This is a genomic window from Streptomyces sclerotialus, assembly GCF_040907265.1.
Lineage (GTDB): Bacteria > Actinomycetota > Actinomycetes > Streptomycetales > Streptomycetaceae > Streptomyces > Streptomyces sclerotialus.
The window spans coordinates 5859996-5917505 of the sequence record NZ_JBFOHP010000002.1 but is presented as its reverse complement, the minus strand read 5'-3'; the positions used below and the strand labels follow the sequence as shown (position 1 = coordinate 5917505).

Here is a 57510-nt window from a genome sequence, read left to right as displayed (position 1 = left end):
TGGCGATCAGTCCGGTGGAACGACGGCTCATATGCGCCCTGGCCTTTCCGAGCCCCCCACAGGCTCCCCCTGACGTGGCCCGACCGCGGCCTCGTCCCTGCTCGTCACAACCGACCCGCCCGCACCGGGAGTTGGTCGATATGACATACATACTGCACAGTTCGCCGTGGATCCACCGGATGGCCACCGTCCCGTTCTTCGGAATGCGGTGTCGTCCTCGTGACGTGCTGGCGTCCTCGTGACGCGATGCCCGCATCCCGGTGGTACCACGGTCGGCTGCGCGCAACGACGAACCCCGAGGGCCCGCCGTTCACGTGAACGGCGGGCCCTCGGGGTCGGTGAGTGACGGTCGCGGGGCGCGTACGCGTACGGACCGGTCAGCCCGTACCTACGAAGAGGACCAGGAGCAGCCAGACCACCGGGGCCGTCGGCAGGAGGGAGTCCAGGCGGTCCATGATGCCGCCGTGGCCGGGCAGCAGGGTGCCCATGTCCTTGATGCCGAGGTCCCGCTTGATCATGGACTCGCCGAGGTCGCCGAGGGTCGCGCTGGCGGCGACCGCGAGGCCCAGGAGCAGGCCCTGCCACCACGCGCCGTCCTCGATGAGGAACTCCATGCACAGCGCGCCCGCCGCCATGGCGAAGGCCACCGCGCCGACCAGGCCCTCGCGGGTCTTGCCGGGGCTGATGCGGGGAGCGAGCTTCTTCCGGCCGAAGCGCCAGCCGACGGCATAGGCGCCGGTGTCGCTGACGACCGTCAGCAGCAGGAACGTGAGGACCCGGTACGGCCCGTCCGCGTCGGCCGCGAGCATCAGGGCGACGAACGTCGCCAGGAACGGTACGTAGAACGCCGCGAAGACGCCCGCCGTGACGTCCCGGAGGTAATGGTCCGGGGCCTCGGTCATCCGCCAGACCAGGACGGCGAGCGCGGTGAGCGCCATCGCCACCCAGGCGCCCTCGGCCCCGCGTACGTATCCGGCGACGACCATGGCCGTACCGCCGACCGCGAGCGGCACCAAGGGCACGCGGATGTCCTTGCGCTCCGCGAGGCGGGAGGTCAGCTCCCACAGCCCGACGACGACGGCGACCGCGATGACGCCCACGAAGACCGGCTTGTAGACGAACAGCGAGAGCACGATGACCGCGCCGAGACCGACGCCCACCCCTATCGCGGCCCGCAGATTGCGGCCCGCGCTCTTCTTCGCCGGCTTCTCCGGTGAGGGGCTGTCGTCCGGTGCCGGCGGGGATGTGGGCATGGGTTCCTGGGGCTGGTCATCGTGGAAGAGGGGGCCACTCAGCCGAGCGGCCCCCCGTTCGTCCCGGTGGTCGTCCTGGTCTCCGCCTGCGTCGGGCACGGTGGGCATGGGCCGAGTCTGCGCTGCCGCGGCCCGGTCGTGCACGGGACCCGCCGACGGGGCGGCCGGTACCGCGCCAGGTGGCCACGGACCGGCGCCGGGTGGGGTCCCGCCCGCCGAGGGCGTGGGGCGGGCCCCCCAGGAAGACTCGTTCATCAGACCTCGAGCAGCTCGGATTCCTTGTGCTTGAGCAGCTCGTCCACCTGCGCGACGTACTTCGCGGTGGTGTCGTCGAGCTCCTTCTCGGCGCGGCGCACCTCGTCCTCGCCGGTCTCCTTGTCCTTGACGAGCTTGTCGAGGGTCTCCTTGGCCTTGCGGCGGACGCTGCGGATGGAGATCTTGGCGTCCTCGCCCTTGCCCTTGGCGACCTTGATGAACTCCTTGCGGCGCTCCTCGGTCAGCTCGGGGAACGTCACTCGGATGATGTTGCCGTCGTTGCTCGGGTTGACGCCGAGGTCGGAGTCGCGGATGGCCTGCTCGATGTTGCGCAGCGCGCTCTTGTCGAACGGGGTCACCACGGCCATCCGCGGCTCGGGCACCGAGAACGACGCCAGTTGGTTGATCGGCGTCAAGGCACCGTAGTAGTCCGCCACGATCTTGTTGAACATCGCCGGGTGCGCACGCCCGGTGCGGATCGCGGCGAAGTCCTCCTTGGCGACCACGACGGCCTTCTCCATCTTCTCCTCGGCCTCGAGGAGGATCTCTTCGATCACCACTTGCTCCTGGTCTTAATCGTAAGAAGCAGAGCCTCGCCCCTGCGCGCGTCTTCTCCTGCACGGTGTCCGACCGGCAGGCGGTTGTCCATCCCCGTGCCGTGGTCTTCCCACGGCCGGGAGTTGCCGCGCGTACGGGAGTGCCGACCGTACGGCACGTACGGGCGAACGCTGCTCCCCGTACGGCTCGTACGGACGGACGGTGCTGCCCGTACGGATCCTACGAACGGCATGAGCTGCTCGTACGGATCGTACGGGCGGACACCTGCTGCCCGTACGGATCGCGGCGATGCGGGCCGTCAGGCCCTGGTGCCCTGATCGCTGACGAGCGTGCCGATCTTCTCACCCTTCACGGCGCGCGCGATATTGCCCTCTGCGAGCAGCTCGAAGACGAGGATCGGAAGCTTGTTGTCCCGGCACAGCGTGATGGCGGTGGCGTCGGCGACCTTCAGGTCGCGGGTGATGACCTCGCCGTACTCGAGCGCGTCGAACTTCACCGCATCCGGGTTCTTCTTGGGGTCGGAGTCGTAGACGCCGTCGACCCCGTTCTTGCCCATGAGCATGGCCTGGGCGTCGATCTCCAGGGCGCGCTGGGCGGCGGTGGTGTCGGTGGAGAAGTACGGCATGCCCATGCCCGCACCGAAGATGACCACGCGGTCCTTCTCCAGGTGGCGGATGGCGCGCAGCGGGATGTACGGCTCGGCGACCTGGCCCATGGTGATGGCGGTCTGCACGCGGCAGTCGATGCCCTCCTTCTCCAGGAAGTCCTGGAGGGCCAGGCAGTTCATGACCGTGCCGAGCATGCCCATGTAGTCGCTGCGGGCCCGGTCCATGCCGCGCTGCTGCAGTTCGGCACCGCGGAAGAAGTTGCCACCGCCGATCACGATGGCGATCTCGTACCCCTCACGGACCACGGCCGAGATCTCACGGGCGATGGCGTGCACGACGTCCGGGTCGACACCCAGACCGCCGCCGCCGGCGAACGCCTCCCCCGAAAGCTTCAGAAGGAAGCGGCCCTTCCCCTTTTTGTGGGCTTTGTCCGCGCCGTCGGCACCGTGATTCATTGCGCTCTCCTCGTGCACATACGAAGAAGGCCATTGCCGGGGGTCTGGTCAGATCCCTGTGCGGCAATGGCCTCCTCGTCACATCTGCGGCCGGCCGATGAGCGGCCGACTGCGTACGACCCTAGCGGGGCCGCGGGTCATTCGCTGCCCTGCGACAGGCCCCGGCCCGAAGGCCGTGGCCCGGCGGCAAGGCTTTCGGCTTGCCTTGCGGCTTGCTCAGATGCCGACCTTGATGCGCGCGAAGCGCTTCAGGGTGACACCGGCCTCCTGGAGGACCTTCTCGACGGACTTCTTGTTGTCGAGCGCGTACGGCTGGCCGAGCAGCGTCGCGTCCTTGAAGAAGCCGTTGAGGCGACCCTCGACGATCTTCGGCAGGGCAGCCTCGGGCTTGCCCTCCGCGCGGGTGGTCTCCTCGGCGACGCGGCGCTCGGCCTCGACGACGTCGGCCGGGACGTCCTCGCGGGACAGGTACTTCGGCGCGAAGGCGGCGATGTGCTGCGCGACGCCCTTGGCGACCTCGGCGTTCTCCTTGTCGAACTCGACGAGGACGCCGATCTGCGGCGGCAGGTCGGGCATGGTGCGGTGCATGTACGCCGTCACGTAGCCGTCGGTGAACTGCGCGAAGCGGTCCAGGACGATCTTCTCGCCCAGGTTCGCGTTGGCCTCGTCGACGAACGCCTGGACGGTCTTGCCGGCCTCGATCTCGGAGGCGAGCAGGGCCTGGATGTCGGCCGGCTTGGTGGCGGCGACGTGCTCGGCGATCTGCTGGGCGACGGCCTGGAACTTGTCACCCTTGGCGACGAAGTCCGTCTCGCACTTCAGCTCGACGATGACACCGGAGGTGTTGTCGTCGGCGATCAGGGAGACGACGGCGCCGTTCTCGGCGGAGCGGCCCTCGCGCTTGGCGACGCCCTTCTGGCCCTTGATACGCAGGGCCTCGACGGCCTTGTCGACGTTGCCGTCGGACTCGTCCAGCGCCTTCTTGCAGTCCATCATGCCGGCGCCGGTGAGCTCACGGAGCTTCTTGACGTCAGCGGCGGTGTAGTTCGCCATGATCTGTGAGTCTCTTCTCGAAAGTCGAAAGATCTACGGGTGGACGGCGGGGGCGGCGCTTGTGGCACCGGCCCCCGCCGTCGTCATCCGATGCTGAGGTGTCAGGCCTGCTCGGCGGCCGGCTTCTCGGCCTCCGCGGCGGGGGCCTCGGCGGCCTCGGCCGGCTTCTCCTCGGCCTTGGCCTCGTCGGCCTTGGGCTCCTCGGCCTTCTTCTCGCCCTCGAGCAGGTCACGCTCCCACTCGGCGAGCGGCTCGCCGGCGGCCTTCTCGCCCTTGGCCTCGGCACCACCGGAGCGGGCGATGAGGCCCTCGGCGACGGCGTCGGCGATCACGCGGGTGAGCAGGGTGACGGAGCGGATCGCGTCGTCGTTGCCCGGGATCTTGTAGTCGACCTCGTCGGGGTCACAGTTGGTGTCGAGGATGGCGACGACCGGGATGTTGAGCTTCCGGGCCTCGCCGACCGCGATGTGCTCCTTCTTGGTGTCCACGATCCAGACGGCGCTGGGCACCTTCTGCATCTCGCGGATACCGCCGAGGGTCTTCTCCAGCTTGGCCTTCTCGCGGGAGAGAACCAGCAGCTCCTTCTTGGTGAGGCCGGAGGCGGCCACGTCCTCGAAGTCGATCTGCTCGAGCTCCTTCAGGCGCTGCAGGCGCTTGTAGACGGTCGAGAAGTTGGTCAGCATGCCGCCGAGCCAGCGCTGGTTCACGTAGGGCATGCCCACGCGGGTGGCCTGCTCGGCGATGGCCTCCTGGGCCTGCTTCTTGGTGCCGACGAACATGACGGAGCCGCCGTGGGCGACGGTCTCCTTGACGAACTCGTAGGCGCGGTCGATGTACGACAGCGACTGGAGCAGGTCGATGATGTAGATGCCGTTGCGCTCGGTGAAGATGAAGCGCTTCATCTTCGGGTTCCAGCGGCGGGTCTGGTGCCCGAAGTGGACGCCGCTCTCCAGCAGCTCCCGCATCGTGACGACGGCCATGGCCGTTCTCCTTGTGTTTCTCGGTTCCACCGCGGCCGGGCGGCCGCTGTGCCTGACGCCCCTGCGCGCCTGCCTGCACGGGGGCTCCGGCATGTACCGGGACACCTGTTCAGGACCGAGGGACGCGGCCACCGTGTGCGCTGCGCCTCCACTGCGCTTCGCGTGAAGCACGGGGAGTGACGCGCCGGTGGCGGGGCGTGCGAAGTCGACCCGGTCACCCGGATCGCCACAAGAAGTGTACGGGACCGCCGAACCACCTAGCGACATGCGGCGGGGAGGGGCGGGGCCGGGGGCCGGGATGAGGGCCGGAGCGAGAGCCGGGGCGAGGTCCAGGGCGAGGTCCGGGGCGAAGTCCCGGGGCGAAGTCCCAGGGCGAAGTTCCGGAGGGGTGCTGGGCGGCCTGGGGTACTGGGCGGTTCGGAGGGATGATCGGCGGCTCTGGATGAACGGCTGGGCCTTCTACACGAACGGCTGGGCCTTCTATATGAACGACTGAGCCTTCTTCTTGAACGGCTGGGTCTTCTTCTTGAACGGCTGGGTCTTCTTCGGCACTCGGTCACGTCCGTGAGCGTGACGGCGTTGTCCACAGCTTCAACGCAATCCACAGCCTCCGACCAAGATCCCCCCGACTCCGCCGACATCCGCCACCGTCACCCCATGCGCCAGTCACCACATCCCTCGTCACCGACGATCCGCCCCGGCCCCTGGCTCCGCCCTGGCCCCTGGTCCTGCCCTAGCCCCTGGTCCTGCTTCCCACCCTGGTTCCGCCTTCACCGCCGGTTCCGCCTTCAGCGCTGGTCCCGCCTTCACCGCTGGTCCCGCCTCCGCCTGAGGCACGCCTTCGGGCCCGCTGGCTGCGCCATCGGCTGCGTCGTCGGCTACGTCTTACTGATCGGCCCGTTGCCCTTCACGCCTCCGCCTTCCTCCCTCGCGGCAGCACCCGCCACCGGCTTCACCGCAGCCCGAGCCATCCCCGCGGCCTCCGCTGCCCGTATCCCCACCCCACGGGAGGGGCGGAGCAGTCTTCAGGAGCTCGACCGCGACTCCCCGAGCGGAACTGTCGCGAAGCGCGCATGGCCGGTGTCCCACGCCACAGGCGCGCGCCCAGTCGTCATCCGCCCCTGGGTGCCCCCACCCACCCCCTGGGCGGCCGGCCACCGCGGCGTGGACCTCGCCTCTCGGGCCGGAGCGACCGTACGAGCCGCCGCCCCCGGCCGCGTCTCCTTCGCGGGCAATGTCGCCGGCCGGGGCGTGCTGTCCATCGCCCTGTCCGGCACGGGCCGACCACCCCTGCGCACGACGTACGAGCCGGTCCGCCCCACGGTCCGCAAGGGCGACCGCGTCAGAGCAGGCCAGCCGGTCGCCGTCCTCCAGCCCGGCCCGTACCACTGCGACACCCCCTGCCTCCACTGGGGCCTGCGCCGCGGCCGCACCTACCTGGACCCGCTCTCCCTTCTCCCGCCCTCCCTGCTCGCACAAGGCCCCACACGCCTGCTCCCGCTCCTCGACATCCCCGAGCCGGCCCTACGACCGCGTCCCCTCTCCTTCACACCCACGAGCTCTGCATCGAACACCGACACAACCGAGACCACACTCGCCGCGGCCACAGCCCTCACCGCCATAGCGGCCTGGGCTCACGCCCGCCTACGCCGGAGAGGCATCGTCAAACGAGACACGGAGAGGCCGGGCGCAGAGGCCGGGAGGGGAGGGAGGCAGGGAGGGGAGGGAGGCAGGGAGGGGAGGCGGGACCGGCCGGTGTCCAATGCGCAGGCACAGCGCACAACACTCGGCGCTGAGCACGGCCGCGGCCGCATGGAAAGCAAGCGATAGCTGCGCAGCACTCGGCCCGGTCCAGCCTGCGCCGAAGGCCGGCCGTGTTCGCACCGGAGGGAGACCAGGCCTGCCACCGGTACAGGACGGCTCGGCCTGACTGAAGCGGGCTTGCGCACGCCGGTGGCAGGGTCACGCCGGTGGGAGGGTCACGCCGACTGCAGGGTTCGGCCCACGCTGGGAGTCGAGCTCTGCCCGAGCAAGCGAGGCGAGCTCGGCACGCACAGGTGAGGTGGGCCCGGCCTGGGAACAGAGGCGGGCCTGACCCGCGCAGGTGAGGCGAGCTCAGCCCGCGAGAGACACGGGCCCGGCACGCGCAGACGAGGCGAGCCCGGCCCGCGCAGACGAGGCGGGCTCAGCACCCGAGAGAGGCGGGCCCGGCCCACGTTGTATGTGGGCTCGGCCAACGCTTCATGTGGGCTCGGCCAACGCTGTACGTGGGCCTGGCCTCGCCTGGAGGTGGTGGTGGAGGGTGGGAGGTGGGAGGGGGGAGGGTGGGAGGGGGGAGGGAGGGGGTCAGCCTCGGACGCCGCGGAGGGTCATCGCCACCGCCGCCTCCGTGATCTCCGTCGGGTCCTCCGCCGCTCCCAGCTCGATCCTGCGGACCGCGGCGTCGACGACGCCCTGCAGGAGCATCGCCGCGAGCCTCGGCTGCTCGTGGCCCAGCGCGGCCAGGGCCTCGACGATCATCGCGATGAGGCCACCGTGCGCGGCGCGGATCTTCTCGCGGGCGCCGGCGTCCAGCTCTCCCGCCGAGATCGCCACGACCGCGCGGTGCCGGCGGTCACCGACGAGGGCGAGCTGCTGCCGTACGTACGCCTCGATCTTCTCCTCGGGCGCCTCGACACGCTCCATCGCGGCCTCGACCTCCGCGGCCCACACCGGGAAGTCGACCGCGCACAGCTCTTCGACGACGGCGGCGCGGGAGCGGAAGTACTCGTACACGGAGGAGCGCGCGAGGCCCGTTCGCTCGGCGAGGGCGGGGAAGGTCAGGGCCTCCGTACCGCCTTCGGACAGCAAGGTACGAGCAGCGTCCAACAGGGCGTCGCGCTGCATGGTCCGGTGCTCGGCCACTGAGGCCGCTCGAATCCTGGGCACGCCACCACTGTACGGATGTGCCCCGGGTGGCGGCACTCCGCGGCACGACGTAAAGCGCGGCGTCACCGTCAGCGGTGCTCAGCGGCCCACGTCGGCCAGCTTGGCGCGCAGCTGGAGCACGGACTTCGTGTGGATCTGGCTGACCCGGCTCTCCGTGACGCCGAGGACGTTGCCGATCTCGGCGAGGGTGAGACCTTCGTAGTAGTAGAGCGTGACGACGGTCTTCTCGCGGTCGGGGAGCGTGTTGATGGCGCGGGCGAGCAGCCGGCGCAGTTCGCGGTCCTCGGCGATCTCGACCGGGTTCTCGGCCGCTGTGTCCTCGAGGGTGTCCATGAGGCTCAGCCGCTCGCCTCCCTCGCCGCCGGCGTGCAGCAGCTCCTCCAGGGCGACGACGTTGGCCAGGGACAACTGGCTGAAGACGGCATGCAGCTCTTCGAGGGCGATGCCCATCTCCGCGGCGACCTCGGCCTCGGAGGGGGTACGGCGCAGCTGCGCTTCGAGCGTGGCGTACGCGCGCTCGACGGCCCGTGCCTTCTGGCGCACCGAGCGGGGGATCCAGTCCAGTGCCCGCAGTTCGTCGATCATGGCGCCGCGGATACGGGTGATGGCGTACGTCTCGAACTTGATGGACCGTTCCGGCTCGAACTTCTCGATGGCGTCGATCAGCCCGAAGACCCCGGAGGAGACGAAGTCGGCTTGCTCGACGTTGGGCGGCAGGCCGACGCTGACGCGGCCCGCGACGTATTTGACCAGCGGTGAGTAGTGCAGGATCAGCTGCTCCCGCAGCCGTTCGTCACCCGTCGCCTTGTAGGAGCGCCAGAGCTCCTCTAGCGAGGTGGGCGCTGCCGGGCGCACGCTGCCGCGGGCGGCGGGAGGTACCGCCGCGCGGTCAGACCCGGAAGTGTGCTGGGGCATTCGTCGCCTTGAGCCGTTCTGCCGAGACGCTGGTGAAGAGGTGCGTGAGGGTCGGGTGGTCCGTGGAGGGCGGATGCCTTGCGAGCGTAGCGTGGCTGCGATCTCACAGTGTGCGATCGGAGCGCGTTCGGGTGTGCGCAGATTCGTCCGGTGGTCCGCACCCCCGGATGACGGCGGGCGACTCCGCAGTCGTCCGCGCGAAACTCGCAAAGATGCATTCTGCGATCACCCCCCTCACCTTTTCACCCGTTCGCCCCAGGTCAAGGACCGCCTCGCCGGTAACCTCCCGTCGAATGGCCGCGGGGAGGCAACTCCCAGCGAGAACCGCATCTTTGAACGAATCCGAGCGCCTGCAGTTCGAAGAGCTTCGCTTGAGTCACTTCCAGGGCGGTACCCGAGTCACGGGCGATCTGCGAGGTGTCGGCCGTCCCTCGTAGCGGGAGTGCTTCGAGCAGGCGTGCGGCCGTCGGGTCCAGCAGGTCGCGGGCCAGGACCGGGCCGCGGCGGTCCGGGGCGAGATCGCCGATGCTGCCGACCAGTTCGACGACCTCGGCCGCGTCGGCGACCACCACGGCCTCTCCCCGCAGCAGTTGGTGCACGCCGGCCGACAGGCCACTGGTGACCGGACCGGGCACGCCCATCGTGAACCGGCCCAGCTCGGCGGCGCGGCGCGCGGTGGCCAGCGATCCGCTGCGCAGTGCTGCCTCGACGACCACCGTGCCCCGGGTGAGGGCGGCGATCACGCGGTTGCGCTGGATGAATCTGCTGCGGGTCGGATGGTCGCCGGGCGGCAGTTCGGCGACGATCAGGCCCTGTTCGGCGATGCGCCCGATCAGCTCGGTGTGCCCGCTGGGGTAGACGCGGTCGACGCCGGAGGCGAGGACCGCCACGGTGGCACCGCCTGCGGCCAGGGTGCCGCGGTGCGCGGCGCCGTCCACGCCGTACGCGGCGCCCGAGACCACCGACCAGCCGCGTTCGGCGAGCCCCGCGCCCAGGGTCGCCGCGACGTGTGCGCCGTACTCCGTACAGGCTCGGGCGCCGACGAGGGCGACGGAGCGCAGGGCCCACAGGCGGAGGTTCGCCGTGCCGCGCACCCACAGGCCGACGGGGCGGGCGTCTCCCAGATCGTCCAGCTGCCGCGGCCACTCCTCGTCACCGGGGCAGACGAAGCGGCCGCCGAGTGCGGCGACGGCGGCCAGGTCCGCCTCGGGCGACGCACGCTCGGCGCGTAACCGCAGGCCGGCCACTTTCGCCTCGCCGGCGCCCTCGGGCGGGTCGTCCTCACCGAGGAGTGCTCGCCAGAGGGCCACCGGTCCCATCCGCCGCAGCCATCCGCCGGTGACCTCGTCGCCCGGTTCGAGGATGCGGGTGAGCGCCGCTCTGGCCAGGCGCTCAGGCGCGGGAGCGGCTCCCTGTGCGTGAGGGGTCGGCGCCCGGCCTTTCGGCCGGTCTTCGGGGGCCTTGTCGAGGGGCGTCATGACCGGCTCACCGCCAGAGGGACGCCGCGGCGTACGCCGGTGCGCAGCTCCAGGGCCCAGTCGACGTCCTCGGCCGTCGGGCGGTCATGCCCCGCGAGGTCCGCCGCCGTCCAGGCGACGCGCAGGACGCGGTCCAGGCCACGGGCGGTGAGCAGGCCGTTCTCCAGATCTCGCTCGGCCTGGACGAGTGCGCCCGGGGCCACGGACCACCGGGTACGCAGCTCGTGTCCGGGGACTTCGTTGTTCGTCCGCCAGGGCGTGCCCTCGAAGCGGTGGGCGGCGCGCTCTCTGGCGGCGCGGATCCGGTCGGCGACATCGGCGGTGGGTTCGCCACGGGCGCCGGCGACCAGTTCGCTGCGGGCGACCGGCTCGACGGCGATCCGCAGGTCGATGCGGTCCATGAGCGGCCCCGAGAGCCGGGCGCGGTAGCGGGTGATCGAGGAAGGGCGGCACTCGCAGCCGCCCGTGGTGGTGCCGTGGCGCCCGCACGGGCAGGGGTTCGCTGCCAGGACCAGCAGGAATGAGGCCGGCAGCCGCATCATCCCGGCGGCCCGCGCGACCAGGACGTGGCCGGACTCCAGGGGCTGGCGCAGGGCGTCGAGCACCTTCGCGTTGCATTCGGCGGCTTCGTCGATGAACAGGACGCCGCGATGGGCGAGGGACACCGCGCCGGGGCGGGGCAGTCCGCTGCCGCCGCCGACGAGGGAGGCCATGGTGGCGGAGTGGTGCGGTGCGCAGTACGGCGGGCGGCTCACCAGGGGCTGGCCGGGCGGGAGCAGGCCCGCCACCGAGTGCACCGCGGTGACCTCCAGGGACTCCTTGGGGGAAAGGGGCGGCAGGAGTCCGGGGAGCCGTTCGGCGAGCATGGTCTTGCCGGCTCCCGGTGGCCCTTTGAGGAAGATGTGGTGCCGTCCGGCCGCGGCGACCTCCAAGGCCCGTCGGGCACCGTGCTGACCTGCGACGTCGGCCAGGTCCAGCGGGCGGGCGTCGGGAGGTGGCTCGGCGCAGGACCCCGCGCCCGGTACGACCAGTCCGGCGAGCAGCGGGTCCGGCCGTCCGGGCTCGTCGCCCTCGTCCTCCTCCTCGGGGACGGGTCCGTCGGTGAGGACCGCGATGAGCTGGCGCAGGCTGCGGACGCCCAGGACGGAGATGCCCGGGACGAGCGAGGCCTCGGCGGCGGTCCGCTCGGGGACGACCACTTGCCGGTACCCCGCGTCGGCGGCGGCGAGGACGGCAGGCAGGACGCCGCGTACAGGGCGTACCCGGCCGTCGAGGCCCAGCTCGCCGATCATGACGAGGTCGGTGAGTTCCCGCGGGTCGATGAGCTCGGCCGCGCCCAGGACGGCGCAGGCGACGGCCAGGTCGAAGCCGCTGCCGCCCTTGGGGACGGAGGCCGGGCTGAGGCCGACGGTCAGTTTCTTCTGCGGCCACTCGGATCCGGAGTTGACCACGGCGGCGCGCACCCGGTCTCGGGATTCGATGAGGCTCTTGTCGGGGAGCCCGACGAGGGTGAAGGCGGCGACGCCTGGTTCGAGGTCGGCCTGGACCTCGACCACTACGCCCTCCACGCCGACGAGCGCGACCGAACACGTACGGGCGAATCCCATCAGGTCAGCCCCCGTACGTGGGACACGGCGGGCGCGCCTCGGGCGGGGAGCAGGACACCGACCACATCGATGCGGATGCCGCCCGGAGGCGGGCCGCCGTGCGCTGCGGTCCAGTGTTCGGCGAGGAGGCACAGGCGGCGGGCCTTGGTCGGCGTGACGGCCGCCATGGGGTGTTCGTAAGGCCCCGCGCGCCGGGTCTTGACCTCGCACACCACGAATGCGTCGGCGTCGGCGGCGACGATGTCGATCTCTCCGAAGCGGCAGCGCCAGTTGCGGTCGAGGATGCGCATGCCGTGGGCCGTCAGCCACCGCGCGGCGAGGTCTTCTCCGTATCGGCCGAGGCCCGAGCGGCGGCTTCCGCCTCGGCCGCGTGCGCCGGGGCTGCCCCGGCCCCGCGGGCGCTTGCGTCGCGTCCTCGTCGAGCCGGCCGATCCCGTCGGGCGAGGGTCGGGGCAAGGGCCTGGCCGGTCCGGTACTGGTCCTGCCGCACCGCTTCCGACCGCGGTGTTCTCTGCTGTGGCGTTCATCCGGCACCACCTCCGGCACCGACTGTGACGCGTGAGCCGCCGAGTATTGGATCTTGGTGGACAACTCAGCGGCTGTGCATAACGCCGTCACCCGTTGGAGGGAAATGTGCCGCTCCGCAGCCGATCACGCGGAAACGGTCACTCAGCCGCCCGGCAGTTCGAGGTCGCTTTTGTTGAGCTCCTCGATGTTCACGTCCTTGAACGTGAGGACCCGGACCTGCTTCACGAATCTGGCCGGGCGATACATGTCCCAGACCCAGGCATCTGCCATCGAGACCTCGAAAAAGACCTCACCCTGGACGGAGTGCACCTGCATCTCGTAGTCATTGGTGAGGTAGAACCGACGCTCGGTCTCGATCACGTATTTGAACAGTCCGACGACATCTCGGTACTCCCGGTAGAGCTTCAGCTCCATCTCGGTCTCGTACTTTTCGAGGTCCTCGGCGCTCATGGCAGATCCCCTTCAGCCGTGCGTCCCCCTATTGTGCGTCAGGCACTCTCGGTCTCCAGGACCACCGGCGCACTAGGGGGGCCTTCGTCGAGCAGTGTGCGCAACAGCTCGGCAAGTCTGGTCGGGTACACCGTCTCATGGGATGCGGAAAGTTCCGCCACCGTCCACCATCGCAGACCCGCTACGCTGCGCCGTTCCAGCTCCGTCAGTCCGTTCAGCCGCGTCGCGGTGTCCTGTGTACGCGCCAGGTAGTACCACTCGTCCTGGTCCCAGCGCCGCCCGTCGAACGGGAACGAGCAGTGCCGCCGCCACAGCACGGGGCCGAGCTCCGCATCGGTGATCCCGGTTTCCTCGGCGAGTTCCCGCAGCGCCGCGTCCTCCCGGCTCTCGGTGCCCTCCAGCCCGCCTCCCGGAGTGAACCACCAGGTCTTCGAGGGTTCGTCCGGCTCGAAGCCGTGCATCAGCAGAACCCGGTCCTCGGGGTCGAGCAGGATCACCCGGGAGACGCGCCGCAGCGTCGTGCCCGCAGGTGTTCCGGACTGTTCCTGTATGCCGGTGTCCGCCTCAGACACGCGCCCGCCTCCTCCGGTTGACGATCGGCCCGTAGGCCGCTCCTCCCAGTATCAGCACCGCGCCGGCCACGATGGCCGCCATGATGGGCCGCAGGGGGCCCGGCTGGGAGATGCCGCCCGGCAGACCGGAGAAGCCCGAGGGCCGCTCCAGCATGCCGAAACTCCCGACGGGCCAGGCGTTGGCATCCACCCGGGCGTCGACGGCGCTGCGCGGCACGGCACCGTTGTCGCGGTCCGTGAGGTGCACCCGGGAGTCCATGGAGTCGCTGCGGTGATCGCCGAGCAGGAAGAGCTGCCCCTTGGGGACCTCGGCCTTGAAGCCGACGGGCGAGGCCGGGCCGTCGCCCTGGAGATACGGCTCCTCGACGGGCTTGCCGTTGACGGTGAGCTTGCCGCCGGCGTCACAGCAGGCCACCTTGTCGCCACCCACTCCGACGACCCGCTTCACCATGGGCACGTCGCCCCATACGGAGTCCCGGAAGACCACGACGTCGCCACGGCGTACCTCGGAGCCGTCCACCTGCTGCGCCAGAACGCGGGCGCCGACCCCGATGGTGGGCGCCATCGAGTCGGTCGGCACGGTGTACGGGCGGTAGAGCGCCGCGCCCCATATGAAACCGCCCAGGAACAGCACGCAGCCGACGGCCACCGCCAGCCCGGACAGCACACTGCCCATGGTCCGGGCGTGGCCGCCGCTCGTACGCACCTTGGTCCCGCTCATCCCGCGCTCCCGCCCCGCGGGCGTGCCCCGCGTCGAAGATCCGGGACGGCACATTACCCGGGGTTACTCGCCCCAGTCAGCCTCCGACCGACGGGCCGATCCGGGCGTTCCGGACGCCGTTGCCGGACGTCCGCCACGTATCGACGGCCTGTCCGCCGGAAGCACACACATCCCTCACCTGCGGGCGCGCGGTCAGCTGTCGCGGGACTCCTTGCCGGTCGCGCCCACCGCCACGTTCGCGGGCAGCTTGGCGAGCACCCGGCGGCGCCGCCACAGCACGATCGGCACGGCACCGGCCAGCCCCAGGGCCGCCGGCGCCGCGGCCATCGCCTGGCTCAGCCCGGGCTGGTCGAAGGTGTCCGGCACCGGGAGCAGCGACCACCGGTTGACCGGCCAGGCGATCGTGAACGCACGGCCCACGACCTCGTCCTCCGACACCGTGCCGTTGCCCTTGAGGTCCTGGTGGTAGCGCGAGTCCAGGGAGTCCTGGCGGTGGTCGCCCATCACCCAGATCCGGCCCTCGGGCACCTTGATCGGACCGAAGGGCTTGTCACCGCACGGGGTGTTCCCCGTGAAGAGGTACGAGTCCTCCTGGAGCGCCTTGCCGTTGACCTTCACCGGCCCCGTGCCCTTGCACTCCACCGTGTCGCCGCCGACCGCGATGACGCGCTTGATCAGGTCCTTCTCCTCGGCGGACGGCATCAGGCCGATCCAGCTGAGGACCTTCTGGACCGGATTGGGCGTCGGGGTGGGCACCTCGTTGAGCCAGCCGCCCGGGTCGTGGAACACGACGACCTCGCCGCGGTCCGGCTTCGCGCCGAACCACGGGGTGAGCTTGTCCACCAGCACCCGGTCGCCGCGCTGCAGGGTGTTCTGCATCGAGTCGGACGGGATCGAGAACGCCTGCACCAGGAAAGTCTTGATGAGCAGGGCCAACGCCAGGGCGATGAGGATCAGGAGCGGCAGCTCCTTCCAGAAGGAACGCGGCTTCTTCTCCGTCGTCACGCCGCCGTTCTCCTCTTCCCTCTCCTGTCGCGCGTCCTGCGGCTGCTGCTCCGGATGTGCCGCGTCCGCCTCGGGGGACCTACCGCGCCCCTCTGGTTCTTCGGGCTCTTCGGTTCCGGACCGTGCGCCGACCGCCAAGTCCCCCACATTCACTCCTTACTCCAAGCCGCCGCCTGCTCGTCAACCGATGCAGGCCCACCACTCCCATAACGAGCGGGAGTTCCGCAGGGGTCGGGAGTACGGTCAAACCTTCGGGTGACAGACTATGCGGCGCTGCTGCCTCCGTCGCCGGTGCGCCCGGCGCGTCGCGCACAGAAGCGTACGTATCGGGCTCTTCCAGGCGCCGCCAGTGCTTGAACGGCCAGGCGATCACCACGGCACGGCCCACGACGCTGCTCTCCGCCACCGTGCCGCGGTACGGCTCGTCGAGGTGGTAGCGGGAGTCGGCGGAGTTGGAGCGGTGGTCCCCCATCACGAAGAGCCGCCCGGTCGGCACGGTGACCTCGAACTTCAGTTGCGAGGGCGGGTTGCCCGGATGGACGTACGGCTCGCTCAGCGGCGTCCCGTTGACCGTGACGCGGCCTTTCCTGTCGCAGCACTTGACGGTGTCGCCGCCGACCGCGATCACGCGCTTGATCAGGTCCTGCTCGTCCGCCGACGGCAGCAGCCCGATGAACGTGAGGGCTTCCTTCATCTGCTTGACGCCGACCGGGTCGTCGGCCACGGTGGTGCGCTCCCCCGCCAGCCAGCGGTTCGGGTCCTTGAAGACGACCACGTCCCCTCGTTGCGGCTCGGCTCCGAACCACGGGGTCAGCTTGTCGACGAGCACCCGGTCGCCGATCTGGATCGTCTGCTCCATGGAGCCCGAGGGGATCACGAAAGCCTGTACGAGGAACGTCTTCAGGACCAGCGCGATCGCCAGCGCCACCCCGATCAGGATCGGGATCTCCTTCAGATAGGAGCGCTGTCTGCGTCTCTTGATGCGCTTGGCCTGGCGCCTGCGTTCGGCCCGGCCGCCGGTCGCCGGAAGGGTGGTACGTGTCCCGGTGCCACTCGCACGGACGTCAGCACCATAGATGTCGGTACCGGGCATACCGGAGTCGTGCGCGCCGTCCGGGGCGGAGCCGTACGCGTCCCTGCCGTCGTTCTCCTGTCGAGCGCCTTCCCGGTGCTGTCCGTGGCGCGGGCGCCCTCTGTTACCCATGCGCCCCTGCCGGAGCCGGTATGCCGTCGAACGCGCGCGGGCGCTCCAGGGACGTCCAGCGGCCGACGGGCCAGCCGATCCAGTCGGCGCGGCCGATCACCTTGTCCAGCGGTACGGTGCCGCCGCCCGGGCCCCCCAGGTGATCGCGGGAGTCGCTGGACCTGGCGCGGTGGTCCCCCATGACCCACAGCTTGCCTTCGGGGACGACCACGTCGAAGGGCACCTCCGAGGGGCTGTCCCCGGGGTGGAGGTAGGACTCGTCCACCGGCTTGCCGTTCACCTTGATCCGCCCCCGTTCGTCGCAGCAGGTCACCCGGTCCCCGCCGATGCCGATCACGCGCTTGATGTAGTCCGTCTCCGCGGCCGGCACCAGCCCCACGGCGGCCCCGGCACCGCGCAGCAGCCGCGTCACCGGGTTGCCCGCCGGCGCCTCCTGGACGAATGATCCGGTGCCGTCGAACACGACGGCGTCTCCCCGGCGCGGCTCGTCGCCGAAGCGGTACGCCAGCTTGTTCACCAGGACCCGGTCGCCGACCTGGAGGGTGTTCTCCATCGACGAGCTGGGGATCAGGAACGGCTGGACGACGAAGGCGCTGAGCAGCCCCACGAAGGCCAGACAGGCCAGTACCAGCAGAACCGGCCCGCGGCGCAGCAGCGGGCGCGCAGCGGCCTCCTCGCCGCCTTCCTCGCGGCTCTCGGCGGTCTCCTCCGCCGTGCCTTCGCCGGACGTCTCAGCGGACGACTGTCCGGCCCGCTGCCGCCGCCGGGAGAAACGCGCGGAGCGCGACCCCCGCTCCGCCCCTTGGTCAGGGGCGGGAGAGGAGTCGCGCTCCGGAAGCGTGGAAGGCTGTGCGTCGGTGTCCATCGAGCCCAGAGCCTATCCGGCCCGGGTGTAAGGACACCGTACGGCTGCTCAGCTCTCGCGCTTCTCCTTGATCTTGGCGGCCTTGCCGCGCAGCTCGCGGAGGTAGTACAGCTTGGCGCGACGGACGTCACCGCGGGTCACGACCTCGATCTTCTCGACGATCGGGGTGTGCACCGGGAAGGTGCGCTCGACGCCGACGGAGAAGCTGACCTTGCGGACCGTGAAGGTCTCGCGCACGCCGGCGCCCTGGCGGCGGATGACGACGCCCTTGAACTGCTGCACACGGGAGCGGTTGCCCTCGATGACGCGGACGTGGACGTTGACGGTGTCACCCGGGCGGAACGCGGGGATGTCGCTGCGCAGCGACGCGGCGTCGACGGAGTCGAGAAGGTGCATGACCTACTGCTTTCTTCGCTGATGCCACAGGTCATCAGCGGAATTCGTGATGATGGTTCGGAAGCCGAACGAGAATGTTCGGGTGCCGGTCCGTCGGGCGGGCGTCGTTCCCCCTGTGGCAGGGGCGCACGCCGGACGCACAGCAGCGGCCTATTCTTCCACGGGCTCGGCCGTCCGCCCAAATCGGCCGTCGGGTCCCGGAGCCCACCCCAGGATGGAGAGGATCTCGCGGTCCTTCTTGTCGAAGGCGGCAGGGTCGGCGCGTTCGATCAGGTCCGGGCGGTTCCGGTCCGTACGGCGGAACGCCTCGTCGCGCCGCCAGCGGGCGATCTTGCCGTGGTGACCGCTGAGCAGCACCTCAGGGATGCCGCGGCCGCGCCACTCCGGAGGCTTGGTATAGACCGGGCCTTCGAGGAGGTCGGCCATCGCCCCGGGGGCGAAGGAGTCGTCCTGGTGGGACGCGGCATTGCCGAGCACTCCCGGGAGGAGACGGGCGATGGCCTCGACCATGACCAGCACCGGGGCCTCGCCGCCGGCCAGGACGTAGTCGCCGATGGAGACCTCGCGGACGTCCAGCCGGTCGCCGTACTCCTCGATGACGCGGCGGTCGATGCCTTCGTAGCGGGCCGGGGTGAAGACCAGCCAGGGCTTCTCGGACAGCTCGACGGCGAGCTGCTGGGTGAAGGGCCGGCCGCTGGGCGTCGGAACGACGATCACCGGCCGCTCCTCGCCCTCCTCCGACTCGATGACCGAGTCCAGCGCCTCGCCCCACGGCTCGGGCTTCATGACCATGCCGGGGCCGCCGCCGTACGGGGTGTCGTCGACGGTGTTGTGCTTGTCGTGCGTGAACTCACGCAGGTCGTGGATGCGTACGTCCAGCTGCCCGCGGGCGCGCGCCTTGCCGACCAGGGAGACGTTCAGCGGTTCGAGGTACTCGGGGAAGATCGTGACGACGTCGAGGCGCATGTCAGTCCTCACCGCGCGGTGCCTGGCCGCTCTCGGACGCGGCACCGCTTCCGGGCGCGCCGGCAGAGCCCTCGTCGGCTGCCGCGTCCCGGCTGGAGGCGACCTCCGCCTGGGCGTCGTCCAGCAGTCCCGGCGGCGGGGCGATCACCGCGCGCTGCTCCTCCAGGTCGATCTCCGGCACGATCTCCGCGACGAACGGGATCATGACCTGGCTTCCGTCGGGGCGCTCGACGATGAGCAGGTCGTGGTACGGCAGGTGGGAGATCTCGGTGATCCGGCCGACCTCGACGCCGGCCTCGGTCACCACGTCGAGATCGATGAGCTGGTGGTCGTAGAACTCCTCGGGGTCGTCCGGAAGTTCCTCGGGGTCCACCTCGGCGATCAGGAGGGTGTTACGGAGCGCCTCGGCACTCGTACGGTCCTTCACGCCTTCGAAGCGCAGCAGCAGCCGTCCGCTGTGCACGCGACCGGTCTCGATGGTCAGCGGGCCGGCGGACGCGGGGTCGGTGGTCAGGACCGCGCCCGGTGCGAGCCGCAGCTCGGGCTCGTCCGTGCGCACCTCCACCGTGACCTCGCCCTTGATCCCGTGGGCGCGTCCGATCCGCGCGACAACCAGCTGCACGAGTGCGCCTTGCCTTTCCTTGCGGCTGATCCGCCGCCGCTCTCGCGGAGGCGGTGCTCGCCATCGTGATTCCTCAATTGATGGTCGCGGCCGGCCGAACGCCGCCGCAAACCGGCACGGGCCGGGGCGGGCCGAAGCCCTCCCCGGCCCGTGCCGGTGTTCCGATGCTCAGCGGACCTGGTCCACGTCGACGAGGTCGACGCGGATGCCGCGGCCCCCGAGGGCACCCACGACGGTGCGCAGAGCGCGCGCGGTGCGGCCGTTACGGCCGATCACCTTGCCGAGGTCGTCCGGGTGGACCCGGACCTCCAGGACGCGCCCGCGGCGCAGATTGCGCGAGGCGACCTGCACGTCGTCGGGGTTGTCAACGATGCCTTTGACGAGGTGCTCAAGAGCCTCCTCGAGCATGCTCAGGCCTCGGTCGACTCGGACTTGGCCGTCTCGGCCTCGGCCTCGTCCGCCTTCTTGTCAGCCTTCTTGGCCTTGGGGGTGATGGCCTCACCCTTGGGCTCGTCACCGGCGTCCTTGGCGGCGGCCTCGAAGAGGGCGCGCTTGTCGGCCTTGGGCTCGGCGACCTTCATCGGGGCCGGAGCCGGCAGACCCTTGAACTTCTGCCAGTCGCCGGTGACCTTGAGGATGGCCATGACGGGCTCGGTCGGCTGCGCGCCGACACCCAGCCAGTACTGGACACGCTCGGAGTCGACCTCGATGCGCGAGGGGTTCTGCACCGGGTGGTACAGGCCGATCTCCTCGATGGCCCGGCCGTCACGGCGGGTACGGGAGTCGGCGACGACGATGCGGTAGTGAGGCGAACGGATCTTGCCCAGACGCTTCAGCTTGATCTTGACTGCCACGGGAGTGGTGTCTCCTGGTGTTGACGTGGTTGGGCACAACGAGATGCCACGTGGGGTTGCGGTACCCGAGTGCCCGATGGACGCGTCAGCCGGAGGAGAGAGGGGTCCTGTGCGGCTGTCGAGTACAGCTAGTCATTGTGCCATACGCGTGCGGGCCGGCTGACCCCGGGCGCCTCACCACCGCCCTGACCAGGCCGGTCCGCGCCTCACCCGCTCGGGCCCGGCCGGCCGCCGGCACTGCGGGCGGCCGGCCCGGACGTCGCGGTCAGCCGACCGCGGCCACCTCAGGGATGCGGAACGGCTTGCCGCAGCCGCCGCACATGATGGGGGCCTGGGCGAGCACGGAGGGAACGACCCTTACGTTGCGCCCGCAGTCGCAGACGGCCTTGACCCGTACGCCGCCACCGGAGGAGCCGTGCCGGGCCGCCGGGCCACGGAAGCTCCGGCTGCTGTCGGCCGCGGTGGCGACGGTGTGCGCCTTGAGGGCTCTGCCGAGCCGCTCGATGGTGGGGCGGTACCGCCTTCTGGCTTCGGGGGTGAGCGTGACCAGGGAGAAGCCGCTGCTGGGGTGCGGCTCGTCGGCGTGGTCCAGGCCCAGCTCCTCGGCGATCGCCAGGAATCGGCGGTTGTGGTAGCGACCGGCACGTGAGGTGTCGCGGACGCCGCGGGACGCGGCGATGCCGTGCACTGCCTCATGGAGCAGCCGTTCGAAGGAGAGCTCGGCGCCGCAGGCGGACGAGGACTCTCCGATCAGGGATTCGGGCGCGGCCAAGTCCGGCAGCTCGGAATGGTGCCGTTGAATGTCGGCCCAGGCGAGCGCCAGCTCGGCGGCGAGAACAGGTGTCGTGCTCACGTCGTGACAACGAGCCGGTACCGCCCAGTGTTCCTATTCCGGGGCATCTCAAATAATTTGCACGTACCGGTCAGTTTCCGGTCATGCGCCGCGCGGAGGACGGGTGCGCAGTTCTCCGGAGGAAGCGCGCACCGGGTAACCCGGCCGGCCCGTACCCGATGTACGTCCGGCGCCTCCCGAGGGGCGGACGGTCCGTGGACGTCCCGCTGTCCGGCACCCCGCGGGCCCCGAAGGAGCCGCTTCGCCTCAGAGTCGACTGATGATCACTGCGATGCTACCCGGGCGGCCACGACCGCCCGGCGCCGCCCCGTCCACGGCGTTCCGGACGCCCTACGGCCGGAGGTACGAGAGGGCGTACGCCACCCGGGTGACAGGCCTGTCGGAGCGGGTGAACGGCGCCGGACGGCGCCCGCTCCCGCCCCCGCCGCCGGCCGGGTGGCGCCTGGAGGGCGCAAACGGGGGCGCGCGGTAGACAACCGGGCGCAACCCCTGGACTCTGGGATCGATGGGGGGTTGTCTGGATCGGGGGGCACAGCGCAGCAAATCGGGGGCGGAAGATCGTTTTCTTGAGCTCGGGCTCTCGGCGGATAGGGGCGCTTTCCATGACACCCACGCTCGTACAGCACGGCCTCCAGCGTTCCGGCCCTTCCGGTCACCCGGCACCGGACGGCTCCGGTTCGGGGGCTCGCGCCCGCGACTGGGCCGAAATCCAGGAACGGATGCTGGTGCCGCTGTATGAGGCCGTGTACCAGCGCCTGGACGTCGGTCCGCACACCCGCCTGCTGGCGCTGGGTTGCGGTTCAGGTCTCGCCCTGCTCATGGCGGCCACCCGTGGGGCGCAGGTCAGCGGCGTGGACGTGGACGAGCCCAGGCTGCGGCTGGCCCGCGAGCGGCTGACACCCGAAGCGGGCCCGGAACCGGGCACCGGCTCCGGAACGTTCGCCGCACGCCTGGCGCACGGCGGGCCGGAGTGCATGGAAGGGCCCGAACGCCGCTTCAACATGGTGACGGCGTTCCATCCGGTGGGCTGCGCCAGCAGCACCGAAGGGCTGGCAGCCGCCCTGCAGACGGCGACGGCTCTCGCCGAGCGCGGCAGCCCGGTGGTCCTGGGCGGCTGGGGCCCGGTCGAGCGGTGCGCGACGGCCGGCGTCCTCCGAGTGGCGCAACGGCTCGCGGATCCTTCCCTTTCCCTCGACCGGACGACCTCGCCCGGTACGGGCGGCTGGCGCCCCAGCGGCCGGGACGACCTGGAGGAGCAGGCGGAGCGGGTGGGACTGCGGCCGGACGGCTCGGGCCGGGTCGCCTGCCCGTTCGGATACGCGGACCTGCCGAGTGCGATGCGCGGGTTGCTGTCGACGGGTCTGTTCGATGCCGCGCTGGAGGTCGCCGATCCCGCACAGGTGGAGAAGGAGCTGTCGGAAGCCCTGCATCCGTACCAGCGCACGGACGGTACGGTCTGGATGCCGAACGTCTTCCGCTACCTGATCGCCCGGACGCGCTGAGCGCGTCGGCCTGCCACCGCGCCGTACCCCACCGCAGTCGCGGGAAAGGAGCGGACGTCGTTCGCCGATGCACCACGGCCAGGCGTTGACGGACTGCCGTGCGTGCCGCGAATGACGTCCGCCACCGGGGAACCGGTGACACCGGCCACCGCCTCGCACCCATCCACTCGTTCGAGGAAACTCCTTGGCAAAATCCAGAATCCTGGTTATTGTCATTTGCGTGAACAGTGTCGACGAGCGGTTCCTCACGCGCAACGGGCTGGCTGCCCGTCAGCTCGCGGTTCTGCTGCTCCATCACGAGGAGGACACCCGGCTCCCGCGCGTCCGGGACTTCGCCGAGGAGCTCGGCGTGGGCAACGGCACGGTCCAGGCCGCCCTCCAGCTGCTGGAGGAGGCCGGCGCGATCGAGACGGTGGCCCGCGGCCACCTCGGCACCTTCCTCGTGCGGGCCGACCGCACCATACTGTGGCGCCTGTCGGGCCTCGGCACCCTCCTCGCCGCCATGCCCCTCCCCTATTCACGACGGTACGAAGGCCTGGCCACCGGCCTGCGGACGGCCTTCGAGGACGCCGGCGCCCCGTTCGCCATCACGTTCATGCGGGGCGCGGCGACCCGCGTCGAAGCCCTGCTGGCGAGCAAGGTCGACCTGGTCGTACTCTCCCGGTTCGCCGCCGACCGGTTCCTCGACGAGCTTCCCCTGGAGCTGGTCGCCGACCTCGGTCCGGCCACGTACGTCGGCGCACACGGCCTGCTGCTGCGGCACGGCGTCGATCCGGAGACGCCGGGACTGCGGGTGGCCGTCGACTCCGCGTCGGAGGACCTGCGGATGCTGGCCGGGCGCGTGTTCGACGGACGCGACGACATTCAATGGGTGGAGTCGTCATACATGCAACTGCGGGACCTGTTCGCACGTGGCGAGGTGGACGCCACGGTATGGAATCTCGACGAGGCCCAGGACCACCTCGGGCCGGACGTCGACGTACTGCCGCTGGGCGATGAGCTCACCCGCGATCTGTCCCTCCGTAACTCCAGCGCCGCGCTCATAGGGCGCGCGCAGGGAGCAGGAGCCCTGAGTGCGGTACGGGACGGGCTGGACCTGTCCGTCGTCACCGATCTGCAGGAGGAAGTACTGCGCGGCGAGCGCATGCCGTCGTACTGATCTCCGACGCGAGGGCGCCGGAGGTCAGCCTCGGCGTTCCCTCCCGGCCCCGTCCGCGGTCATGACCGCGACTTCGGCGCAGCCGCGTCCCGCGCCACGAGAGCCTTCGTCAACCACAGCGAGAGTCCGTCACTCGTTCGAAAAAGAATGCTCCCGACCCTCGTCAATATCCAGAATCCTGGTTACTGTCGATACCGCGGACACCTCAGGCATCGCGAGGAAAGGACGGCCCATGGAGGACAGACTCGCCCTCCGCATCCAGCTCTTCCGGGACAGCGGACAGGCACCGCAGCAGGTCACACGGTTCGTCGAGGAGGAGCTGGCCGCCCTGGCCGACGAGGGGCACACGGTCACCGAGGAGAGTGCCGGGATGCTCACCAGCCACCTCGTGATGGCCCTCACCCGGCTGTTGAGCGGTGAACCCGTCGCACAGTTCCGCACCGACGAGGAGGTGGCGGCGGAGCTCGCCGGCCACCCCGACGCCGTCGCACGTGCCCGCGTCGTTTCCCTACGCGCCGAGCGGGAGCTGGGCGCCGCACTGCCCGCCTCCGAGATCAACTTCCTGGCGATGCACCTCGCCGTGCTCCGTAAGAACGCAGTCAGAAGGGACGTGCCATGACGAGGATCCTCACCGGCGGTGTCGGCAAGGTCGAGGTCGCCGAGACAGTGAAGAAACTGTCCCTGGACGGCGTCCATGTCGCCGTCTCCAGCGACATGGACGCGGCGATGAAGCTGCGCGCGGGGCAGGCCGATTACTACCTCGGCACCTGCCACACCGGCGCCGGCGCCTCCCTCGGCGTCCTGCTGGGCCTGATGGGCAGCGCCGCCTGCCACACCTTCGGCCGCTCCGTCCCCACCGAGGACGAGGTGAGCGCGCTCATCGGCGACGGGAAGAAGGTCTTCGGCTTCGGCATGGACCAGATCGACGCCGTCACCCCCGTCGTCGCCCGCGCCATCGCGGCTCACGGCGCCTGATCCGGACCGGGCATCGAGGAGTGAGCCGTGAGTGGGAACATCACCGCCGCAGCCGCCGGCAGCACAGATCTCGGCCTGTCGCTGCCGCAGCAGCTGACCGTCATCGCCCTCTGCGCCCTGACGGCCTTCGTCTCGCATCTGGCCCTGGCCGTCTTCAATGACGGCGTGCGCCCCTTCATGCTGGACTTCATCCAGGGGCGTACGACCCGCAGCGCCACCACGGCCGTGTCGTTCGGGCTCTCCGCCGGCTTCATCTTCGGGCTGGGCGCGCCGATGGCGCTCTCCACCGGAGTGCTGAATCCGTGGCTGCTCTTCCTGCCCACCGACATCCTCGGCATCCTTTCCCCGAAGAAGTGGCTGGCGCCGGTCCTCGGCGCTGCCTGGGGCGCGGTCGTCGTCTTCGGGCTCAACGGCGCCAACAGCCTCGCGCACGACCTCCCGGTCGACTTCCTCACCGCGATGCAGCAGATGTCGACGCCGATCCTCTTCCTCTTCACGCTCTTCCCGGTGCTGGCCATCACCAAGCAGTTCGGCACGTTGCGCGGCGGCATCGCCGGCGTGGTGGAGCTGGTCCTGGTCGTCGCCACGATGAAGCTGTGGCCGAACGTCTTCGCCGGAGCCGTCGCCATGGCGGTGGGTGTGCTGATGCTGATCGCGTTCGCCGTCTCCAAGGACCTGCGGCAGCGCCGCGCGGAGCAGGCCGAACGGGCCGCGAACGGCGACGGCACAGCGGAGCAGGCGGCGGGCGACGACGATCCGACGGCCTCGCTGTTCAGCGCGAGCGCGACCCGGCTCCGGAAGCACCTGCCACTGTTCATGCTGCTGGGTGCCGGGGTCTGCCTGCTGGCACAGATGCACGTCTTGGGCGGCGGTGAGGCGACCAGCTTCCTGATCGCCAAGGGTGACTACAGCGGCGCGGCCCAGGTGGACTTCTACCGCGTCTTCGGCTTCGTCCCGCTGATCGCCACCACGGCGCTGGCGTCGGGCGCGTACGGCATCGTCGGTTTCACCCTGGTCTACCCGATCGGCTATCTCCTGCCGAGCCCCTGGCTGGCGCTGATGTGCGGGGCCCTGGTCTTCGCCGCCGAGGTACTGGCGCTCTCCTGGATCGGCCGGGTGCTGGGGAGGCTGCCGTCGGTCCGGGACTCCTCGGAGCACCTGCGCGGCGCGATCAGCGAATCACTGCGGCTGGCCATCCTCTTCGGCTCGCTGATGGCGGCCGACGCCATGGGCGGCGGCCTCGGCATCCTCATCGTCGGCGGGCTCTACCTGCTGAACGAGGCGATGGGCCGGGTCGTGGTCCGCATGGCCGCGGCACCCGCCGCCGTGATCGTCGGCGGCATCGTCCTCAACGTCCTGTACTGGCTGGACCTGTTCATACCCGTCAAGAGCTGAGGCGGTCCGTACGCGCCCCGGGCGGCGTTCGGAACGGGGCGCGAGCCCCCTCGAAAGGCCGAGGTCCCAGAGGCCCACGGCCTGTCCCTTCGGGGGCGGCCCACCGGCAGGAAGGAAGCAAGGCAGCACCATGCACGACATCCGGACCGTCACCGGTCCCCTCTCCCCCGCCGCCGTACGGGGCCCCGTGCTCGCGCACGAGCACCTGGCGCTCGACCTGCGCCGGGACGGCGAACGCGAAGCGGTGCTCGACGGCCGCCACGCGGACGCGGTCACGGCCGAACTCGCCGAGCTGCGCGAAGTGTTCGGGCTCGCGCTGGTCATCGAACCGACCTGCCGGGGCATGGGCCGCGACGTGGCGGCGCTCGCCCGGATCTCCGCGGCCTCCGGCGTGCCGGTCGTGGCGGCCACCGGCTGGTACTACGAGCCGTTCCACCCTTCCGAGGTCGACGGGGCCGGCGTCGAGGAGCTGACCGGCACGCTGGTGCGGGAGATCACCGAAGGCATCGGGCCGGGGCGGGTGCTCCCCGGCGTCATAGGGGAGGTCGGGAGCCACGGAGACCGGCCGAGCGAACCGGAGGCGCGTACGCTCACGGCGGCCGCGCGGGCCGCCGTGGCCACCGGCCTGTCCGTGGTCACGCATGCACAGCTCGGCCGGGGCGGCCCCGCCCAGCTGGCGCTGCTCGCCGCCGAAGGCCTGCCACCGCACCGGATCTGCATCGGCCACCAGGACCTGCTGGACGACCCGGCCGTGCACCGGGACCTGGCGGAGCAGGGCGCGTACGTCGCCTTCGACACGGTGGGCAAGGAGAGCTACCGGAGCGACGCGACCCGGTTGCGGCTGCTGCTCGCGCTGCTGGCGGCCGGGCACGCCGACCGGGCACTGCTCAGCTGCGACATCTCCCGGCACGGCTATCTGCGGGACGAAGGCGGCCAGGGGTACGGCCACCTGTTCCGCTCGTTCCTGCCGCGACTCAGGGCGGCAGGAGTGGACGACGACGTGATCGACCTCATGACCCGCCGCAATCCGCTCCGCTTCCTCACCGGCTCACGTACGGAGGAGGTGGCCTGAGATGTCCGCACGGGAATCCCTGTTGCCCGAGACCTTCCCACTGCCGACCGTGCCGCTGGAGGAGGCCGTCACGCGGCAGTACCGCCTGATGGAGTGCGTAGCACGGCACTTCGAAGGGGAGCGGCTCTTCGAGGCGGACGCCGGAGTCGTGCCCGGTCTGGGCCGGCCGCGTACGACCGCGGGAGTGGAGGCCGTACTCGCCGACTTCTTCGGGGCCGAGGACGCCGCCCTCGTCCAGGGCGCGGGCACCGGGGCGATCCGCGCCGCGCTCTCCGCGGCGCTCGTCGCGGGCGACCCGCTGCTCATCCACAGCGCACCGGTCTACCGCACCACCGCCGTCACCCTGCGGGGTTCGGGCGCGGCGGTGACCGAGGTGGACTTCAACGACCGGGCGGCGCTGGCGGAGGCGCTGGCGAGCGGGCGGTTCTGCTGGGCGTTCGTGCAGCACGCCCGGCAGCGGCTGGCCGACTCCTACGACCCGGGCGAGGTGCTCACGGCCTGCCGGGCGGCGGGCGTCCGGACGGTCGTCGACGACAACTACGCGGTCATGCGGGTCCCGAGGAGCGGGGTGGAGCTGGGTGCCGACGCCTCCTGCTTCTCCCTCTTCAAGCTGCACGGCCCGGAGGGCGTCGGGGCGGTGGTGGGCTCCGCCGACCTGGTGGCACGTGTGCACGCCGACAACTACTCCGGGGGCGGGCAGGTGCAGGGACATCAGGCGCTCGATGCGCTGCGCGCCCTCGCCCACGTACCGGTCATGTGGTCGTTGCAGTCCGCCGTGGGCGCCGAGGTGGCCGCGCGGCTGGCGGCCGGGGAGGTCCCCGGCGTCGCCGAGGTCCGTGTCGCGAACGCACAGGACCGCTGCCTGCTGGTGCGGCTGGACCGGCCGGTGGCCCGCGCACTGCCCGCCGTGGCGGCGCGGTACGGGGCGGCGCCCTACCCCATCGGCTCCAACTCCCGTTACGAGATCGCCCCGTTGTTCTACCGCATGTCGAGCTCGTCCCTGGAGGACGTGCCGGGGCTCGCGGAGTGGACCGTACGGATCAATCCCATGCGGGCCGGCGCGGACCTCGTGCTGGACATCCTGCGCCGGTCACTGCACGACCTTCGCGAGACAGGGGACTGATCGTGTTCCTCGACGCCGTCCTCCACCGCAATCCGGAACTGGTCGCCTTCGCGGCCGAGTTGCACGACTCCGGGGCCATTCCGCCGGACACGTACGTCATGGACCTGGACGCCATCGAGTCCAATGCCGCGCTGCTCGCCCGGGAGGCGGACCGGCTCGGGCTGTCGCTGTGGTTCGTCGTCAAGCAGCTCGGCCGCAACCCCGAGCTGATCGAGGCCATCGCCCGGCACATCCCCCGGTTCGCGGCCATCGACGGACCCGAGGCCCGCGTCCTGCACGCGGCGGGCGCGCAGGCCGGCAACCTCGGCCATCTCGTACAGATCCCGGCCCGTGCGCTGCCCGAGATGCTCGCCTGGCGCCCGGAGACCGTCACCGTCTACGACCTGGCGAACGCCCGGGCCGTCTCGGACGCCGCCACCCGCCTCGGATACGTGCAGGACGTACTGATCCGGCTGGCGGGCGCCCCCGGAGCCGTCTACCCGGGGCAGGAGGGCGGCGTACGGCTCGACAGCCGTGACGGCGCACCTGCGCGGCCGGGAAGCCCGGGCGGGCTGGGAGGGCCTGAGGGTTCAGGCGGGCTGGACGAGTTCCTCGATGAGGCCGAGCGGCTGCCGGGGATCCGGGTGGCCGGTGTGACGGCGTTCCCGTGCGTGCTGTGCGATCCGGAGACCGGGGAGCCGCGGCCGACGCCCAACTTCGCGCTGGCCCGTAGGGCCGTCGGGCGGCTCGCCGCCCGCGGACACACGGACCTCAAGCTCAGCGCGCCGAGCGCCACGTCGATGGCCACCCTGCCGCTGCTGGCCCGGCTGGACGCGACGCACGGCGAGCCCGGTCACGCCCTGACCGGCACCACGCCGCTGCACGCGGTGGACCACGAGCAGCCGGAGCGACCCGCTTACGTGTACGTCAGCGAGGTCGCCCACACGCTCGCCGACGGACGGCCCGCGCTGTACGGGGGCGGCTTCTATCCCCGGGGCCGCGCCAAGGAAGCGCTGATCCCGCGGACCGGGGCGCGGTTGCGGGTCGAGGACGCGCCCGCGGCGAACATCGACTACTACCGGCTGCTCGCCCCCGGTGACGCGCGGGCCGGAGACACCGCCGTGCTGGCGTTCCGTACGCAGATCTTCGTCACCCGCAGCACCGTCGCGGTCGTCTCCGGACTGTCCTCGGGCACGCCGAAACTCAGCGGCCTCTACGACCCCTTGGGGAGGCCTTATTGACGTACCGGCCTACTGACACGGGTTTACCGGTCCGCCGGCCCGCCGGCCCGCCGGTACCCGCCGCCTCCTGCACGCCTCATCCGTCTCGGACGCCAGGAACCGCCATGAGCACGATCGTCATCCTCGTCGTCGACGGCCTCGGCATCGGCGCGATGCCGGATGCCGGAGCGCTGCGCCCCGGCGACGCCGAAGCCGACACCCTCGGCCATCTCCTCGACCACCACCGTGCGGCGACCGGCCGCCCTCTGGAACTGCCCTCGTTCGGCGCGCTCGGGCTGGGCGCGGTCCGCCCGCACCCGGACCTCGCGCCGCGCCCCGCGCTGCCGGTAGCGGCCGGCCGGGCGGCGCTGGGTTATCCGGGCGCGGACACGTACGCGGGACATCAGACGATGATGGGCGCCGACTTCAGCCGGGTGACGGTGGCGCGGCTCGCCGAGCACCTGCAGGAGGTCACCGCGGCGCTGCGGGCGGCCGGGCACCGTACGGAACCGCTCGACGGGAAGCCGCTGGTGGTGGTCGACGGGGGTGTGCTGGTGCACGACAACCTGGAGGCCGACCCCGGCATCAACTGGAACGCCTCGGCGCGGCTGGCGGAGGCGTCGTTCGCACAGGTGCTGGCCGTGGCGCGGGTGGTCAGGACGGTCGCGCCGGTGGCCCGGGTGATCGCGGTGGGCGGCCATGCCGACGGGCCGCTGGCCGGGTTCGTCCGGCACGGGGAGGCGGGCACGGTCGGGCTGGACACCCCGGCCAGCGGCTTCTACCGCAACGGCGGTCTGCAGGTGCAGCATCTGGGCGCGCCGCTGGACCACACCCGGCAGCTGCCGGAGGCCGCCGCCCGCGCGGGGGTTCCCGTCACGCTCGTCGGGAAGGCGGCCGACATCCTCGCCTGCGGCGCGGCGGTTCGGCTGCCGGCGGTGGACACCGGGAAGGTGCTGAAGCACACGGTGGACGCGGTCCGGGCAGCGGGGCGGGGCGAAGGTGCGGGGCAGGAGAGAGCAGCCGGGCGGGGCGTGGGGGCCAAGAGGGACGCGCGGGCCGGGCCCGAGGGGGCGGCGGCGGAGGAGGCGGCGGCGCTGGTGGTCAGCAATGTGCAGGAGACCGACCTGGCCGGACACCAGCAGGACCCGGACCGGTACGCGGCGGTGCTGCGGCGGGTGGACGAGGGGATCGCGGCGCTGCTGCCGCTGCTCACCGCACCCGGCGACCGGCTGATCGTCACCGGTGACCACGGCAACGACCCCACGGTCGGGCACGCCTTCCACACCCGGGAGTACGTGCCGGTGCTGATCCATCGCCCCGGTGCCGAGGCCGCCGAGCGCCTCCCGGACGCCGCGTCGCTCGCGGATGTGGGGGCCACCGCCGCCGTCGCACTGGGCCTGAACCCGGCCGAGCTCGCCAACGGCACCCCGCTCCACGCGGAGCGTCCCCGCTCCGGGTACGCGGACGGCCCCGGCCGGGGTGTACCGGGCGGGGCCGTGCGGGCGGAGGGCCGCTGCGGGACGGGGCTCAGCCCATGAACTTCTTGAATTCCTCCGGCAGTTCGAAGTTCTGCGGGTCGTTCTGGCCGCCCTGCGGAAGACCGAGCGGGTTGCCGTTCTGGGCGGCCTCGCGGCGGGCCGCGGCGGCCTGCTCGTCGGCCTTGCGCTTCATGGGGTTGCCGCTGCGCTGCTTGCCCTTGGCCTTCTTCTGCTGCTTCTTCTTCTTGGCGCCGCCGCCCATCCCCGGCATCCCGGGCATGCCCGGCATCCCCGGCATGCCGCCGCCCTGGGCCATCTTCGACATCATCTTGCGGGCGTCGAAGAAGCGCTCGACCAGGCTCTTCACGGCGCTGACGTCCACACCCGAACCGCGTGCGATACGGGCGCGACGCGAGCCGTTGATGATCGTCGGGTCCTGGCGCTCGCCGGGGGTCATCGACTTGATGATCGCGGCGGTGCGGTCGACGTCGCGCTCGTCGAGGTTGTTGATCTGGTCCTTCATCTGCGCCATGCCGGGCAGCATGCCGAGCAGCTTGGAGATGGAGCCCATCTTGCGGACCTGCTCCATCTGGGCCAGGAAGTCGTCGAGCGTGAACTCCTTCGGACCCTTCTGCAGCTTGGCCGCCATCTTCTCGGCCTCGGCCTGGCTGAAGGTCTGCTCGGCCTTCTCGATGAGCGACAGCATGTCGCCCATGCCGAGGATGCGGGACGCCATGCGGTCCGGGTGGAACGCGTCGAAGTCGTCCAGCTTCTCGCCGTTGGAGGCGAACATGATCTGCTTGCCGGTGACGTGCGCGATGGAGAGCGCGGCACCACCGCGGGCGTCGCCGTCGAGCTTGGAGAGCACGACGCCGTCGAAGCCGACGCCGTCGCGGAAGGCCTCGGCGGTGTTGACCGCGTCCTGGCCGATCATGGCGTCGACGACGAAGAGGACCTCGTCGGGCTCGACCGCGTCACGGATGTCCGCGGCCTGCTGCATCAGCTCCTGGTCGATGCCCAGGCGGCCGGCGGTGTCGACGATCACGACGTCGTGCTGCTTGCCGCGGGCGAACTCGATGGAGTCCTGGGCGACCTTGACCGGGTCGCCGACGCCGTTGCCCGGCTCCGGGGCGAAGATCGCCACGCCGGCGCGCTCGGCGACGACGGTGAGCTGGTTCACGGCGTTCGGACGCTGGAGGTCGCAGGCGACCAGCAGCGGGGCGTGGCCCTGCGCCTTGAGCCAGCGGCCCAGCTTGCCGGCCAGCGTGGTCTTACCGGCACCCTGCAGACCGGCGAGCATGATGACCGTCGGCGGCTGCTTGGCGAAGCGGAGCCGCCGGGTCTCGCCGCCGAGGATGCCGATGAGCTCCTCGTTGACGATCTTGATGACCTGCTGGGCGGGGTTCAGCGCCTGGGAGACCTCGGCGCCCAGCGCGCGCTCCTTCACCTGCTTGATGAAGGCGCGGACGACGGGGAGCGCGACATCCGCTTCGAGCAGGGCGATACGGATCTCGCGCGCGGTGGCGTCGATGTCCGCCTCGGAGAGGCGCCCCTTGCCCCGGAGATTTTTGAAAGTACTCGCCAGGCGGTCGGAAAGCGTATCGAACACGGCGGTCGTCGATCCTCGGGGTCGGGGGTGGAGTCAATCGGCTTCTAGAGTATCCGCCCCACGGTACAGAACGTCCCGGGCTACCCGAAGAGGCGGACGGGGGCGGTCTCCCCAGGTGCGCGGGGCGCGCCACGGCGCCCCGCCGACCCCTCCGGCTCCACCCGTCGCGGACCCGGGAGGAGCGGGGCCGCTCCGCTCACTTCAGGGCGCGCTCCACCGCCTGGGCCACCTCTTCCGCGGTGGCGGGCGGCAGGGGGCGGCCGTCGGCGTCCGTGACGTAGAAGGCGTCCACCGCGTTGGCGCCCAGGGTGCTGACGTGGGCGCTGCGTACGGTGACGCCCGCGTCCTCCAGGGCCCGGCCGATGCGGTACAGCAGGCCGTGGGCGTCCTGGGCCCGTACCTCGATCACGGTGGCGGACCGGGAACCGCCGGGCGCCACCGTCACCCGGGGCGGCGGCGCCTGCAGGCCGCGCAGGCGCCGCGCATAAGCCCGTTCGCGCTCGGCCAGGCGCGCGGGGATGTCGAGCGAGCCGTCCAGGGCCCGTACGAGGTCGGCGCGGAGCCGGGCCACCTGCGGCAGCGAGCCGTACTCCGCCGCCACCCGCCAGCTGAGGAGCAGCATCGGACGGCGGACGGCGGCGCGCGGGGAGGCCTCTGCCGCTGTGCGCGGCTCCTCAGCCCCGGACCGTTCCCTCGTCCCGGACCGTTCCCTCGTCCCGGACCGTTCCCCCGTCCCGGACAGGTCTGCCGCCTCGGCCAGCCCCTCCGCCCCGTAGACCTCCTCCGGAAGCGGCATGACGCGCAGGTCGGCGGCGCGGACGGTGAGACGGTGCACGGCGAGTACGCCGGCGGTGGCGGGGAGGATGCCCGGGCGGTCCGGTACGGCGATCAGGAGCTCGACGCCGAGCGGTTCCGGATCCCCCGCGGCCCCCGGGGCCTCAGCGGATCGCGGAGCCTCGGCGGATCCCCCGAGAGACCCCTCCCCGGACCGTGGCGCCTCCGCCGACTGCGGAGTCACGGGTGCCTCGGCACGAGGGTGCAGAGTCAGTACCGGTTCGCCCGTGCGCCAGGCCTCGACGGCGAGGCGTTCCTGTTCCGTGGTGGGCTCCCAAGGCGTGGCCGCGGTCGCGTCCGGCTCGCCCGCCAGCAGCCCGCCGACCCGCCGGACCAGGTCGGCGACCAGCCCCTCGCGCCAGCGGCTCCAGGCGGCGGGCCCGGTGGCCAGGGCGTCGGCCTCGGTGAGCGCGTGCAGCAGCTCCAGCGTGCCGGGCGTGCGGACCACCTGGGCGACCGAGCCGACCGTGGCCGGATCGTCCAGGTCGCGGCGGGTGGCGGTCTCGACGAGAAGGAGGTGGTGGCGGACGAGGGTGGCGATGACGTCCGTGTCCTTGGCGTCGAAGCCGAGCCGGGCGGCCACGTCGCGGGCGATGGTCTCGCCGGACACCGAGTGGTCGCCGGGCCAGCCCTTGCCGATGTCGTGCAGCAGCGCGGCCATCAGGAGCAGGTCGGGTCGGTGGACGCGGCGCGTCAGGGCGGAGGCGCGTACGGCCGTCTCGACGAGGTGCCGGTCGACGGTCCAGCGGTGCACGGCGTTGCGCTGCGGGCGGCAGCGCACCCGCTCCCAGTCCGGCAGCAGCCGGGTGATGATCCCCTCGGCCTCCAGCGCCTCCCAGACGGGCACGGTGCGCGCGCCCGCGCCCAGCAGCGTCAGCAGTTCCTCGCGGGCCTCGGCGGGCCAGGGCACCGGCAGCGGCCGGGCCGCCGTGGCCAGCCGGCGCACGGCGTGCGGGGACAGCGGCAGCCCGGCCTGGGCCGCAGCGGCGGCGGCGCGCAGCGGCAGCACGGCGTCGCGTTCGGGGCGGGCCGTACGGGCCAGCACGACCTCGCCCTCGTGCTCGACGACGCCCTCGGCCAGCGGCGAACGCTCGCCCCGGCCCGCCGTCCGCCCGTTCCGCCCGTTCCGGCCGCTGATCAGCCCGCGCAGCGACGGCCGTACGGAGCGGGACCGGAGCACCCGTCCGACCTCGCGCCAGGTGACGTCGCCGGCGTACGAGATCGTGCGGGCCGACTCGTACACCTGACGCAGCAGGGTGTCGGCGTCGAGCGTGCCGAGGGCCGCCGCGACCTGGTCCTGCTCCTGGAGCGCGAGGCGGTCGGTGGCCCGCCCGGTCACCAGGTGCAGGGCGTCGCGTACGTCCAGCAGACGGCCGCGGGCCGCCTCCAGGCCGGCTCTGGGCGCGTCGGCGAGCCAGGAAGCGGCCACCGCGCGCAGGGCGGTGACGTCGCGGAGGCCGCCTCTGGCCTCCTTCAGGTCGGGTTCGAGGAGGTACTGCAGCTCACCCTGGCGGTCGGCGCGGTCCAGGCAGAGGGCGTGGAGTTCGGGAAGGCGTTCGGGCGCCGCCTCACGCCAGTCGGCGAAGCTCGCGGTGCGCAGGGCGGCGGTGAGGTCGGCGCTGCCCGCGAGGTGCCGGGCGTCGAGCAGGCCGAGCTGTGCCTTGAGGTCGTCGCGGGCGGTGCGGCGGGCCTCGGCGAGGGTACGGACGGAGTGGTCCAGGTCCAGGCCGAGGTCCCACAGCGGGTACCAGAGGCGGTCGGCGAGGGCCGCGACCTCCTGTGCCGAGGCCTTGCCGTCGTGGAGGAGGAGCAGGTCGAGGTCGCTGCGGGGGGAGAGTTCGCCGCGGCCGTAGCCGCCGACGGCGACGAGGGAGGCGCCGCTGACGCCGCTCTGCGCTGCGGCGGCCCCGAAGAGTCCGGCCAGCCACTGGTCGGTCAGGTGGGCCAGGGCCGCCCGGCGTTCGGGACCGGCCGTGGTGGCGTCCTGGAGGAGCCGCAGCCGGGCGCCGGCGTAACCCTCCTCGCCGGCGTCGGCGTCCTTCCCGTCGGCGTCGGCGTCCTTCCCGTCGGCGTCGGCGTCCTTCCCGTCCGCGGCCGCGTGGCCGCCCCCGGCGGCCGCTCCGGTCTCCGCACCGCCGCCTCGAAGCTCCGCAGCGTCGCCCACGAGGTCCGTCCCGCCGCCCCGGAGCTCCGGACCGGAGCCCGCTTCCGGGCCCACGCCCGCCGTCGGACCCGCCGACCCGCCCGAAGCCGTACCCGGCCCGTCGGCCGTAGCCGTCTTCTCCACGCTGTCCGTCACCTCAGGCGCTCCTCGGTCGTCTCGGTCCTGCCCCCAGTCGTCGTTTCCGCCCCGCCCGGAGAAGCTGCCCGCTCCTGGCACGGGCGGCCACGCGCAGCCTGCTCACCGCCCGTACGGCGGATCCACCGTCTGCCCCGCCACCGCTTCCGCGGCTCCTGGCCGGCGAGCCGCCGGCCGCCCCCCTGGGAGGCCTCCCGTGCCGTCCGTTCCCCTCGGCCACCGGCCGGCCGAGGGGAACGCCGCATGCGGAGAGCGGGGAGGCCTCAGAGTGCGTCCGGTCCCCGTTCCCCCGTCCGGACGCGTACCGCCTCGTCCACCGGGACGCTCCAGACCTTGCCGTCGCCGATCTTGCCGGTGCGGGCCGCCTTCACGACGACCTCGAGGAGCTGTTCGGCGTCCGCGTCCTCCACCAGCACCTCGATGCGGATCTTGGGCACCAGGTCGACGGTGTACTCGGCGCCGCGGTACACCTCCGTGTGGCCGCGCTGCCGGCCGTATCCGCTGGCCTCGGTGACGGTCAGACCGTGCACGCCGAACGCCTGCAGGGCCTCCTTCACCTCGTCCAGCCGGTGCGGCTTGATTACTGCCGTGATGAGCTTCACGCGTCCACCTTCTTCGCCTTGCCCGGAGTTCCGCCCTGGGCCTGAGCCGATGATCCTGCCTGCGAGGCCGGAGCCGTACCACCCGCGCCCTCCTGCGCCGGGGCGTCACCGGATGCCGGCGCCGGGCCGGATGCCGGTGCCGCCGTACGGGCCAGGGCCGTGCCGCCGCCGGTGCCGCCGTAGTCGTACGCCGTCTCCGCGTGGGCGGCCTGGTCGACGCCCGCCAGCTCCTCGTCCTCGCTGATCCGGAAGCCCATCACCAGGTCGATGACCTTGGCAAGGACGTACGAGACCACGAGGGAGTACAGCAGCACGCAGACCACGCCGACCGACTGCTTGCCCAGCTGGGCCAGGCCGCCGCCGTAGAAGAGGCCCTTGGCGTCGCTCTGCACGCCGCCGGTGGCGAAGAAGCCGACGAGCAGGGAGCCGACGACACCGCCGACCAGGTGGACGCCGACGACGTCGAGGGAGTCGTCGTAACCGAACTTGTACTTCAGGCCGACGGCCATGGCGCACAGCACACCGGCGATCACGCCGATCGCGATCGAGCCGAGGGGGCTGACCGAACCGCAGGCCGGGGTGATGGCGACCAGGCCGGCGACCGCGCCGGACGCGGCGCCCAGGGTGGTGAACGAGCCGTGCCGCAGCTTCTCGTACGCGAGCCAGCCGAGCATCGCCGCACCCGTGGCGACCTGCGTGTTCACGAAGGCGACCGCGCCGACGCCGTCACCGTTGCCGAGCCAGGAGCCGGCGTTGAAGCCGAACCAGCCGAACCACAGCAGGCCGGCGCCGAGCATGACCAGCGGCAGGCTGTGCGGCCGCATGGGGTCCTTCTTGAAGCCGATGCGCTTGCCCACGACGAAGATCACGCCCAGGGCCGCGGCGCCCGCGTTGATGTGGACGGCCGTACCGCCCGCGAAGTCGATCACGCCGAGCTCGAAGAGCCAGCCGCCGGCGCCCCAGACCCAGTGGGCGACCGGGAAGTACACGACCGTCGCCCACAGGACGACGAACAGCGCCCAGGCGGTGAACTTCACCCGGTCGGCGAGCGCACCGCTGATCAGGGCGGGGGTGAGGACGGCGAACATCAGCTGGAAGGCGGCGAAGACGTAGACGGGGATGGTGTAGCCGTCCCACAGCTCGGTGAGCCCGATGCCGCTGAGTCCTACGTAGTCGCCGCTGAAGCCGATGACGGAGCCGTGGTCGGTGCCGAAGGCGAGGCTGAAGCCGTACAGCACCCACAGGACGGTCACCAGGCCGAGGCTGATGAAACTCATCATCAGCATGTTCAGCACGCTCTTCACGCGGACCATGCCGCCGTAGAAGAACGCGAGCGCGGGGGTCATCACCATCACCAGGGCGGTGGCGATCAGCATGAATCCGGTGTCGGCCGGGCTCAGCTCGGCCTTGTCTGCTGCGAGCGTCAGGATGCCTGGGGGCATCGGCGTCTCCTCGTCGTCGATGCGGCCCGTGCGGGGGTGGTGCGGATGGGCCGGCTTTCGCCACGAGGTTGGCGCAGCGCCGTTTCCGGGGAAGCGCCCCGGTGTTTCGCCGCAGTGACGAAGGCGACGGCGGTGTTACGCCCGGATGAACGCCTGTGGGGGGCACGGAAACCGCTGACCGGCCGCGACCGCACCCACAGACCTGGCGATGGGGGAGCCGAGTCGGGCTGTACGGGGTGTGGTCGCGACCGGAGTCTTCGGCGGTGCCGGCGGAGTCTTCCGGGACTCCCGGGAGCTGCCCGCTAGACGGCCTCCGCGGCCGTCTCCGGCAGGTGGTGCTGCAGTTCCTCCGTCAGCTGGATGACCTCGGCGACCTCGGAGAAGTCGCGGGCCGCGGTGTCCACGGTCTTGCGCAGCCGGGTGTTGACCCGCTCCGAGCGGACCTGCTTCGCGAACGGTATGGCCTGCCTGGCCATGGCCGCGCCCTGCTCGGGCTCGCGCTGCAGCAGATGGACCGTGGCCATGCCGATCAGGTTGAAGGCGTACGAGCGCTGGTGCTCGGCGTCCTTGCTGAAGAGCTCGACCGCACGCTCCATCACCGGGTGCGCCAGCGAGGCGTACGTGGGGCTGCGGCCGGCGACGTAGGCGAGGTCGCGGTACGAGTGGGCGTTCTCCGCATTCAGCTCGGCCTCGGAGAAGAAACGGATCCAGTCCGGCTCGGGCTGCGCTCCGGGCTCGATGTCCCCGAAGGTGTCCTCGGCCATCCGGACGGCGCGCTTGACCTTGCTGGGCTGGCCCATGCCGGCGTACGCGCGGGCCTCCATCGCATACAGCATGGCCTGCGTGCGCGGCGTGGCCATTTCGCGACTGCCGTACTGCGCGAGGTGGATGAGCTCCAGGGCGTCCTCGGAGCGCCCCAGATGGATCATCTGGCGGCTCATGCTGGAGAGGATGTACGAGCCCAGGGGCTTGTCGCCGGCCTCCTTGGACGCGTGCAGCGCGAGGACGAAGTACTTCTGCGCCGTGGGCTGCAGACCGATGTCGTAGCTCATCCAGCCCGCCAGCTCGGCCAGCTCGGCGGCGACCTTGAACAGCCGCTTGGAGACCGCTTCGGGATGCGACTCCTGGAGCAGGTCGGTGACCTCGTGGAGCTGCCCGACGACGGCCTTGCGGCGCAGTCCGCCGCCGCACTGGGCGTCCCACTGCCGGAACATCATGGTCGTGGACTCCAGCAGCTCCAGCTCGGGCTGGGAGAGCCGGCCGCCGCGGCGGCGGCCGTCGGACCGGGCCTCGTCGGCGGCCCCGCCGGGCGTGGGCACCAGCCAGCGCTGCATCGGCTCGATGAGGGCGGGCCCGGCGGCCAGCGCCAGCGAGGTCCCGAGGAAGCCGCGCCGCGCCAGCATGAGGTCGCTGCGCGAGAACTCGCTGATGAGCGAGACCGTCTGGGGCCCGGCCCAGGGAAGGTCCACGCCGGAGACCGACGGGGACTGGTGCGCGCTGCGCAGGCCCAGGTCCTCGACGCTCACGACGCACCCGAAGCGCTCGGAGAACAGCTCGGACAGGATCCGCGGGATCGGCTCCCGGGGCTGCTCGCCGTCCAGCCAGCGGCGGACCCGCGAGGTGTCCGTACTGATGTGGTGCGCGCCCAGCTGCCGGGCACGGCGGTTGACCTGGCGGGCCAGCTCGCCCTTGGACCAGCCGCTGCGCACGAACCACGAGCCCAGTTGCTCGTTCGGGCGCTTGTCAGCGCACGTGCCGCCGTTGCCGCCCAACTCGAACGCCCCCATCCGGATCTGTCGACCTGTCACGAACTCCGACAGGATGCCGCTCCTTCGCGACGCCTGTCCTGGAGTGACCCCAGCCGACCACGGATTCCGGCCGCCGGAAAGCCGCCGGACGGTCACTCTTCTTGCCTTTGGCATACCCGCGTGGCGGATACCCCTCCCGGTTCGTGCACCGAAAGTAATCCTACGATCACGTCTCCCGCGAGGCCGATCCGGGAAACGCCACCATTCGCCACCCCTTTGAATGAACTCCTCCGCGGCTCAGCGCGATTGACTTGACACAGGTCGCGAAGGGTTGGGCGGAGAGGAGCACCCGAGGGCGCGTGTGCCACGCCGCACCACCCGAAGCACTACGTCACACCATCGGCAGCGACGACTGTCGACGGAGCGTCACGGCAACACTCCGGCACGTAACCACTGACATGCAGGACCCGTTGGAGGGGGCATGGGCTTCACGATCGGCGGCATCCGGGAGTTCCGCGACATCCGCCATGGCAGCAGAAGGCGCGTCCGCTCCGTCGAGGGCACCGCGGTCGCGGAGTACACCGGACTGTGGGGCTGGGACGTCGTGCCCGGCGTCCGTGCGACGCGCGGCGGCGACGGCCGGGCGAACTGCTCGTGCGGCGCGGCGGACTGCGCGGCGCCCGGTGCCCACCCCCTCGCCTTCGCGGACGCGCTGCCCGCCGGCACCACGCTGGAGAAGGCCGCTGCGGTCTGGGCGGAGACGCCGGGCGCCTCGGTACTGCTGCCGGTCGGCCGCAGCTTCGACGTCCTGGACGTCCCGGCCGCGGCGGGCCGTACGGCCCTGGTCCGGCTCGAACGGATGGGCCTGCCCCTGGGGCCGGTGGCCGCCACCCCGACCGGCCGGGCGCTGTTCTTCGTCGCGCCGGGCGCCGCGGCCGGGCTGCCGACTCTGCTCTACCGCATGGGCTGGGACGACGCCTCGCTGGACCTGCGGTGCCTGGGCCCCGGCGATCACGTCGTCGCGCCGCCGTGCGACCTCGCGGGCCTGGGCCCGATGCGCTGGCTGCGGGCGCCGACGCTGGACAGCGCGGGCCACCCGCCGGAGGCGAAGCTGCTGCTGGGCACCCTGGCGTACGTGTGCCACCGGGTGTGCGCCTGACCCGTCCGCTCCGGCCGTCCGCCGCGATCCGGCCGCCGGAGCGCCCCGCCCCCTCGTACAGCCGCCCGAAAACCACCGCCCCGCGCCCGGTCGCCGGGCGCGTCATCCCCGCGCAGCGCCGCCGGGCGCAAGCACCGAGCCCCGCCGCACTCCGTGTGCGGCGGGGCTCGATGTTTCCGTATCGGTACCCGGTGCGGGCCTAACCCGTTCACGTTCCGGTCAGTCGCCGATCAGCGCGTCGACGAAGGCCTCGGGCTCGAACGGCGCGAGGTCGTCCGCGCCTTCGCCCAGGCCCACCAGCTTCACCGGCACGCCCAGCTCGCGCTGGACGGCGACGATGATGCCGCCCTTGGCCGTGCCGTCCAGCTTGGTCAGCACGACGCCGGTGATGTCCACGACCTCGGCGAAGACCCGGGCCTGGACCAGGCCGTTCTGGCCGGTGGTGGCGTCCAGGACGAGCAGCACCTCGCCGACCGGGCCGTGCTTCTCGACGACCCGCTTGACCTTGCCCAGTTCGTCCATGAGGCCGGTCTTGGTGTGCAGCCGGCCCGCGGTGTCGATGAGGACGACGTCCGCGCCCTCGGAGATACCTTCCTTCACCGCGTCGTAGGCGACCGAGGCGGGGTCGCCGCCCTCGGGGCCGCGCACCGTACGGGCACCGACCCGCTCGCCCCAGGTCTGCAGCTGGTCGGCGGCGGCGGCACGGAAGGTGTCGGCCGCGCCCAGCACGACGGACTTGCCGTCGGCGACCAGGACGCGGGCGAGCTTGCCGGTGGTGGTGGTCTTGCCGGTGCCGTTGACGCCGACGACCATGACGACGCCGGGGATCTCCTGGCCGTTGGCTCCCAGGCCGTTCTCGGTGTTCACGGCACGGTCGGCCTCGGTGCCGATGAGGTGGAGCAGCTCCTCACGGAGCAGGCCGCGCAGTTCCTCAGGGGTCCGCGTACCGAGCACCCGCACGCGCTCGCGCAGCCGCTCGACCAGCTCCTGGGTGGGCTGCACACCGACGTCGGCGGTGAGCAGGGTGTCCTCGATCTCCTCCCAGGTGTCCTCGTCGAGGTGTTCCCGGGAGAGCAGCGTGAGCAGGCCCTTGCCCAGGGAGTTCTGCGAGCGGGAGAGCCGGGCGCGCAGCCGGACGAGCCGGCCGGCGGTCGGCTCCGGCACCTCGACCTCGGGCGCGGCGGGCGCCTCGGGCTCGGCGACGGGCGGTTCCTCGACGAGGGTGGCGCCGGAGTCCGGCAGGCCGACCTCTTCGATGGTGCGACGTTCTTCGTCGCGGGGGGTCTCGGCGTCCTCACCGACCTGCGGTTCCGCAGGGGGCGCGGTGACGGACGGGGTGGTCGGCGGGGGCGGCGGCAGCTGCTTCTTCCTGCGGCTGCTGACGACGAGCCCGCTGATCGCGCCGAGCGCGACCACAGCGATGACTACAGCAAGGATGACGATTTCCATAACTCCCTCAGTATCGGGCACGCACCGCCCCCGGAGCCGCACGCCACCGATTCCGGATGCGCACAGCGAATCCGGATACGCACTATCCAGGACCGAATCTGGATGGTTACTATCCGGATTCACCCCCGCGGACCGCCCGCGGGGTACTGGAAGGAGAATCCGGATGCCGGACATCCTGATTGTGGGCGGCGGCTTCGCCGGGATGTGGGCCGCCACGGGCGCCGCCCGCCTGCTGCGCACCCATGACGCCTCCGCCACGGTCACCCTGCTCAGCCCGGGGCCCGACCTGGTGATCCGCCCCCGGCTGTACGAGGCGGACCCGGCGGCGTACCGGGTCCCGCTGGACCGCGTCCTCGGCCCCGTCGGCGTGCGCCGCATCGAAGCGACGGCGACCGGCATCGACACGGCCCGCCGGCGCGTCACCGCCGAAGGACCCGGGGGCCGCACGGAGCTCCCGTACGAGCGGCTGGTGCTGGCCACCGGCAGCGCGCTGGTCCGCCCGCGCTTCCCCGGCGCCGGGCTGCTGCACGACGTCGACACGATGGACGCCGCCGTCGCCCTGGAGGAGCACCTCAGGGCGCTGCCGGACGCGCCGGAGGGGCCGGGCCGGTTCACGGCGGTCGTGGTCGGCGCCGGGTTCACCGGGGTGGAGATCGCGACGGAGCTGGCGGGCCGGCTGCGGGCGGTCGCCGCGCCGTACGGGCGCGCCGACGAGGTCGAGGTCGTCCTCGTGGAGCGGGACGAGGTCGTCGGGCGCGGGCTCGGCGAGGCCGCGCGGCCGGTGATCGAGAGGGCACTGGACGAGCTGGGCGTGGTACGCCGGCTCGGCGTCACGGTGGCGCGCGTCGACGAGGGGGCCGTCCACCTCTCCGACGGCGCCGCGGTCCCGGCCCGTACGGCCGTCTGGACGGCCGGGGTGCGGGCGAGCGGCCTCACCGCGCAGCTCCCCGCCGCGCGCGACGAGCTGGGGCGGCTGGCGGTGGACGAGTGGCTGCGGGTGCGCGGGGTGCCGGAGGTGTACGCGGCCGGGGACACGGCGGCCGCGCCCGCCGAGGACGGCCACACCGTGACGCAGTCCTGCCAGCACGCGACGCCGCAGGGGAAGTACGCCGGGCACAACGCGGCGGCCGACCTGCTCGGGCTGGAGCGGGCCCCGTTCACCACCGACCCGTACGTCACCTGCCTCGACCTCGGGGGCGCGGGCGCGGTGCTGACCAGCGGCTGGGACCGGGCGCTGCGCGAGGTCCCGGTCGCGTACGCGAAGGCCCGCAAGCGCGCCATCAACGAGAGCTGGATTTATCCGCCGGTGGACGACGCGGAGGAGATCCTGCGCCGGGCCGACTTCCGGGTGGGCCAGCGCCGGCCGATGCCGGAGCCCACCGGCTGACCAGCGGCTCCGTCCTCCGCCTGGACTCTCCGACGAGGAGTGTGACGCGCGTGACTCGTCGGAGGGTCCAACGGGTCTTACGGCAGGAAGTTGGTGCAAAGTACGATGGTGGTCGGCCGCGCAACGCGCGTAGAGTCCTCGTCGGCCACCGCGCCCCGCAGCCAGGCACCACCGCCGCTGCCGACTGCCCCCTGTGGGGGTGCCCTTGCCCCAGCGCACGAGAGACACCTGCACCATGGACACCACGGCCTCCCCCGAGCCCGAAGGAACCGTAGAGACCCGCGGTATCGAGCCCGTCCCCGACCACGAACGGCACGGACACGTCCGCGAACTGTTCTCGACCTACGTCGCCGCCAACATCAGCGTGCTGCTGCTGACCATGGGCGCCGCTCTGGTCGTCTTCAACCACCTGAACTTCTGGCAGGTACTCCTCGTCGCGGTGATCGCCGCGGCCGTCTCCTTCGGCCTCACCGGCCTGCTGTCGGTCTCCGGCAAGTGGGGCGGCGCGCCCGGCCTGATGCTCTCGCGCGCCACCTTCGGCGTCCGCGGCAACTACTTCCCCGGCATGATCCTGTGGGTCGCCCGCTTCGGCTGGGAGACGATCAACGCCGTGACCGGCGCGTTCGCGCTGCTGACGATCCTCGAGCTGCTCTTCGGCATCGAGGCCAACAAGCTCCTCACCGTCGTCACGCTGCTCGTCTTCGTCGCCACGACGTTCCTGGTCAGCGGTATGGGCCGGAAGGTCCTCAACCTCTGCAACAAGTGGTCGACGTACATCTTCGGCGTCTTCAGCGTGATGGTGCTGATCTACCTGATCGCCAAGATGGACTGGCACGAGATCTTCGCGCAGAAGGCCGGCTCGACGGCGATGGTGATCGCCGGCGTCGGCACCATCGCGGCCGGCGGCCTCAGCTGGGTCCCCTCGGGCCCGGACTTCACCCGCTACCTCCCCGGCTCGGCCTCCGGCAAGAAGATCGTCGGCGCCACCGTCTCCGGTGCGGGCCTGGTCATGGTGCCGATGGTGCTGATGGGTGCGGTCATGACGTCCAGGACCCCGGACCTGGCCAAGGCCAGCGACCCGGTCGCGTTCCTCGGCGACATCCTGCCGACCTGGCTGGCCGTCCCGTACCTGCTCACCGCCGTGGTCGGCATGCTGCTGATCAACAGCCTGTCGATGTACTCCGCGGGCTTCACCGCGCAGACCATGGGCGTCAAGCTGCCCCGCCCCCTCGCGGTCAGCATCAACGCCGTCATCAGCCTGGTCGGTGGCGGGTTCATGATGCTGGTCGCGACCAGCTTCATCAGCCAGTTCATCACCTTCCTGACCCTGCTCGGCGTCTCCTTCTCGGCCTGGATCGGCGTGTACGCGATCGACATGGTGCGCCGCGCCCGCCGCACCGTCCGGTACGACGCCGAGGCGCTCATGGACACCTCGCGCGGCAGCCGGTACTGGTACCGGGCGGGCGTCTGCTGGCAGGCGCTGACCGCCTGGACCGTCGCCCTCGCCGTCGGCCTGTGCCTGACCAAGGTCGAATGGTTCACCGGCCCGCTGGCCGGCACCTGGCTCGGCACGCACGGTCTGGGCTGGGCCGTCACGATCGTGATCGCCGCCGTGATCTTCGCGGTGCTGCCCACGCCGCGCGAGAACGTCCCCGCCGAGGGCGGCGCGGCGCCGGAGCCGGTCCCGGCCGGGCGGTAACCGCTCCGGCGGCAGGTGCGCCGGCCCCCTCCACAACTGACACAGCATCAGCCAACGTCCCCTTCGCCGCCTCCCGGCGCAGGGGACGTCCTCATGCCCGTCGCGGTCCCGCGCTTCGACCTGGCCGCCCCGGCGCCCACGCCCGAGGGCCTGGCGGCGCGCTACCAGGCGGCCGTCGCCATGGCCCGGTACGCCGACGACATGGGCCTCACGACGGTGCAGACCGAGGAGCACCACGCCACCGGCAACGGCTGGATGCCCTCGCCGCTCACCTTCGCCGGTGCCGTGCTCGGCGCCACCCGGCGGATCACCGTCACCGTCTCCGCGCTGATCACCCCGCTGCACGACCCGCCGCGGCCGGCCGAGGACCTCGTCGTGCCGGACCTGCTCGGCGGCGGCCGGCTGGTCACCGTCGCGGGCCCGGGCTGCCGGCCCGAGGAGTACGCGGCGCACGGCAAGGACCGGGAGCGGCGCGGCGCGCTCCAGGACGAGGTGCCGGAGACGCTGCTGCGGGCCTGGACCGGCGAACCGTTCACGTACCGGGGGCGCACGGTCCGCGTCACGCCCCCCGCCCGGCCACCCGGCCGCACCCGCTCCCCCTGGTGGGCGGCGCCTCCCGGCCGGCGGCGCGCCGTGCGGCCCGGCTCGGCCTGCCGTTCCTCCCCAGCGCCCACCTGCCGGAGCTCACCGCGTACTACCACCGGCGGTGCGCCGAGCACGGCCACGAGGGCCGGGTCATGCAGCCGCCGGCGGCCACGGCGCTGCTGCACGTCGCGGAGGACCCGGACCGGGCCTGGGAGCGTTACGGGGAGCACTTCCTGTGCGAGGCGCGCACGTACGCGGGCCGGCGGGCGGGGGCCGGCCCGCACTCGGCGGTGCGCTCGCAGGCCACGGACGTGGCGGCGCTGCGCCGGGAGGGCGGGTACCGGGTGCTGACGCCCGAGGAGTGCGTGGCGTACGCGGGAAAGGCGGAAGCGTCGGACTCGCTGATCCTGCACCCGTTGTGCGGCGGGATGCCGGTGGGTGAGGGGTGGCGGTCGCTGCGCCCCTTCGCGGAGCGGGTGCTGCCGCGGCCGGCGGAGTGAGCCTGCCGTCCGGGCGGCGGCTCCGGCCGGCGCCGAAGGATGTCCGGTGGCGGCCGGCTCCGGACATGCGGCTGCCCCGGCTCCATCGGGGAGCCGGGGCAGATCCGTGGCGAGGAGAAAGGCTGGCGGGGGGTTAGCCCATCTCCTCCAACGCCTTGCCCTTCGTCTCCTTCACGAACTTGAGCACGAAGGGGATGGAGAGCAGGGCGAAGATCATGTAGATCACGTACGTGCCGGAGAGGTTCCACTCCGACAGGCTCGGGAAGGTCGCCGTGATCGCCCAGTTGGCGATCCACTGGGCCGAGGCGGCGACACCGAGGGCCGCGGCACGGATCTTGTTCGGGAACATCTCGCCGAGGAAGACCCAGACCACCACGCCCCAGGACAGGGCGAAGAAGAGCACGAAGCCGTGCGCCGCGATCAGCGCCACCACGCCCTGGGCGTGCGGCAGCGTGCCGCCCGCGGTCTTCGCGGAGAAGGCCCAGGCCTCCAGCGCGAGGGCGATCGCCATGCCGGCGGAGCCGACCAGCGCCAGCGGGCGGCGTCCGACCTTGTCGACGAAGATCATCGCGATCACGGTGCCGATGATGTTGATGATCGAGGTGGTGAAGCTGTAGAAGAACGAGCTGCTCGGGTCGATACCGACGGACTGCCACAGCGTCGAGGAGTAGTAGAACGCGACGTTGATGCCGACCAGCTGCTGGAAGACCGACAGGCCGATGCCGACCCAGACGATGGGCAGGAAGCCCGCCTTGCTGCCGAGCAGGTCCTTGAAGCTGGACTTGTGCTCGCGGCGCATCGCCTGCTCGATCTCGTTCACCCGCAGGTCCAGGTCCACACCGTGGCCCTCGACCTCACCGAGCACCTCCTTGGCCTTGTCGTGGCGGCCGACGCTGATCAGGAAGCGCGGCGACTCGGGGATGGCGAAGGAGAGCAGGCCGTAGAGCACGGCCGGGACGACCATGACGCCGAGCATCCACTGCCAGGCCTCCAGGCCGGCGATCACGCCGCGCTGGTCGCCGTCGGCGAGGTTCAGGATCCCCCAGTTGACCAGCTGGGAGACGGCGATGCCGATGACGATCGCGCCCTGCTGGAAGGAGCCGAGCCGGCCCCGGTACGCGGGCGGCGCGACCTCGGCGATGTAGGCCGGGCCGATGACCGAGGCCATGCCGATGCCGAAGCCGCCGACGATGCGCCAGATGGCCAGGTCCCAGATCGCGAACGGCAGCGCGGAGCCGACGGCGCTGACCGTGAACAGGACGGCCGCGATCTGCATGACGCGGATACGGCCGATGCGGTCGGCGATCCGGCCCGCGGTGGCGGCACCGATGGCGCAGCCGATCAGGGCGATCGCGATCACCTGGGCGAGGCCGGCCGAGCCGACGTCGTACCGGTGGCGGATGGCCTCGACAGCGCCGTTGATCACGGAGCTGTCGTAACCGAACAGGAAGCCGCCCATCGCGGCAGCCGCGGTGATGAAGATGACATGGCCGAGGTGGTCCGGCTGGGCCTTGCGGCCTTCCGTTCCCGCCGGCTGCGCGGTGCTGGTCAACGTGTACTCCAGTGGCCCGGCTGCGCTGCCGGGCGTAGGGGGCTGGCCCTTCCAGTGGCGCATACGAACGCGGCACCCACCACTTGAAGGTAAAAGCAACGTTGCAGAGACTATGCCTTCAAGTTTCTAAGTCAATAGGGGGGACTGAAGTGATCTGAGCCGTCACTTTCCGCAGTTGTGTTCAGGTTATGAACAACACAGATCGCGCCTTGATCATCTTTACGGGCCGTCTCAGTGCAGTCGCTGGCTGATGACCTTGGATACCCCGTCACCCTGCATCGACACGCCGTACAGCGCGTCGGCGACCTCCATCGTCCGCTTCTGGTGCGTGATCACGATCAGCTGGGAGCTCTCCTGGAGCTCCTCCATGATCCGGATCAGCCGCTGCAGATTGGTGTCGTCCAGCGCCGCCTCGACCTCGTCCATCACGTAGAACGGGCTCGGCCGCGCCTTGAAGATCGAGACCAGCAGGGCCACCGCGGTCAGCGACCGCTCACCGCCGGAGAGCAGCGACAGCCGCTTCACCTTCTTGCCCGGCGGCCGCGCCTCCACGTCCACGCCGGTCGTCAGCATGTTGTCCGGGTCGGTCAGCACGAGGCGCCCCTCGCCGCCCGGGAAGAGCCGCGCGAAGACGCCCTCGAACTCCCGCGCGGTGTCCCAGTACGCCTCCGTGAAAACCTGCTCGACGCGCTCGTCGACCTCCTTGACGACCTGGAGCAGATCGGCGCGGGTCTTCTTCAAGTCTTCAAGCTGCTCGCTGAGGAACTTGTGGCGCTCCTCCAGCGCAGCGAACTCCTCGAGCGCCAGCGGGTTCACCTTCCCGAGCTGCTGATACGCCCGCTCGGCGGCCTTGAGCCGCTTCTCCTGCTCGGCCCGGACGAACGGCACCGGCTGGTTGCGCGGGTGCTCCGGGTCGGCCGGCAGCTCCTCGCCCTCGGCGGGCGGCGACGGCGGCACCAGCTGGTCCGGGCCGTACTCGGCGACCAGCCCGGCGGGCTCCACGCCCAGCTCCTCCAGCGCCTTGGTCTCCAGCTGCTCGATCTTCATCCGCTTCTCGGCACCCAGCACCTCACCCCGGTGCACCGAGTCCGTCAGCTTGTCCAGCGCGTCCTTCAGCTCGCGGCCCCGGTCCCGCTCGGCGGCCAGCGCCTGCTCCCGCTCCGCCTTCGCCTGCTCCGCCGAGGTGCGCTCCTCCTCGGCCCGTACGAGCGAGACCTCGATGTGCGCGAGCAGCTGCCGCGCGCCCTCCGCGACCGCCGACGCGACCCGCGCCTCGTGACGTAGCCGGGCGCGCCGCTGTTCGGCCCGCGCCCGCGCCTCCCGCTCGGCGCGCGCCGCCCGGTCCAGCCCGTCCGCTCGCCCCGCGAGGCCCTTCACCCGCTCCTCGTGCGTACGGACCTGGAGGCGCGCCTCCATCTCGGTCTGCCGCGCGTTGGCCCCGTCGGCGGCCAGCCGGTCCCGTACGGACGTGTCCGGCTCCTCCTCGCCGGGGTCCTCCTCGGCAACGGCCAGCCGCTCCGCCAGCTCCTCGGCCTCCTGGGTCGCACGGGCCAGCGCCTCCTCGGCCTTGGCGACCGCGGCCGCCGACCGCTCCGCCTCGCCCACGGCGCCCCTGGCCTGTCCGCCGAGCCGCCCCAGCGCCTGCGCGACCTGCGACTTCTCCCGGTCGGCCGCCCGGCGCCGCTCCCCCAGCTCCTCGACCGCCGCGGCCCGCTCGGCCCTGCGCTCGGTGGCCAGCCGCTGTGCGGCGGCCAGCTCCTCGCAGCGCGCGGCCAGCTGCTCCAGCTCCGCCGCCGCCTCGTCGACGGAGGCCTGCACCTCCAGCAGGCTCGGCGCGCCGGCCGAACCGCCCTGCGCGAAGTGCGCCCCGAGCAGGTCGCCCTCGGCGGTCACGGCGGTCACCCCCGGCCGCGCGGCGACCAGGTCCTCGGCGTCCTCCAGCGTGCTCACCACGACCACGTCACGCAGCAGCCGCCGCACGGCCGGCAGCAACTCCGCGGGCCCGTCGACCAGTTCGGCGGCAGCGGGCGGACCACCGGGCGTACGGGCGGCAGGCACGGAGCCGAACGACGCCCCACTGGCGGCGTCTTCGTCGGGTACGGCAGGTACGGGGGCGGTACGCGCACCCGGGATGGCGGGGGCCTCGGCGGCGGACGAGCCACCGGCGAACGGGGCGTCGTCGCCCGGCGCCTCGGGGCGGGCGGCACCTGCCGGGGCGTCAGCACCTGTCGCGCCGGGGGCGGCTGGCGTGCCGTCACCTGGGCGCGGGACGCCTGGTGTTGCGGGCGCGCCGGCGGGGCGGTCGGCGCCCGTCGCCGCACCCGCCCCCGCCGTGGTGCCCTGCGACGCCGCGGTCTCCTGCGATGCCGGCCCGGCGAGGGAACGTTCCCCCGCCGGGCCGGTCAGGGAGTGTTCCGCCGGTGCCGCGGGAAGCATGACCGCGCGGCCCGCGTCCTGCTTGCGGAGCAGGCGGATGGCCTCCGCCGCGGTCGCGGGGTCGGCCACGGCGACCGCGTCGGCCGCCGCACCCAGCGCCGCCGCGACCGGTACCTCGTACCCCGGCTGTACGGTCAGCAGCTCGGCGGCCGGACCGAGCAGCCCGCCCAGCCGGTCGGCGGCGGCCAGCAGCGCGCCCGTACCGTCCTTGCGCCGCAGCCCCAGCGCCAGCGCGTCGTGCCGGGCGGAGGTCGCGGCGCGCTTGCGCTCCGCCGCGGTCAGCGCCTCACGGGCCGCGTTCAGGGCGCGCTCGGCGTCGGCCAGCTCCTCCTTCGCCCGCTCGTGCTGCTCCGCCAGCTCCTCGTCGCCCGCGTCCAGACCGTCGACCTCGGCCTTGAGCTGCTCGTACTCCTGCTGGGCCGCCTCCGCGCGCTGCTGCGCCGCGTCCTTGGACTCGGTGAGCCGGTCGATCTCCGCCTGGGCCGAAGCGGCCCGGCCACGCGCCGCGGTGACCTGACCGTGCAGCCGGGCCAGCCCCTCGCGCCGGTCGGCGATGGCCCGCGCGGCATCCCTTATCCGGCGCTCCTCGTCCTGCAGCTGCCGCTCCAGACCCGCACGGTGCTCGACCATGTCGTCCAGCGCCCGGGTCGCCGCCTCCAGCGCGGCCTCCAGCTCCGCCTCCTGCTCACGGATACGGGCCGCCTCGCGCTCCATCTCCTCGGGGTCGCGGCCGCGGCGCTCCTCGGGGGGCGCGGCCTGCGCGCTCTTCACCCGCGCTTCGGCCAGCGAGACCGTGCCACGTACCCGCTCCGCCAGCTGCGACAGCTCGTACCAGGTCTGCTGGGCGCGCTGGAGCCGCGGCGCGAGCGTCCGCACCTCTTCCTCCAGGGCCGCCTCGCGCCGCAGCGCCTCCTTCAGCTCGGCCTCGGTGGCTTCGCGGCGCTTCTTGAGCGCGGCCTCGTCGGCGATCTCCGTACGGAGCGCCTCGCGCAGCGTGACGAGGTCGTCGGCGAGCAGCCGGAGCCGGGCGTCCCGCAGGTCGGCCTGGATGACGGCGGCACGGCGGGCCACGGCCGCCTGCCGCCCGAGCGGCTTCAGCTGCCGCCGCAGCTCGTCCGTCAGATCCTGGACGCGGGCGAGGTTGGCCTGCATCGCGTCCAGCTTGCGCAGCGCCTTCTCCTTGCGCTTGCGGTGCTTCAGGACGCCGGCGGCCTCCTCGATGAAGGCGCGGCGGCCCATCGGGTCGGCGTGCAGCACCCCGTCGAGCTGGCCCTGCCCGACGATGACGTGCATCTCGCGGCCGATGCCGGAGTCCGACAGCAGCTCCTGGATGTCCAGCAGCCGGCAGGTGTCACCGTTGAGCTGGTACTCGCTGCCGCCGTTACGGAACATGATCCGCGTGATGGTGACCTCGGCGTACTCGATGGGCAGCGCGCCGTCGGCGTTGTCGATCGTGAGCGAGACCTCGGCGCGGCCCAGCGGCGGACGGCCGGTGGTGCCGGCGAAGATGACGTCCTCCATCTTGCCGCCGCGCAGCGACTTCGCGCCCTGCTCGCCCATGACCCAGGAGAGGGCGTCGACCACGTTGGACTTGCCCGAGCCGTTGGGGCCCACGACGCAGGTGATGCCGGGCTCGAAGCGCAGGGTGGTGGCGGACGCGAAGGACTTGAATCCTCGCAGGGTCAGGCTCTTGAGGTGCACGCCGTTGGACTCTACCTTTCGCGCGCCCGCAGCCCTGGCCGTCCCGGCCACCCCTGGCGCGCCGCCCCTCTTGTCCGGCGTTCCTGACCGTCCCGGCCGTCCCGGCCGCCCCTTGCGCGCCGTGGCCGACGCGCCCCTTCCGCCGGCGTCCGGTGGCCGGTCAGCGCGGGGCGCCCTCCTCCGCGCCCGGCCCGTTTCGGTTTCGCCGCGGAACGTGCAGGGCACACCATGCGGTAAGAGTTCGCCAGGAAGCGGAGGCGAGAACGACGAAGGGACGCCGAAGCGTCCCTTGAATCTTCAGAGAGCGGTGCCTCAAGTGGCTGTCGTCTCAGCCCGACCGGCCCTTGGGGCAATGGTCAGGTGAGCGCCGGCTCCGCCTGGGATACGTCGATGCTGTCGAGCAGCGAGTCGCCGTGACGTGCGGCAGCGGACAGCGCGTCGTTCTCGGCCTGAATCCTGATGATCTCGGATTCGAGGTCCTGGACGCGCTGCTGAAGCCGTCGCATCTCGGCGAGGACTCGGGGGTCGGAGCCGCCGACGTAACCGAGAAGCGCCTTTGCCATGATGGATGGTCCTCCACACTGAGTGACCGACCGAAGCGGTGGTGGGTCGTGAGGGAATCGCACCCGCGGTGTCTGTCATTCTTCGGTGTACGCAATGCCAAACAGCTAAGGTGCGCGGGGATTCCAGAGTCTCACCAAATGGTTTGACGGTCAACACGATCACGCCCCGTATCCGCGGGCTCGTGAGCGCGCACGACGGCAGAAGGCTCGCGTCGGCGCTCCGGAAACGGCCCCGGGGGCGTGGAGATCATCCTTACTCCGGCAGCCTTCCACGCAACGGCGGAATTGGCAACCACCAGGTGATTTCTGCCTCCCGCAGGTGCCGGCGGCATGTCATGACGCGGGTCGCGGACGGCCCGGCAGGCCGGTCGGCACCCCTTCGTCAGCGGATCGCGAAGTCGCCGTACCCGCCTCGCGGCGTGTCCCAAATCTCACTCACACCGTCCACCCGGCCGGGCGTGTCCCCGGTACGCAGCCACTCCAGCAACTCCTCGCACCGCTCCCGGGGCCCTTCGGCCACCACCTGGACGCGCCCGTCCTCCCGGTTTATGGCGAAGCCCACGAGGCCCCCGATGCGCAGCGCGTTGGCCCGGGTGAACCATCGGAAGCCGACACCTTGCACGCGGCCACGCACCCAGGCCGTCATGCGGACATCTTCGTTCATGCGTGCACGTTAACCGGCCAATTGCTCGCTGAGCACTTCGCCCCATCACCCCGTGCCGTACAGTCACGCGACATCAGTGGTCACTCGTACGGGTGATTCAGATGTGGCGTTCGTGGACGGGAGTCCATGACGGTCGTGGACGGAAGGAAGTCACCGGATGGGCCGCCATCGACGCACCGCTCCCGTGCCGCCCGGAGCACCGGCCGCCGACACCCCCACAGGCCGCCACCGCGGCCCCCACCCCTCGGTCCCCGCGCACCTCACCGGCCCCCTGCCCACCGAGGCCCCCTTCCGCACCGGCGACACCTCCCGCACCGACCGCACCGCGGCCCGGGTCGGCTCGGCCCCCCGCCGGCTCCGCTTCCGCCGGCCCGGCGCGCGCCGGCTCGGCCCCCGTCGGCCCGGCGCGCCACGGTGCGCCCTCCCGCCGCCCCGGCGGCTTCCTCCGGACCACGCCCGTGCGTACCGGCCTGCTCGGTGTGTCGGCGGCGCTGGCGATGGGGGCCGTGGCCGTCTCGGCGGGGCTCCTGCCGGGCGGCGGCACGTACGAGCCGGGGCGCGCGGACGGACCGGGCGGGCAGATCCGTACCGGCGCGCTGCCGGACGTGACCACCACCGAGGGCGCACGCTCCGCGCTCCCCGCCGACCGCGGCACTCCCCCGGCCGACCGCGGCGCCGGCCGGCCGCCGGCACCCGAGGCGCGCCCCTCCTCGGACGCCTCGGCCGGCGAGCGGGACGGCGCCTCCGGCGACGGCGCGTCCGAGGCCGGTACGTCCGGCGACGGGTCCGCCGACGCCCCCGGCCGCGGCTCGTCCCCCGGCTCCGGCGGCTCCTCCCCCGCCGCCGGCGGCGGGTCCTCCCCCACCCCGGCCGACACCCGCGCCGCGGACGCCTCGCCCGCCGCCCGCGTCCTCACCCTGGTCAACGAAGAACGCGACAAGGCGGGCTGCGCCCCGGTCACCGCCGACACCGGCCTCGCCGACCTGGCGCAGACGTTCAGCGAGGACATGGCCCGCCGCGGCTTCTTCGCCCACACCGACCCGGACGGCGCCACCCCCTGGGACCGCGCGAAGACCGCCGGCATCACCGACCTCGGCGGCGAGAACATAGCCCGCGGCCAGGCCACCCCCGAGGCCGTCATGGACTCCTGGATGAACAGCCCCGGCCACCGCGCCAACATCCTCAACTGCGACTACCGCACCCTCGGCGTAGGCACCCACCAGGCCCCGGGCGGCCCGTGGTGGACCCAGGACTTCGGCTTCTGATCTCCCCGCCACCCGTCCGTCACCCACGCTCCCACGCGCCCCGGTTGCGCCCTGCCGCCCTGTGCGCAACGGCGTTCACTCTCCGAGGCATGGGGGGAACCGCAGGTGACAGCCGCAGGATCTGCCGGCATTGCCGCAGACCGGACGCAAGCGTGCGGAAACGCGAACTCGTCGGGCGTCGCGGCCTGCTCTGCGACACCTGCATGAACTGGCCGGCCAACGTTCTCGCCACGCTGGACGGGGCCACGGCCCCCGCCCCGGCGGGGGCGGAGCAGCTCCCGCCGGAGTGCGACTGCGGTGCCGTGCTCGTGCCCGTCCGCACGGACTACGGCCGTTGGGTGTATCTGACCAGGGAGGATCACCCGGCGGAGCCGGTGCGTGGCGAGTACTGGCGGGTGGTGCCGCACCCGGTGCACCATCAGGTGGCGGTGCGTGTCTTCGAGCCGCGTCCCGGGGAGCCCCTGCGCACCAGGCACGAAAGCGTGTGCCCCGCTGCCGCACCCGGACCGGCCGGCTAGCGCCCTACCGACGCCGCGGCACCCGCTGGCACTTCGGGCAGTAGTAGCTCGAGCGGTTCATCCAGGGGCGGCGGCGGATGGGGGTGGTGCAGCGGCGGCAGGGTTCGTCCTCGCGGCCGTAGGCGTCCAGGGAGCGTTCGAAGTAGCCGGATTCGCCGTTGACGTTGACGTAGAGGCTGTCGAAGCTCGTGCCGCCGACGGCGAGGGCCGCGGTCATCACGTCGCGTACGTGCCCGAGGAGTTCGGTGGTACGGGGGCGGGTGAGGGTGGCGGTGGGGCGGTCGTAGTGGAGCCGGCTGCGCCACAGGGCCTCGTCGGCGTAGATGTTGCCGACGCCGCTGATCAGGGACTGGTCCAGGAGCGCGCGCTTGATCGTCGTACGGCGGCGGCGCAGCGCGTCGTGGAACGCGGCGTCGTCGAAGGCCTCGTCGAGCGGGTCGCGGGCGATGTGGGCGATCACGTCGGGGAGGCCGTCGGGATCGCCGGGGACGGTGGGGTGGAGCGAGAGTCCGCCGAAGGTGCGCTGGTCGACGAAGCGGAGTTCGGTGCCGACGGTGTCCTGGGGGAGGTCGGCGGACGGTGCGACGCCGGGGGCTGCGGCCGTGTCGTCCGGGACGTGCACCGCGTCCGTGAAGCGGATGCGGATGCGGAGGTGCTTCTCGTCGGGGGCGTCCTGGGGCTGGACCAGGAGCTGGCCGCTCATGCCGAGGTGGGCGAGGACCGAGAGGTCGCCCGCGAGCGGGAGCCAGAGGTACTTGCCCCGGCGGCGGGCCTCGCCGACGCGGTGGCCGGCCAGCCGGGCGGCGAAGTCCGCGCCGCCCGCGACGTGCCGGCGCACCGCCCGGGGGTGCAGGACGTCCACGGTGTCGATGGTCCGGCCGCTGACCCAGCGCTCCAGTCCGCGCCGTACGACCTCGACCTCGGGCAGTTCGGGCAAGGGATCTCCTCGGGGACGTGTGCCGTGGGGGCGCTGGGGCGAACGGGTGCCGAGTGCCTGGTACGGGGAAAAGGAAACCCCGCCCGTCCTGTCCCCGTGGAGGGGTGGTCGGGCGGGGACCGCGCGCAGGGCGCGCGGCGCGAACTCAGTTCGCGGGGCCGCCGGTGGCGGCTTCCGTGGCGGCCTGGGCCGCCGCGTCCGCCGCGGCGCGGATCTCCCGCCAGGCGGACTCCGCCGCCTGCTGCTCGGCTTCCTTCTTGCTGCGGCCGGTGCCGGTGCCGTACGAGACACCACCGACGCGGGCAGCAGCAGTGAAGGTCTTCTCGTGGTCCGGCCCGGTCTCGGTGACCAGGTATTCGGGAACCCCGAGTCCTTCGGTTGCGGTCAGCTCCTGGAGGCTGGTCTTCCAGTCCAGGCCGGCGCCCAGGCTGGAGGACTTCTCGATCAGCGGGTCGAACAGGCGGTGCACCAGTTCGGAGGCCGCGTCGAGGCCCTGGTCCAGGTAGACCGCGCCGATGACGGCTTCGAGTGTGTCGGCGAGGATGGAGGCCTTGTCCCGGCCGCCCGTGCCTTCCTCACCCCGGCCGAGCCGGATGAAGGCACCGAGGTCGAGGCCGCGGCCCACCTCGGCGAGCGCACGCGAGTTGACCACCGCGGCCCGCAGCTTGGCCAGCTGGCCTTCGGGCAGGTCGGGGTGGGTGCGGTACAGCGTGTCGGTGACCACCAGGCCCAGGACGGAGTCCCCGAGGAACTCCAGGCGCTCGTTGGTGGGCAGACCGCCGTTCTCGTATGCGTAACTGCGGTGCGTCAGCGCACGCACCAGAAGGGCGGACTCGAGCTTGTACCCGAGCCGCCCTTCCAGAAGCGTGTGGGACGAGGCCGTGTCCGCAGACGGAGTCTTCGAGGAGTTCTTCGACGAATCAGCGTCTGACATAGAGCCCGTCACCAGCCGCTCAGACCTCGAGGACCTGGCGCTTGTTGTAGGTGCCGCAAGCGGGGCACGCGATGTGCTGCTGCTTCGGCTCGTGGCAGCGCTCGCACGCCACCAGGGTGGGGACCGCAGCCTTCCACTGCGACCGGCGGTGGCGCGTGTTGCTGCGCGACATCTTCCGCTTCGGAACAGCCACGGCTACTTCTCCTGCTTCTCGTCGACGCCCGCATCGGCGCCGCCCATGTTGTCCTTCTCGCCGTCCTGGATGGATTCGGCGAGTCCCTGCAGTGCCGCCCAACGGATGTCGACGGCGTCGTGGTGGTGGTCCGGGTCGTCCGCGAGCCGGGCTCCGCACTGGGAGCACAGGCCCGGACAGTCGTCCTGGCACACCGGCTGCATCGGCAGTGCGAGCACCACCGCATCGCGCAGCACGGGTTCGAGGTCGAACAGGTCGTCCTCGAGGAAGAGGGTGTCCTCCTCGTCCTCGGCGTCGTCGTCCTGGTCCGCTTCACGGACCCGGGCGTCGGCGTCGGGGTAGGAGAACATCTCCTGGAAGTCCGCTTCGAGCTCACGCCCGAGCGGCTCCAGACACCTTACGCAC

The 57510-nt window shown here is 71.9% G+C and carries 51 protein-coding genes and 2 pseudogenes (2 of these 53 running past the window's edge); 16 read left to right on the top strand and 37 right to left on the bottom strand.

Annotation, left to right across the window (positions count from 1 at the left end; genetic code table 11):
- The 6 genes from AAC944_RS26305 to rpsB form a co-directional block, all read right to left on the bottom strand.
- A protein-coding gene (locus tag AAC944_RS26305; RefSeq protein ID WP_030624858.1) for a restriction endonuclease crosses the window boundary here: on the bottom strand, window positions 1–31 show its 5' portion. The gene continues 2057 nt to the left of window position 1, outside the view; 31 of the gene's 2088 nt are visible here — the first part of the coding sequence; it begins with the start codon at window positions 29–31; its stop codon lies off the left edge, out of view.
- 346 nt (window positions 32–377) lie between these two features.
- Window positions 378–1508 carry a phosphatidate cytidylyltransferase gene (locus tag AAC944_RS26300; RefSeq protein WP_030624860.1) on the bottom strand — a complete coding sequence of 377 codons (1131 nt, stop codon included), beginning with the start codon at window positions 1506–1508 and terminating at the stop codon, window positions 378–380.
- A complete protein-coding gene (gene frr / locus AAC944_RS26295) occupies window positions 1508–2065 on the bottom strand; it encodes a ribosome recycling factor (protein WP_030624862.1) in 558 nt (185 codons plus the stop codon). Before frr ends, AAC944_RS26300 begins: the two co-directional genes overlap by 1 nt.
- Window positions 2066–2364: 299 nt before the next feature.
- A complete protein-coding gene (pyrH, locus tag AAC944_RS26290; protein ID WP_030624865.1) occupies window positions 2365–3129 on the bottom strand; it encodes a UMP kinase in 765 nt (254 codons plus the stop codon).
- Window positions 3130–3345: 216 nt separating this feature from the next.
- On the bottom strand, window positions 3346–4182 hold the full coding sequence (tsf, locus tag AAC944_RS26285; protein WP_030624867.1) for a translation elongation factor Ts: 837 nt from the start codon (window positions 4180–4182) through the stop codon (window positions 3346–3348).
- A gap of 101 nt (window positions 4183–4283) precedes the next feature.
- Window positions 4284–5162 (bottom strand): 30S ribosomal protein S2, encoded by an 879-nt coding sequence (rpsB, locus tag AAC944_RS26280; protein ID WP_030624870.1) that lies wholly within the window; start codon window positions 5160–5162, stop codon window positions 4284–4286.
- Between the two features lie 657 nt (window positions 5163–5819).
- On the opposite strand from rpsB, the gene AAC944_RS26275 reads away from it, so the two are divergent.
- Window positions 5820–6992: a M23 family metallopeptidase gene (locus AAC944_RS26275; protein WP_107054271.1), complete on the top strand. Its 1173-nt coding sequence runs from the start codon at window positions 5820–5822 to the stop codon at window positions 6990–6992.
- A 516-nt stretch (window positions 6993–7508) separates the two neighbouring features.
- Here the strand turns inward: AAC944_RS26275 and AAC944_RS26270 are convergent.
- From AAC944_RS26270 to AAC944_RS26190, 17 genes and pseudogenes are all read right to left on the bottom strand, one after another.
- Window positions 7509–8048 (bottom strand): TetR/AcrR family transcriptional regulator, encoded by a 540-nt coding sequence (locus AAC944_RS26270; RefSeq protein ID WP_037773444.1) that lies wholly within the window; start codon window positions 8046–8048, stop codon window positions 7509–7511.
- Between the two features lie 120 nt (window positions 8049–8168).
- Entirely contained in the window at window positions 8169–9005 is an 837-nt protein-coding gene (gene whiG / locus AAC944_RS26265; protein ID WP_030623569.1) for an RNA polymerase sigma factor WhiG, read from the bottom strand.
- A gap of 260 nt (window positions 9006–9265) precedes the next feature.
- Window positions 9266–10483 carry a DNA-processing protein DprA gene (dprA, locus tag AAC944_RS26260; RefSeq protein WP_051872378.1) on the bottom strand — a complete coding sequence of 406 codons (1218 nt, stop codon included), beginning with the start codon at window positions 10481–10483 and terminating at the stop codon, window positions 9266–9268.
- Window positions 10480–12090, bottom strand: a complete 1611-nt coding sequence (locus AAC944_RS26255) for a YifB family Mg chelatase-like AAA ATPase (protein WP_030623573.1) — start codon at window positions 12088–12090, stop codon at window positions 10480–10482. Before AAC944_RS26255 ends, dprA begins: the two co-directional genes overlap by 4 nt.
- Window positions 12090–12440, bottom strand: a pseudogene (locus AAC944_RS26250) (YraN family protein); the annotation flags it as partial. The gene AAC944_RS26255 and the pseudogene AAC944_RS26250, both read right to left, overlap by 1 nt.
- A 319-nt stretch (window positions 12441–12759) precedes the next feature.
- Complete coding sequence (locus tag AAC944_RS26245) at window positions 12760–13068, bottom strand: DUF2469 domain-containing protein (RefSeq protein ID WP_003965949.1); 309 nt, start codon at window positions 13066–13068, stop codon at window positions 12760–12762.
- 38 nt (window positions 13069–13106) lie between these two features.
- Window positions 13107–13640 (bottom strand): NUDIX hydrolase, encoded by a 534-nt coding sequence (locus tag AAC944_RS26240; RefSeq protein ID WP_051872379.1) that lies wholly within the window; start codon window positions 13638–13640, stop codon window positions 13107–13109.
- Window positions 13633–14361 (bottom strand): signal peptidase I, encoded by a 729-nt coding sequence (gene lepB, locus AAC944_RS26235; protein WP_030623578.1) that lies wholly within the window; start codon window positions 14359–14361, stop codon window positions 13633–13635. The genes AAC944_RS26240 and lepB (AAC944_RS26235) overlap by 8 nt, the downstream gene beginning before the upstream one ends.
- A 192-nt stretch (window positions 14362–14553) precedes the next feature.
- Window positions 14554–15513, bottom strand: a complete 960-nt coding sequence (gene lepB, locus AAC944_RS26230) for a signal peptidase I (RefSeq protein WP_438272757.1) — start codon at window positions 15511–15513, stop codon at window positions 14554–14556.
- Complete coding sequence (gene lepB, locus AAC944_RS26225) at window positions 15446–16570, bottom strand: signal peptidase I (protein WP_368396456.1); 1125 nt, start codon at window positions 16568–16570, stop codon at window positions 15446–15448. Before lepB (AAC944_RS26225) ends, lepB (AAC944_RS26230) begins: the two co-directional genes overlap by 68 nt.
- A complete protein-coding gene (gene lepB, locus AAC944_RS26220) occupies window positions 16563–17435 on the bottom strand; it encodes a signal peptidase I (RefSeq protein ID WP_030623585.1) in 873 nt (290 codons plus the stop codon). The genes lepB (AAC944_RS26225) and lepB (AAC944_RS26220) overlap by 8 nt, the downstream gene beginning before the upstream one ends.
- 48 nt (window positions 17436–17483) lie before the next feature.
- Entirely contained in the window at window positions 17484–17831 is a 348-nt protein-coding gene (gene rplS, locus AAC944_RS26215) for a 50S ribosomal protein L19 (RefSeq protein WP_030623587.1), read from the bottom strand.
- A gap of 150 nt (window positions 17832–17981) precedes the next feature.
- A complete protein-coding gene (gene trmD / locus AAC944_RS26210) occupies window positions 17982–18797 on the bottom strand; it encodes a tRNA (guanosine(37)-N1)-methyltransferase TrmD (RefSeq protein ID WP_030623589.1) in 816 nt (271 codons plus the stop codon).
- Window position 18798: 1 nt separating this feature from the next.
- On the bottom strand, window positions 18799–19419 hold the full coding sequence (rimM, locus tag AAC944_RS26205) for a ribosome maturation factor RimM (RefSeq protein WP_030623591.1): 621 nt from the start codon (window positions 19417–19419) through the stop codon (window positions 18799–18801).
- Between the two features lie 168 nt (window positions 19420–19587).
- The gene (locus AAC944_RS26200; RefSeq protein ID WP_030267150.1) at window positions 19588–19827 is read right to left on the bottom strand and encodes an RNA-binding protein; all 240 of its coding nucleotides are present in this window, start codon (window positions 19825–19827) and stop codon (window positions 19588–19590) included.
- Window positions 19828–19829: 2 nt separating this feature from the next.
- Window positions 19830–20273 (bottom strand): 30S ribosomal protein S16, encoded by a 444-nt coding sequence (gene rpsP, locus AAC944_RS26195; RefSeq protein ID WP_030623593.1) that lies wholly within the window; start codon window positions 20271–20273, stop codon window positions 19830–19832.
- 265 nt (window positions 20274–20538) lie between these two features.
- Window positions 20539–21126 (bottom strand): hypothetical protein, encoded by a 588-nt coding sequence (locus AAC944_RS26190; protein WP_030623595.1) that lies wholly within the window; start codon window positions 21124–21126, stop codon window positions 20539–20541.
- 602 nt (window positions 21127–21728) lie between these two features.
- Between AAC944_RS26190 and AAC944_RS26185 the strand changes: the two genes are divergently transcribed.
- The 9 genes from AAC944_RS26185 (at window position 21729) to AAC944_RS26145 (ending at window position 31089) form a co-directional block, all read left to right on the top strand.
- Window positions 21729–22628 (top strand): class I SAM-dependent methyltransferase, encoded by a 900-nt coding sequence (locus tag AAC944_RS26185; protein ID WP_078888952.1) that lies wholly within the window; start codon window positions 21729–21731, stop codon window positions 22626–22628.
- A gap of 220 nt (window positions 22629–22848) precedes the next feature.
- Window positions 22849–23787, top strand: coding sequence for a GntR family transcriptional regulator YhfZ (gene yhfZ, locus AAC944_RS26180; protein ID WP_030623599.1), 939 nt, complete (start codon window positions 22849–22851; stop codon window positions 23785–23787).
- A gap of 232 nt (window positions 23788–24019) precedes the next feature.
- Window positions 24020–24406, top strand: a complete 387-nt coding sequence (locus tag AAC944_RS26175) for a PRD domain-containing protein (RefSeq protein ID WP_030623601.1) — start codon at window positions 24020–24022, stop codon at window positions 24404–24406.
- The gene (locus AAC944_RS26170) at window positions 24403–24762 is read left to right on the top strand and encodes a DUF2620 domain-containing protein (protein WP_030623604.1); all 360 of its coding nucleotides are present in this window, start codon (window positions 24403–24405) and stop codon (window positions 24760–24762) included. Before AAC944_RS26175 ends, AAC944_RS26170 begins: the two co-directional genes overlap by 4 nt.
- Before the next feature lie 27 nt (window positions 24763–24789).
- A complete protein-coding gene (locus AAC944_RS26165; RefSeq protein WP_368396455.1) occupies window positions 24790–26157 on the top strand; it encodes a YhfT family protein in 1368 nt (455 codons plus the stop codon).
- Window positions 26158–26287: 130 nt separating this feature from the next.
- Entirely contained in the window at window positions 26288–27229 is a 942-nt protein-coding gene (locus tag AAC944_RS26160; protein ID WP_030623609.1) for a phosphotriesterase family protein, read from the top strand.
- 1 nt (window position 27230) lies between these two features.
- Complete coding sequence (locus tag AAC944_RS26155; RefSeq protein WP_030623612.1) at window positions 27231–28352, top strand: aminotransferase class V-fold PLP-dependent enzyme; 1122 nt, start codon at window positions 27231–27233, stop codon at window positions 28350–28352.
- 2 nt (window positions 28353–28354) lie between these two features.
- On the top strand, window positions 28355–29572 hold the full coding sequence (locus AAC944_RS26150; RefSeq protein ID WP_030623615.1) for an alanine racemase: 1218 nt from the start codon (window positions 28355–28357) through the stop codon (window positions 29570–29572).
- A 104-nt stretch (window positions 29573–29676) separates the two neighbouring features.
- Window positions 29677–31089: a phosphopentomutase gene (locus AAC944_RS26145; RefSeq protein WP_051872381.1), complete on the top strand. Its 1413-nt coding sequence runs from the start codon at window positions 29677–29679 to the stop codon at window positions 31087–31089.
- Here the strand turns inward: AAC944_RS26145 and ffh are convergent.
- From ffh to nsdA, 5 genes are all read right to left on the bottom strand, one after another.
- Window positions 31079–32638, bottom strand: coding sequence for a signal recognition particle protein (gene ffh, locus AAC944_RS26140; RefSeq protein ID WP_030623620.1), 1560 nt, complete (start codon window positions 32636–32638; stop codon window positions 31079–31081). The genes AAC944_RS26145 and ffh overlap by 11 nt on opposite strands.
- A 196-nt stretch (window positions 32639–32834) precedes the next feature.
- Window positions 32835–35471, bottom strand: coding sequence for a [protein-PII] uridylyltransferase (locus AAC944_RS26135; RefSeq protein WP_051872386.1), 2637 nt, complete (start codon window positions 35469–35471; stop codon window positions 32835–32837).
- 563 nt (window positions 35472–36034) lie between these two features.
- Entirely contained in the window at window positions 36035–36373 is a 339-nt protein-coding gene (locus AAC944_RS26130) for a P-II family nitrogen regulator (protein WP_030623625.1), read from the bottom strand.
- Window positions 36370–37815, bottom strand: a complete 1446-nt coding sequence (locus AAC944_RS26125; protein ID WP_030623628.1) for an ammonium transporter — start codon at window positions 37813–37815, stop codon at window positions 36370–36372. The genes AAC944_RS26130 and AAC944_RS26125 overlap by 4 nt, the downstream gene beginning before the upstream one ends.
- 302 nt (window positions 37816–38117) lie before the next feature.
- Complete coding sequence (nsdA, locus tag AAC944_RS26120) at window positions 38118–39602, bottom strand: transcriptional repressor NsdA (RefSeq protein WP_438272837.1); 1485 nt, start codon at window positions 39600–39602, stop codon at window positions 38118–38120.
- Between the two features lie 442 nt (window positions 39603–40044).
- On the opposite strand from nsdA, the gene AAC944_RS26115 reads away from it, so the two are divergent.
- Window positions 40045–40722 carry a bifunctional DNA primase/polymerase gene (locus AAC944_RS26115; protein ID WP_030623633.1) on the top strand — a complete coding sequence of 226 codons (678 nt, stop codon included), beginning with the start codon at window positions 40045–40047 and terminating at the stop codon, window positions 40720–40722.
- Window positions 40723–40941: 219 nt separating this feature from the next.
- On the opposite strand, the gene ftsY is transcribed toward AAC944_RS26115, so the two are convergent.
- Window positions 40942–42171, bottom strand: coding sequence for a signal recognition particle-docking protein FtsY (gene ftsY / locus AAC944_RS26110; protein ID WP_030623636.1), 1230 nt, complete (start codon window positions 42169–42171; stop codon window positions 40942–40944).
- A 163-nt stretch (window positions 42172–42334) separates the two neighbouring features.
- Between ftsY and AAC944_RS26105 the strand changes: the two genes are divergently transcribed.
- The 3 genes and pseudogenes from AAC944_RS26105 (at window position 42335) to AAC944_RS26095 (ending at window position 46342) form a co-directional block, all read left to right on the top strand.
- Window positions 42335–43558 (top strand): NAD(P)/FAD-dependent oxidoreductase, encoded by a 1224-nt coding sequence (locus AAC944_RS26105; protein WP_030623639.1) that lies wholly within the window; start codon window positions 42335–42337, stop codon window positions 43556–43558.
- A 235-nt stretch (window positions 43559–43793) separates the two neighbouring features.
- Window positions 43794–45257 carry a purine-cytosine permease family protein gene (locus AAC944_RS26100; RefSeq protein WP_030623642.1) on the top strand — a complete coding sequence of 488 codons (1464 nt, stop codon included), beginning with the start codon at window positions 43794–43796 and terminating at the stop codon, window positions 45255–45257.
- Between the two features lie 93 nt (window positions 45258–45350).
- Window positions 45351–46342 (top strand): annotated as a pseudogene (locus AAC944_RS26095) (LLM class flavin-dependent oxidoreductase).
- Window positions 46343–46475: 133 nt separating this feature from the next.
- Here AAC944_RS26095 and AAC944_RS26090 read toward each other — a convergent pair.
- The 4 genes from AAC944_RS26090 to AAC944_RS26075 form a co-directional block, all read right to left on the bottom strand.
- Window positions 46476–47894, bottom strand: a complete 1419-nt coding sequence (locus AAC944_RS26090) for a sugar porter family MFS transporter (RefSeq protein WP_030623645.1) — start codon at window positions 47892–47894, stop codon at window positions 46476–46478.
- Between the two features lie 231 nt (window positions 47895–48125).
- Complete coding sequence (locus tag AAC944_RS26085; protein ID WP_030623648.1) at window positions 48126–52031, bottom strand: AAA family ATPase; 3906 nt, start codon at window positions 52029–52031, stop codon at window positions 48126–48128.
- 356 nt (window positions 52032–52387) lie between these two features.
- Window positions 52388–52594 carry a hypothetical protein gene (locus AAC944_RS26080; protein WP_030623651.1) on the bottom strand — a complete coding sequence of 69 codons (207 nt, stop codon included), beginning with the start codon at window positions 52592–52594 and terminating at the stop codon, window positions 52388–52390.
- 382 nt (window positions 52595–52976) lie between these two features.
- Window positions 52977–53258 carry an acylphosphatase gene (locus AAC944_RS26075; protein WP_030623660.1) on the bottom strand — a complete coding sequence of 94 codons (282 nt, stop codon included), beginning with the start codon at window positions 53256–53258 and terminating at the stop codon, window positions 52977–52979.
- Between the two features lie 458 nt (window positions 53259–53716).
- On the opposite strand from AAC944_RS26075, the gene AAC944_RS26070 reads away from it, so the two are divergent.
- Together AAC944_RS26070 and AAC944_RS26065 are read left to right on the top strand one after the other, a co-directional pair.
- A complete protein-coding gene (locus AAC944_RS26070) occupies window positions 53717–54523 on the top strand; it encodes a CAP domain-containing protein (protein WP_368396453.1) in 807 nt (268 codons plus the stop codon).
- A 152-nt stretch (window positions 54524–54675) separates the two neighbouring features.
- Entirely contained in the window at window positions 54676–55041 is a 366-nt protein-coding gene (locus AAC944_RS26065) for a hypothetical protein (RefSeq protein WP_051872382.1), read from the top strand.
- Window positions 55042–55045: 4 nt separating this feature from the next.
- Here AAC944_RS26065 and mutM read toward each other — a convergent pair whose 3' ends face one another.
- The 4 genes from mutM to AAC944_RS26045 form a co-directional block, all read right to left on the bottom strand.
- Window positions 55046–55978 carry a bifunctional DNA-formamidopyrimidine glycosylase/DNA-(apurinic or apyrimidinic site) lyase gene (gene mutM, locus AAC944_RS26060; RefSeq protein ID WP_030623667.1) on the bottom strand — a complete coding sequence of 311 codons (933 nt, stop codon included), beginning with the start codon at window positions 55976–55978 and terminating at the stop codon, window positions 55046–55048.
- A gap of 145 nt (window positions 55979–56123) precedes the next feature.
- Window positions 56124–56912, bottom strand: coding sequence for a ribonuclease III (gene rnc, locus AAC944_RS26055; protein WP_030623670.1), 789 nt, complete (start codon window positions 56910–56912; stop codon window positions 56124–56126).
- A 19-nt stretch (window positions 56913–56931) separates the two neighbouring features.
- A complete protein-coding gene (rpmF, locus tag AAC944_RS26050; RefSeq protein WP_028802425.1) occupies window positions 56932–57105 on the bottom strand; it encodes a 50S ribosomal protein L32 in 174 nt (57 codons plus the stop codon).
- 2 nt (window positions 57106–57107) lie between these two features.
- Window positions 57108–57510, bottom strand: partial view of a YceD family protein gene (locus tag AAC944_RS26045; protein ID WP_368396452.1) — the 3' portion only. The gene runs 197 nt beyond the window's last position; only the last 403 of its 600 coding nucleotides appear in the window; its start codon lies beyond the right edge, outside the window; the stop codon is at window positions 57108–57110.

Bases quoted from the DNA above. Each gene is read 5' to 3' on its own strand.
- AAC944_RS26300 (WP_030624860.1), bottom strand. From the start codon at position 1,508: ATGAACGAGTCTTCCTGGGGGGCCCGCCCCACGCCCTCGGCGGGCGGG.
- pyrH (WP_030624865.1), bottom strand. From the start codon at position 3,129: ATGAATCACGGTGCCGACGGCGCGGACAAAGCCCACAAAAAGGGGAAG.
- tsf (WP_030624867.1), bottom strand. From the start codon at position 4,182: ATGGCGAACTACACCGCCGCTGACGTCAAGAAGCTCCGTGAGCTCACC.
- rpsB (WP_030624870.1), bottom strand. From the start codon at position 5,162: ATGGCCGTCGTCACGATGCGGGAGCTGCTGGAGAGCGGCGTCCACTTC.
- AAC944_RS26275 (WP_107054271.1), top strand. From the start codon at position 5,820: ATGCGCCAGTCACCACATCCCTCGTCACCGACGATCCGCCCCGGCCCC.
- AAC944_RS26270 (WP_037773444.1), bottom strand. From the start codon at position 8,048: ATGCAGCGCGACGCCCTGTTGGACGCTGCTCGTACCTTGCTGTCCGAA.
- whiG (WP_030623569.1), bottom strand. From the start codon at position 9,005: ATGCCCCAGCACACTTCCGGGTCTGACCGCGCGGCGGTACCTCCCGCC.
- dprA (WP_051872378.1), bottom strand. From the start codon at position 10,483: ATGACGCCCCTCGACAAGGCCCCCGAAGACCGGCCGAAAGGCCGGGCG.
- AAC944_RS26255 (WP_030623573.1), bottom strand. From the start codon at position 12,090: ATGGGATTCGCCCGTACGTGTTCGGTCGCGCTCGTCGGCGTGGAGGGC.
- AAC944_RS26245 (WP_003965949.1), bottom strand. From the start codon at position 13,068: ATGAGCGCCGAGGACCTCGAAAAGTACGAGACCGAGATGGAGCTGAAG.
- lepB (WP_030623578.1), bottom strand. From the start codon at position 14,361: ATGAGCGGGACCAAGGTGCGTACGAGCGGCGGCCACGCCCGGACCATG.
- lepB (WP_368396456.1), bottom strand. From the start codon at position 16,570: ATGGGTAACAGAGGGCGCCCGCGCCACGGACAGCACCGGGAAGGCGCT.
- lepB (WP_030623585.1), bottom strand. From the start codon at position 17,435: ATGGACACCGACGCACAGCCTTCCACGCTTCCGGAGCGCGACTCCTCT.
- rplS (WP_030623587.1), bottom strand. From the start codon at position 17,831: ATGCACCTTCTCGACTCCGTCGACGCCGCGTCGCTGCGCAGCGACATC.
- trmD (WP_030623589.1), bottom strand. From the start codon at position 18,797: ATGCGCCTCGACGTCGTCACGATCTTCCCCGAGTACCTCGAACCGCTG.
- AAC944_RS26200 (WP_030267150.1), bottom strand. From the start codon at position 19,827: ATGCTCGAGGAGGCTCTTGAGCACCTCGTCAAAGGCATCGTTGACAAC.
- AAC944_RS26185 (WP_078888952.1), top strand. From the start codon at position 21,729: ATGACACCCACGCTCGTACAGCACGGCCTCCAGCGTTCCGGCCCTTCC.
- AAC944_RS26175 (WP_030623601.1), top strand. From the start codon at position 24,020: ATGGAGGACAGACTCGCCCTCCGCATCCAGCTCTTCCGGGACAGCGGA.
- AAC944_RS26170 (WP_030623604.1), top strand. From the start codon at position 24,403: ATGACGAGGATCCTCACCGGCGGTGTCGGCAAGGTCGAGGTCGCCGAG.
- AAC944_RS26160 (WP_030623609.1), top strand. From the start codon at position 26,288: ATGCACGACATCCGGACCGTCACCGGTCCCCTCTCCCCCGCCGCCGTA.
- AAC944_RS26155 (WP_030623612.1), top strand. From the start codon at position 27,231: ATGTCCGCACGGGAATCCCTGTTGCCCGAGACCTTCCCACTGCCGACC.
- AAC944_RS26145 (WP_051872381.1), top strand. From the start codon at position 29,677: ATGAGCACGATCGTCATCCTCGTCGTCGACGGCCTCGGCATCGGCGCG.
- AAC944_RS26125 (WP_030623628.1), bottom strand. From the start codon at position 37,815: ATGCCCCCAGGCATCCTGACGCTCGCAGCAGACAAGGCCGAGCTGAGC.
- nsdA (WP_438272837.1), bottom strand. From the start codon at position 39,602: ATGGGGGCGTTCGAGTTGGGCGGCAACGGCGGCACGTGCGCTGACAAG.
- AAC944_RS26115 (WP_030623633.1), top strand. From the start codon at position 40,045: ATGGGCTTCACGATCGGCGGCATCCGGGAGTTCCGCGACATCCGCCAT.
- ftsY (WP_030623636.1), bottom strand. From the start codon at position 42,171: ATGGAAATCGTCATCCTTGCTGTAGTCATCGCTGTGGTCGCGCTCGGC.
- AAC944_RS26105 (WP_030623639.1), top strand. From the start codon at position 42,335: ATGCCGGACATCCTGATTGTGGGCGGCGGCTTCGCCGGGATGTGGGCC.
- AAC944_RS26100 (WP_030623642.1), top strand. From the start codon at position 43,794: ATGGACACCACGGCCTCCCCCGAGCCCGAAGGAACCGTAGAGACCCGC.
- AAC944_RS26080 (WP_030623651.1), bottom strand. From the start codon at position 52,594: ATGGCAAAGGCGCTTCTCGGTTACGTCGGCGGCTCCGACCCCCGAGTC.
- AAC944_RS26075 (WP_030623660.1), bottom strand. From the start codon at position 53,258: ATGAACGAAGATGTCCGCATGACGGCCTGGGTGCGTGGCCGCGTGCAA.
- rnc (WP_030623670.1), bottom strand. From the start codon at position 56,912: ATGTCAGACGCTGATTCGTCGAAGAACTCCTCGAAGACTCCGTCTGCG.